The organism is Virgibacillus proomii (genome assembly GCF_018916875.1).
GTDB classification, from domain to species: Bacteria; Bacillota; Bacilli; order Bacillales; family Amphibacillaceae; genus Virgibacillus; species Virgibacillus proomii_B.
The window spans coordinates 115,344-173,014 of sequence record NZ_JAHLNO010000001.1; the positions used below are offsets into that span (position 1 = coordinate 115,344).

General features: G+C 36.1%; 57 protein-coding genes and 2 pseudogenes (2 of these 59 cut by a window edge). 57 read left to right on the forward strand and 2 right to left on the reverse strand.

Features of this window, described 5'->3' with window-relative positions:
* From KQI21_RS00600 to prsW, 10 genes are all read left to right on the forward strand, one after another.
* On the forward strand, positions 1-356 hold the 3' portion of the coding sequence (locus KQI21_RS00600; protein ID WP_216482077.1) for a YpbB family protein. The gene continues 727 nt to the left of window position 1, outside the view; the window shows 356 of its 1,083 coding nt (coding positions 728-1,083); its start codon lies beyond the left edge, outside the window; it ends in the stop codon at positions 354-356.
* Positions 357-430: 74 nt separating this feature from the next.
* Positions 431-1,975: a RecQ family ATP-dependent DNA helicase gene (locus KQI21_RS00605; protein WP_216482078.1), complete on the forward strand. Its 1,545-nt coding sequence runs from the start codon at positions 431-433 to the stop codon at positions 1,973-1,975.
* Entirely contained in the window at positions 1,962-2,546 is a 585-nt protein-coding gene (locus KQI21_RS00610) for a CPBP family intramembrane glutamic endopeptidase (RefSeq protein ID WP_216482079.1), read from the forward strand. Before KQI21_RS00605 ends, KQI21_RS00610 begins: the two co-directional genes overlap by 14 nt.
* Positions 2,543-2,860 carry a hypothetical protein gene (locus tag KQI21_RS00615; protein WP_216482080.1) on the forward strand — a complete coding sequence of 106 codons (318 nt, stop codon included), beginning with the start codon at positions 2,543-2,545 and terminating at the stop codon, positions 2,858-2,860. The genes KQI21_RS00610 and KQI21_RS00615 overlap by 4 nt, the downstream gene beginning before the upstream one ends.
* Positions 2,861-3,102: 242 nt before the next feature.
* Positions 3,103-3,561 (forward strand): hypothetical protein, encoded by a 459-nt coding sequence (locus tag KQI21_RS00620; RefSeq protein ID WP_216482081.1) that lies wholly within the window; start codon positions 3,103-3,105, stop codon positions 3,559-3,561.
* Between the two features lie 103 nt (positions 3,562-3,664).
* Positions 3,665-4,252: a genetic competence negative regulator gene (locus KQI21_RS00625; protein ID WP_216482082.1), complete on the forward strand. Its 588-nt coding sequence runs from the start codon at positions 3,665-3,667 to the stop codon at positions 4,250-4,252.
* A gap of 769 nt (positions 4,253-5,021) precedes the next feature.
* Positions 5,022-6,302: a Glu/Leu/Phe/Val family dehydrogenase gene (locus KQI21_RS00630; protein WP_216482083.1), complete on the forward strand. Its 1,281-nt coding sequence runs from the start codon at positions 5,022-5,024 to the stop codon at positions 6,300-6,302.
* 162 nt (positions 6,303-6,464) lie between these two features.
* Entirely contained in the window at positions 6,465-7,433 is a 969-nt protein-coding gene (locus KQI21_RS00635) for a YpdA family putative bacillithiol disulfide reductase (protein ID WP_216482084.1), read from the forward strand.
* A gap of 1,605 nt (positions 7,434-9,038) precedes the next feature.
* Positions 9,039-10,016 (forward strand): asparaginase, encoded by a 978-nt coding sequence (locus KQI21_RS00640; RefSeq protein WP_216482085.1) that lies wholly within the window; start codon positions 9,039-9,041, stop codon positions 10,014-10,016.
* 118 nt (positions 10,017-10,134) lie between these two features.
* A complete protein-coding gene (prsW, locus tag KQI21_RS00645; protein ID WP_216482086.1) occupies positions 10,135-10,824 on the forward strand; it encodes a glutamic-type intramembrane protease PrsW in 690 nt (229 codons plus the stop codon).
* A gap of 927 nt (positions 10,825-11,751) precedes the next feature.
* Here the strand turns inward: prsW and KQI21_RS00650 are convergent.
* Positions 11,752-11,916, reverse strand: a complete 165-nt coding sequence (locus tag KQI21_RS00650) for a hypothetical protein (protein ID WP_216482087.1) — start codon at positions 11,914-11,916, stop codon at positions 11,752-11,754.
* Between the two features lie 511 nt (positions 11,917-12,427).
* Here KQI21_RS00650 and sleB point away from each other — a divergent pair.
* The 36 genes and pseudogenes from sleB (at position 12,428) to KQI21_RS00830 (ending at position 46,441) form a co-directional block, all read left to right on the forward strand.
* Positions 12,428-13,231, forward strand: coding sequence for a spore cortex-lytic enzyme (sleB, locus tag KQI21_RS00655; protein ID WP_216482088.1), 804 nt, complete (start codon positions 12,428-12,430; stop codon positions 13,229-13,231).
* Positions 13,232-13,246: 15 nt separating this feature from the next.
* A complete protein-coding gene (ypeB, locus tag KQI21_RS00660; RefSeq protein ID WP_216482089.1) occupies positions 13,247-14,587 on the forward strand; it encodes a germination protein YpeB in 1,341 nt (446 codons plus the stop codon).
* 68 nt (positions 14,588-14,655) lie between these two features.
* A complete protein-coding gene (locus KQI21_RS00665; protein ID WP_216482090.1) occupies positions 14,656-15,306 on the forward strand; it encodes a flagellar brake protein in 651 nt (216 codons plus the stop codon).
* Between the two features lie 157 nt (positions 15,307-15,463).
* Positions 15,464-16,138 (forward strand): (d)CMP kinase, encoded by a 675-nt coding sequence (gene cmk / locus KQI21_RS00670; protein WP_216482144.1) that lies wholly within the window; start codon positions 15,464-15,466, stop codon positions 16,136-16,138.
* A 647-nt stretch (positions 16,139-16,785) separates the two neighbouring features.
* Positions 16,786-17,367 carry a lysophospholipid acyltransferase family protein gene (locus KQI21_RS00675; protein ID WP_216482091.1) on the forward strand — a complete coding sequence of 194 codons (582 nt, stop codon included), beginning with the start codon at positions 16,786-16,788 and terminating at the stop codon, positions 17,365-17,367.
* Positions 17,368-17,532: 165 nt separating this feature from the next.
* Positions 17,533-18,669, forward strand: a complete 1,137-nt coding sequence (rpsA, locus tag KQI21_RS00680; protein WP_216482092.1) for a 30S ribosomal protein S1 — start codon at positions 17,533-17,535, stop codon at positions 18,667-18,669.
* Positions 18,670-19,076: 407 nt separating this feature from the next.
* Positions 19,077-19,970 carry a YIEGIA family protein gene (locus tag KQI21_RS00685; RefSeq protein ID WP_216482093.1) on the forward strand — a complete coding sequence of 298 codons (894 nt, stop codon included), beginning with the start codon at positions 19,077-19,079 and terminating at the stop codon, positions 19,968-19,970.
* A 1-nt stretch (position 19,971) separates the two neighbouring features.
* Positions 19,972-20,157: a capping complex subunit for YIEGIA gene (locus tag KQI21_RS00690; protein ID WP_216482094.1), complete on the forward strand. Its 186-nt coding sequence runs from the start codon at positions 19,972-19,974 to the stop codon at positions 20,155-20,157.
* Between the two features lie 231 nt (positions 20,158-20,388).
* Entirely contained in the window at positions 20,389-21,699 is a 1,311-nt protein-coding gene (gene der, locus KQI21_RS00695) for a ribosome biogenesis GTPase Der (protein WP_216482095.1), read from the forward strand.
* 16 nt (positions 21,700-21,715) lie between these two features.
* Positions 21,716-22,750 carry an NAD(P)H-dependent glycerol-3-phosphate dehydrogenase gene (locus KQI21_RS00700; RefSeq protein WP_216482096.1) on the forward strand — a complete coding sequence of 345 codons (1,035 nt, stop codon included), beginning with the start codon at positions 21,716-21,718 and terminating at the stop codon, positions 22,748-22,750.
* 61 nt (positions 22,751-22,811) lie between these two features.
* Positions 22,812-23,072: a stage VI sporulation protein F gene (locus KQI21_RS00705; protein ID WP_077320626.1), complete on the forward strand. Its 261-nt coding sequence runs from the start codon at positions 22,812-22,814 to the stop codon at positions 23,070-23,072.
* 400 nt (positions 23,073-23,472) lie between these two features.
* Positions 23,473-23,670 (forward strand): DUF2768 domain-containing protein, encoded by a 198-nt coding sequence (locus KQI21_RS00710; protein ID WP_216482097.1) that lies wholly within the window; start codon positions 23,473-23,475, stop codon positions 23,668-23,670.
* Between the two features lie 64 nt (positions 23,671-23,734).
* On the forward strand, positions 23,735-24,418 hold the full coding sequence (locus KQI21_RS00715; protein ID WP_216482145.1) for a YphF family lipoprotein: 684 nt from the start codon (positions 23,735-23,737) through the stop codon (positions 24,416-24,418).
* Between the two features lie 920 nt (positions 24,419-25,338).
* A complete protein-coding gene (gene spoIVA, locus KQI21_RS00720) occupies positions 25,339-26,817 on the forward strand; it encodes a stage IV sporulation protein A (RefSeq protein ID WP_216482098.1) in 1,479 nt (492 codons plus the stop codon).
* 1,054 nt (positions 26,818-27,871) lie between these two features.
* On the forward strand, positions 27,872-28,144 hold the full coding sequence (gene hbs / locus KQI21_RS00725; protein WP_216482099.1) for a non-specific DNA-binding protein Hbs: 273 nt from the start codon (positions 27,872-27,874) through the stop codon (positions 28,142-28,144).
* 240 nt (positions 28,145-28,384) lie between these two features.
* Positions 28,385-28,609, forward strand: coding sequence for a trp RNA-binding attenuation protein MtrB (gene mtrB, locus KQI21_RS00730; RefSeq protein WP_373687612.1), 225 nt, complete (start codon positions 28,385-28,387; stop codon positions 28,607-28,609).
* A 101-nt stretch (positions 28,610-28,710) separates the two neighbouring features.
* Positions 28,711-29,505, forward strand: a complete 795-nt coding sequence (locus KQI21_RS00735) for a heptaprenyl diphosphate synthase component 1 (RefSeq protein ID WP_216482100.1) — start codon at positions 28,711-28,713, stop codon at positions 29,503-29,505.
* A gap of 3 nt (positions 29,506-29,508) precedes the next feature.
* On the forward strand, positions 29,509-30,234 hold the full coding sequence (locus KQI21_RS00740) for a demethylmenaquinone methyltransferase (RefSeq protein ID WP_216482101.1): 726 nt from the start codon (positions 29,509-29,511) through the stop codon (positions 30,232-30,234).
* Positions 30,235-30,251: 17 nt separating this feature from the next.
* Positions 30,252-31,223, forward strand: coding sequence for a heptaprenyl diphosphate synthase component II (gene hepT, locus KQI21_RS00745; protein ID WP_216482102.1), 972 nt, complete (start codon positions 30,252-30,254; stop codon positions 31,221-31,223).
* 83 nt (positions 31,224-31,306) lie between these two features.
* Positions 31,307-31,753 carry a nucleoside-diphosphate kinase gene (gene ndk, locus KQI21_RS00750; RefSeq protein ID WP_216482103.1) on the forward strand — a complete coding sequence of 149 codons (447 nt, stop codon included), beginning with the start codon at positions 31,307-31,309 and terminating at the stop codon, positions 31,751-31,753.
* A 562-nt stretch (positions 31,754-32,315) separates the two neighbouring features.
* On the forward strand, positions 32,316-33,086 hold the full coding sequence (locus KQI21_RS00755; protein ID WP_216482104.1) for a CheR family methyltransferase: 771 nt from the start codon (positions 32,316-32,318) through the stop codon (positions 33,084-33,086).
* Positions 33,087-33,521: 435 nt separating this feature from the next.
* Positions 33,522-34,691 (forward strand): chorismate synthase, encoded by a 1,170-nt coding sequence (gene aroC, locus KQI21_RS00760; RefSeq protein WP_216482105.1) that lies wholly within the window; start codon positions 33,522-33,524, stop codon positions 34,689-34,691.
* Between the two features lies 1 nt (position 34,692).
* Positions 34,693-35,772, forward strand: coding sequence for a 3-dehydroquinate synthase (gene aroB, locus KQI21_RS00765; RefSeq protein WP_216482106.1), 1,080 nt, complete (start codon positions 34,693-34,695; stop codon positions 35,770-35,772).
* Positions 35,769-36,152, forward strand: a complete 384-nt coding sequence (aroH, locus tag KQI21_RS00770) for a chorismate mutase (protein WP_216482107.1) — start codon at positions 35,769-35,771, stop codon at positions 36,150-36,152. Before aroB ends, aroH begins: the two co-directional genes overlap by 4 nt.
* Positions 36,149-37,228, forward strand: a complete 1,080-nt coding sequence (gene hisC, locus KQI21_RS00775) for a histidinol-phosphate transaminase (protein ID WP_216482108.1) — start codon at positions 36,149-36,151, stop codon at positions 37,226-37,228. The genes aroH and hisC overlap by 4 nt, the downstream gene beginning before the upstream one ends.
* 114 nt (positions 37,229-37,342) lie before the next feature.
* Positions 37,343-38,443 (forward strand): prephenate dehydrogenase, encoded by a 1,101-nt coding sequence (locus KQI21_RS00780; protein ID WP_216482109.1) that lies wholly within the window; start codon positions 37,343-37,345, stop codon positions 38,441-38,443.
* A 24-nt stretch (positions 38,444-38,467) separates the two neighbouring features.
* Positions 38,468-39,754, forward strand: a complete 1,287-nt coding sequence (aroA, locus tag KQI21_RS00785; protein WP_216482110.1) for a 3-phosphoshikimate 1-carboxyvinyltransferase — start codon at positions 38,468-38,470, stop codon at positions 39,752-39,754.
* Between the two features lie 172 nt (positions 39,755-39,926).
* Positions 39,927-41,192, forward strand: a complete 1,266-nt coding sequence (locus KQI21_RS00790) for a tetratricopeptide repeat protein (RefSeq protein ID WP_216482111.1) — start codon at positions 39,927-39,929, stop codon at positions 41,190-41,192.
* Between the two features lie 50 nt (positions 41,193-41,242).
* Positions 41,243-41,818 (forward strand): ReoY family proteolytic degradation factor, encoded by a 576-nt coding sequence (locus tag KQI21_RS00795; protein WP_216482147.1) that lies wholly within the window; start codon positions 41,243-41,245, stop codon positions 41,816-41,818.
* Between the two features lie 221 nt (positions 41,819-42,039).
* Entirely contained in the window at positions 42,040-42,498 is a 459-nt protein-coding gene (locus KQI21_RS00800; protein WP_216482112.1) for a DUF2487 family protein, read from the forward strand.
* Between the two features lie 134 nt (positions 42,499-42,632).
* Positions 42,633-43,145, forward strand: coding sequence for a QcrA and Rieske domain-containing protein (locus tag KQI21_RS00805; protein ID WP_216482113.1), 513 nt, complete (start codon positions 42,633-42,635; stop codon positions 43,143-43,145).
* 6 nt (positions 43,146-43,151) lie between these two features.
* The gene (qcrB, locus tag KQI21_RS00810) at positions 43,152-43,826 is read left to right on the forward strand and encodes a menaquinol-cytochrome c reductase cytochrome b subunit (protein WP_077320609.1); all 675 of its coding nucleotides are present in this window, start codon (positions 43,152-43,154) and stop codon (positions 43,824-43,826) included.
* A 15-nt stretch (positions 43,827-43,841) separates the two neighbouring features.
* Positions 43,842-44,612 carry a menaquinol-cytochrome c reductase cytochrome b/c subunit gene (locus KQI21_RS00815; RefSeq protein ID WP_216482114.1) on the forward strand — a complete coding sequence of 257 codons (771 nt, stop codon included), beginning with the start codon at positions 43,842-43,844 and terminating at the stop codon, positions 44,610-44,612.
* A gap of 176 nt (positions 44,613-44,788) precedes the next feature.
* Positions 44,789-45,376, forward strand: a complete 588-nt coding sequence (gene lhaT, locus KQI21_RS00820) for a lipoprotein heptaprenylglyceryl N-acetyltransferase LhaT (protein ID WP_216482115.1) — start codon at positions 44,789-44,791, stop codon at positions 45,374-45,376.
* Positions 45,377-45,589: 213 nt separating this feature from the next.
* Positions 45,590-45,709: pseudogene (locus KQI21_RS15910) on the forward strand (sporulation protein YpjB); the annotation flags it as partial.
* Between the two features lie 45 nt (positions 45,710-45,754).
* The gene (locus KQI21_RS00830) at positions 45,755-46,441 is read left to right on the forward strand and encodes a zinc metallopeptidase (RefSeq protein WP_216482117.1); all 687 of its coding nucleotides are present in this window, start codon (positions 45,755-45,757) and stop codon (positions 46,439-46,441) included.
* Positions 46,442-46,706: 265 nt separating this feature from the next.
* Here KQI21_RS00830 and KQI21_RS00835 read toward each other — a convergent pair.
* A pseudogene (locus KQI21_RS00835) lies at positions 46,707-46,978 on the reverse strand (YitT family protein); the annotation flags it as partial.
* 313 nt (positions 46,979-47,291) lie between these two features.
* Here KQI21_RS00835 and KQI21_RS00840 point away from each other — a divergent pair.
* The 11 genes from KQI21_RS00840 to asnS all read left to right on the forward strand — a co-directional run.
* Positions 47,292-47,624, forward strand: coding sequence for a nucleotide pyrophosphohydrolase (locus KQI21_RS00840; protein ID WP_216482118.1), 333 nt, complete (start codon positions 47,292-47,294; stop codon positions 47,622-47,624).
* 27 nt (positions 47,625-47,651) lie between these two features.
* Positions 47,652-48,449: a 4-hydroxy-tetrahydrodipicolinate reductase gene (dapB, locus tag KQI21_RS00845; RefSeq protein WP_216482119.1), complete on the forward strand. Its 798-nt coding sequence runs from the start codon at positions 47,652-47,654 to the stop codon at positions 48,447-48,449.
* 15 nt (positions 48,450-48,464) lie between these two features.
* Positions 48,465-48,887 (forward strand): methylglyoxal synthase, encoded by a 423-nt coding sequence (gene mgsA / locus KQI21_RS00850; RefSeq protein WP_216482120.1) that lies wholly within the window; start codon positions 48,465-48,467, stop codon positions 48,885-48,887.
* Positions 48,884-50,011, forward strand: coding sequence for an N-acetyl-alpha-D-glucosaminyl L-malate synthase BshA (gene bshA / locus KQI21_RS00855; RefSeq protein ID WP_216482121.1), 1,128 nt, complete (start codon positions 48,884-48,886; stop codon positions 50,009-50,011). The genes mgsA and bshA overlap by 4 nt, the downstream gene beginning before the upstream one ends.
* A 21-nt stretch (positions 50,012-50,032) precedes the next feature.
* Entirely contained in the window at positions 50,033-51,235 is a 1,203-nt protein-coding gene (locus KQI21_RS00860; RefSeq protein ID WP_216482122.1) for a CCA tRNA nucleotidyltransferase, read from the forward strand.
* Entirely contained in the window at positions 51,211-52,212 is a 1,002-nt protein-coding gene (locus KQI21_RS00865) for a biotin--[acetyl-CoA-carboxylase] ligase (RefSeq protein WP_216482123.1), read from the forward strand. The genes KQI21_RS00860 and KQI21_RS00865 overlap by 25 nt, the downstream gene beginning before the upstream one ends.
* Positions 52,213-52,259: 47 nt before the next feature.
* Entirely contained in the window at positions 52,260-55,058 is a 2,799-nt protein-coding gene (gene dinG / locus KQI21_RS00870) for an ATP-dependent DNA helicase DinG (protein WP_216482124.1), read from the forward strand.
* A 512-nt stretch (positions 55,059-55,570) separates the two neighbouring features.
* Positions 55,571-55,741, forward strand: coding sequence for a YpmA family protein (locus tag KQI21_RS00875; protein WP_216482125.1), 171 nt, complete (start codon positions 55,571-55,573; stop codon positions 55,739-55,741).
* Positions 55,704-56,237, forward strand: a complete 534-nt coding sequence (locus tag KQI21_RS00880; RefSeq protein ID WP_216482126.1) for a cell wall elongation regulator TseB-like domain-containing protein — start codon at positions 55,704-55,706, stop codon at positions 56,235-56,237. The genes KQI21_RS00875 and KQI21_RS00880 overlap by 38 nt, the downstream gene beginning before the upstream one ends.
* Before the next feature lie 13 nt (positions 56,238-56,250).
* Complete coding sequence (locus KQI21_RS00885) at positions 56,251-57,435, forward strand: pyridoxal phosphate-dependent aminotransferase (RefSeq protein WP_216482127.1); 1,185 nt, start codon at positions 56,251-56,253, stop codon at positions 57,433-57,435.
* A gap of 17 nt (positions 57,436-57,452) precedes the next feature.
* Positions 57,453-57,671 carry the 5' end (the start) of an asparagine--tRNA ligase gene (gene asnS / locus KQI21_RS00890; RefSeq protein ID WP_216482128.1) on the forward strand. The gene runs 1,074 nt beyond the window's last position, so 219 of the gene's 1,293 nt are visible here — the first part of the coding sequence; it begins with the start codon at positions 57,453-57,455; its stop codon lies off the right edge, out of view.

Here is a 57,671-nt window from a genome sequence, read left to right on the forward strand (position 1 = left end):
TAATTGTAGATTTGGTAACTTCACAAATAACGGTGTCTGCTCAGACTACTGATCAACTGCTGAAAACGGGTTATTCTATTGAGGAAATCGCTGAAAAGAGAAGATTGAGAGTCAACACGATATATGATCATGTTGTAGAAATAGCACTGTACGAAGAAGATTTTCCGATTAATCAATATGTCTCTGATGTAGATTATCATTTGGTAATCGACGCTTTAAAAATAGTGCGTTCTTATAAATTGAAACTAATAAAAGAACTCGTGCCAAGTCATATATCGTTTTTTCAAATCCGCTTAGTGTTGGCAGTAGAACAAAAGCTAGAAGCGCTTAAGCTAGGCGACGAAGCTATTTTTTAAAAGGTTATCCACCATGCAGAGACGGATGTAGTTTTCCTAAACCGTTAAAAATACGGAGAAAGTGAGGGAATAGGTTGCAAGTTGAAACGACTTTTTTACAAGAGCAATTACGAAATTTTGGCTATTCTTCCTTCCGTCAAGGACAAGCAGAAATTATTCGTGATATTTTAGCAGGAAAAAATGTTTTAGGAATTCTACCAACAGGATCTGGTAAATCGATTTGTTATCAATTGCCTGCAAAGCTACTAAACGGGACTACAATTGTTGTCTCTCCGCTTATTTCTCTCATGATTGATCAAGTGAAACAGTTAAAAGCGAAGCAATTTAAACAGGTTACAGCAATTAACAGCTTTATGAATCGAGATTTGAGGAATAGTGTTTTACGTAAACTCCATACCTACCGACTAATTTATGTTTCGCCAGAACTTCTGCAGCAACAGTACGTACAAGGAAGATTAAGAAATTTAAAGGTAAGCTTGTTTGTTATTGATGAAGCACATTGTATATCTCAATGGGGACGTGAATTTAGACCGGACTATTTGAAATTGCAAGAAGTAATTATGGCTTGTAAATTCCCCCCTGTTTTAGCGCTGAGTGCTACAGCTACTCCAAAGGCACAAGAGGACATTATAAATGCATTAGGAGGTATGGAATTTGTTAAGCATATCTATCCAATGGATCGACCCAATATTGCTTTTAGTGTGGAACAAGTAGAAAACGAAGATGAAAAGCTAGTTATTATGAAACGGTTGTTTAGCCAATACCGGGTTCCCTCATTAGTGTATTTTACCAGCAGGCAAGCAGCAGAAGAAGTTGCAAAAGAGTTAGCTTCTAGCTTAGATCTTCGCATTGCTGTATATCACGGGGGAATGGAGCAACAAGACCGTATTACGATACAGCAGCAATTTATGAATGATCAATTGGATATTATCTGTTGTACGAGTGCTTTTGGAATGGGGATTAATAAGTCTAATATTCGTTTAGTTATCCATTATCATATAACAACACAACTGGAAGCGTACATTCAAGAAATTGGCAGGGCTGGAAGAGATGGAGAAGCAAGTGTTAGCCTATTATTATATTCAAATAAAGACATTCAGCTGCCAAAGCATATCATTAGCCGAGAACTTCCTTCCAAGCAAGAATTAGGATTCGTATTTAACAAGTTAAAGGTATTAGATGATGCAGACAAACCCCTACCAATTAAGGAAGAAGAAGTTGTAAATTGCTTTGATATAAATGAAGTTCAATGGCGATTTATCAAGTATCATTTAGAAAATCATGGTATTATTAAACATAATAGTATACATTTTCAGCAGGATACATGGGACCATGCTTTTAAGCAAATATATACATATATTGAAAAACGAACGATGATAAAACAAGCAAAATTAGCTGAAATCATTGATTGGATTTATCAGCAAGACTGCTTGCGTAAACATTTGTATAAGGGGTTTCAATCTTCTTATCAACCCCCAGTATTTCAATGCTGCAGCAATTGTGGATTTTCCTGGAAAGACTGGCAACCACAACAATCAAGGCGTGAAGGGATTACTTATTCTTGGCAGGAGCAGCTTAAAAATAAACTATTAATCGGAGGAGCAAATGAAACAACGTGAACTGATATTGCGTATGGACAATAAAGAATTACGAAGGCAACTTACTCTATCACAAATTATTTTCATCTTAATAAGCCTCGTCCTTAGCTTTGCCCTGTTTGAATCATTCATCGCTCAATGGTTGCACTTGTTTCAATGGAAGATAAAGGAAATCCTCTTTTATGGAGTACTACCTGGATTGGTCATTGTTTCCATTGATTTAATCTTGACATATCTCTTGCCAGCAAAATATTATGATGACGGCGGAATTAATGAAAAAATATTTGCTGAACAACCAATTTGGTTTATCCTTGTTTTTTCACTGTTGGTCGCTGTTTCTGAGGAGCTATTATTTCGTGGTGTACTGCAAACATCTTTTGGGTTTTGGTTTGCCAGCCTATTGTTTGCGTTCGTTCATTTTCGTTATTTAAAGAAACCTGTATTACTTATATCTGTACTTTTCGTTAGTTTTTATCTTGGTTACCTGTTTTATTTAACGGAAAATTTAGTTGTAACGATAGTTGCTCATTTTATTGTCGATTGTTTATTAGGATTTTTCATTCGATTTAAAAGAGAGGTGTGGACGAGGTGAATGAAGAAAAGCATAATCAAAACGACCAAGCAAAAGAGTTACGAAATGTGGTAGTTACAGATGATGATAAGCAAAACGAAAGCAGAGAATTAAAGAGTGATCAGGAAATTGATAGGGATACAGACATTCTCAATTTACCACCACGAAGCGAAGTTCATAATATTAAGGGACGACCGACTCGAATAAAGTTAAGTGTTCCCTTTCGTAGACTAGCATTTATCATTTTGGTTCTTTTAGCTATTTTAATCATGGCTTATTTCTTTCTTGGCGATGAGTTATTTGCTAGCTTTTCTGAGATTTTTTACGGTATTTAAAAAATAGTCACGACAGTAATTTCGCATTTTTAGCCATTTTGAACATTCAACTTTGAAAATTTATGTTATTTAAGAAATCTTTCGTAAAACTGTATAAAAAGTAAGATGCCCATGTTCAACAACAGCTTAATAAGCATAGGATGTATAAAGAGAATAATGACGTTCTAGAATTACTAAACTAGTGAACAATATTTATGTATCTAAGGTGCTGTAGAACTCCTGCTTCAATAGTTGTAGAGAATTTGAAAAAGTTTAAGTGGGAGATAACAACAATAAATGTTGATTCATTCGGGTCGATAGGACAAGAAGGAGCTACGGCAGCAATACATCGCACGCAGAAAAAGCGATTTTCTTTTTCAAGGACAGAGAAGCTACGGCAGCGATACATCGCACGCAGAAAAAGCGATTTTCTTTTTCAAGGACAGAGAAGCTACGGCAGCAACACATCGCACGCAGAAAAAGCGATTTTCTTTTTCAAGGACAGAGAAGCTACGGCAGCGATACATCGCACGCAGAAAAAGCGATTTTCTTTTTCAAGGACAAGAAGAAGCTACGGCAGCAATACATCGCACGCAGAAAAAGCGATTTTCTTTTTCAAGGACAAGAAGGAGTTACGGCAGCGACACATCGCGATTTTTCAAGGACATGGAAAGCTACAACAGTTACACATCGTGGTTTTTCAAGAATGCCTGAGATTTTAGCTTTTGTTCTATCTCTTATCAGCAAAAGCCCTACCAAATAAAGTTTTACTTTATATATATTATTGTATGCTGCACTTAGTCAGCAATTGAAGGAGGTTACAATATGCGATTTGAGAGAGTGTCTAATAATCAATTTACTATTTTTTTAACATTTGATGATTTAATTGAACGTGGATTTACAAAAGATGATTTATGGTATGACGGATCAAGCGTTCGAAAATTGTTTAGTGATATGATGTATGAGGCAAGTTCAGAATTAGGTTTTGATTTGGAAGGGGCACTCCTTGTTCAAGTCCATCTAATGCAAGCACAGGGCATGCATGTTATTGTAACGCAAAAATTTTCTGACGCAGATTTTGATACTGATTTTGTAGAAATGAAGGTTACGTTAGATGAAAATAAAAAAATGTTATTTTCTTTTCATGAATTTGAAAATGTCATTGATGTTGCTTCTTATTTATCAGCTTTAACCGTTGAGGGGGGAAAGTTATATTATATGGATCATGCGTATTATATGTTATTAAATGATGATGAATTAAATGGTGTAAACCGGGAGGATATCATTGCAATAATGTCTGAATTTGCTCAACCTAGCATTTTGACAACACATCGACTACATGAATACGGAAAAGAAATTTTTTCTGAAGGAGCTGTCAAGAAAATTATTGAATTATTTTATTCTGAACGTTAGTTTCGTGATCTCGTGACTATGGGCTTGCTTTATATTCATTATTACCTTTTCATTAATGACATCTATTAAAGTAGATAATAGAAATAATCGAATAAGGGAAATTCAGTCCGAATTTCCCTTAGTAGAAATATATTTTTAGTAACTTACTTACGATAATATGTATATATCATATAATAAAATCGCGTTAAACTTTATTACGGGTTGCATTTCGTTTTTACCTAAATATACGATTTATGCAATAAATTAGAGAATGGACTAGAAGGTTTCTTTATAAAATGTTACGATATCTATTGGATAATTGCTGTTATGAAGGCAAATGCTTAAAAAGCATAATAAAGTCAAGTTACTAGCTGCTAAAGTAATGAAATTAATCTAACGAATTTTCGTTGTGAAAAATTAGAGTAATTTTATTGCATATTTACAGTGAAAGTGTATACTAATGTCTGAGTACAGCTATATTGTATGTTCAAATAAGGGGGATTTAAAAAGGACGGAGAGGTTTTCAATGGCGTAACTTTAATTAGCAAAACCGTTTAAGTGTTCCTTGCAGATGAGGTGTTTAGAAGATTTCTGCTTAGAATGCGCTTACAAGCGGAAAAGGGGTAGCATAACAATGTCATCTACTTTACTCCTGGAGTGATAGACTAATAATAAAACAATTCAGGAGCTGGAGAAATAAGCCAATAAGGATTTCTTTGCGTCACTTTTACCGAACCTTTTGAACATCTTCTATTAACTATTATTTTGAGATATTCTAGGAGGTAAATTCATGGTAGCCGATAACGCAGCAGATTCTACCAAAGAAGTGAAAGAAAAAATGGATATTTTAAGTTCAACACGAGCTGTTGTAAAAACTGCATTGGAGAAATTGGGTTACCCTGAGGAGGTCTATGAATTATTCAGAGATCCGATTCGTATGATGACAGTTCGTATCCCTGTACGGATGGATGATGGTTCAATTAAAGTATTTACTGGATATCGTGCACAACACAATGATTCCGTTGGACCGACAAAAGGTGGAGTTCGATTTCATCCGGACGTGACAGAAGACGAAGTAAAAGCATTATCTATTTGGATGAGCTTAAAAGCCGGAATTGTTGATTTACCTTATGGTGGTGGAAAGGGCGGTATCATTTGTGATCCTCGTGAAATGTCTTTCCGTGAGCTGGAAGGATTAAGCAGGGGGTATGTACGGGCAATTAGCCAAATTGTCGGACCAACAAAAGATATCCCAGCACCAGATGTATTTACAAATTCGCAAATCATGGCTTGGATGATGGATGAATATAGCCGTATTGATGAATTTAATAGTCCTGGCTTTATAACTGGTAAACCAATAGTTCTTGGTGGTTCACATGGTAGGGAATCTGCAACTGCGAAGGGTGTTACAATTTGTATCAATGAAGCTGCGAAGAAAAGGGGCATTGATGTTAAAGGGGCAAGTGTAATAATTCAAGGATTTGGAAACGCTGGTAGCTTTCTATCTAAATTTTTGTATGATGCTGGTGCAAAAGTTGTAGGAATATCTGATGCTTATGGCGCTCTTTATGATTCAGAAGGCCTTGATATTGACTATTTGTTAGATCGTAGAGACAGCTTTGGAACCGTAACCAAATTGTTTAATAACACCATTACCAATAAAGAATTGCTTGAAAAGGAATGTGACATTTTAGTGCCTGCTGCTGTTGAAAATCAAATCACAGAAGAAAATGCTCACAATATTAAAGCTGGTATTGTTGTTGAAGCAGCTAATGGTCCTACAACAATGGAAGCTACAAAAATTTTGACAGAACGCGGAATATTGTTAGTACCTGACGTACTAGCCTCAGCAGGTGGAGTAACCGTTTCTTATTTTGAATGGGTACAAAATAACCAAGGTTATTATTGGTCTGAAGAAGAAATTGATAAGAAGCTCCATGAAATTATGATTAAGGCATTTAATTCGATTTATAATACTGCGGAAACAAGACGAGTTGATATGCGTCTGGCTGCTTATATGATTGGTGTTCGGAAAATGGCAGAAGCTTCAAGATTCCGTGGTTGGGTATAAATATCAAATTAGATAAGCACGAATAGATGACGAAAAAACTCTTATCTTGTATAGTTAGGTAAGAGTTTTTTCTATTAGTAGTAAGGCTTCATGTACAGATTGAAGATAAGAAAAAATGGAAAATTAAGTCAGACTTTATAGATAGAAAGAAGGGTTAAGGACATGCAACAAGAAAAAGTGATTGTCGTTGGCAGCGGGCCTTGCGGAATGTCTGCAGCTATTGAGTTACAAAAATTAGGGGTTCAACCATTAATTATTGAGAAAGGTAATATTGTAGATGCAATCTATCGTTATCCTACCCATCAAACCTTTTTTAGTTCCAGTGATAGATTAGAAATTGGCGATGTTGCTTTTATTACTGAAAAACATAAGCCTGTGCGTAATCAAGCACTTGCATATTACCGAGCTGTCGCTGAACGTAAAGAATTACGTATTCATACGTTTGAAACAGTTATAACTGTTAATCGAGTGGAAGATCGTTTTCATGTAGTAACTACAAAACATGAATATTTAGCAGATTATGTTGTCATAGCTACGGGATATTACGGTCAACCAAATATGTTAAATATACCTGGAGAAGAATTACCAAAAGTTTCGCATTACTTTAAAGAAGCACACCCATACTTTAAAAGGGATGTTGTTGTCATTGGCGGGAAAAATTCAGCAGTCGATGCGGCAATGGAATTGCATAAAGCGGGAGCTTATGTCACAGTATTATATCGTGGTGGTCAATATTCAGAAAGCATAAAGCCCTGGATTCTGCCAGAATTTGATTCACTTGTTCAAAAAGAAAAAGTAAATATGATTTTCAATGCTACGGTTTGTGAAATTACAGAGAACGCTGTATTTTACAAAGTAGGTAATGAAGAAAAGGCGATACGTAACGACTTTGTATTTGCCATGACTGGTTACCGACCGGATATTGACTTTCTTACCTCTTGTGGGATCGAAGTAGATCCTAAAACAGGAGAGCCTTTTTATTATGAAGAAACGTATGAGACTAATATCGCAGGCTTATATGTAGCTGGTGTTGTAGCAGCAGGTTTTAATAACAATAAAATTTTCATCGAAAATGGACGTTTTCACGGAGTAAAAATTGCTGAATCTGTTTCTAGTAATTATAAATCCTAGGGCGAGGTGTTTGAACCGATAACTTAATCCTTGCGGAATACTTTCCGCAAGGATTAAGTATAAATGGGAATAATAAAGTGAAACTTCATTCAGTAGGTCTTCCATCTCCTACTGAATGTTAGTACCTAGAAGGGTATGACCTAAAGCCCTTGTACGAATCGGGCATTTAGGTGCCGTTTTCTCCCACTTTGACTTCTTCGTATTGCCTAAAGTTGAAGTCTTACGGAACTTTACATGCGGGATAAACACAAGAATGACATTGGCTTTATGATATATGAATTGTCGTAAATCTTTTTTAGAAAAGAATAAAGTATTAAATGCCCCCTCATAGAAAGGTTGCTTCTAACTAAGTGCTTCATTTATAATACGTGTAATTTCTCGTCCGCTCTATTACAACTAAAACGATAGGCTCCATTACTTGAGCTCACTTCTCATAAAAGCAGCTAACTTCGGGAATAGATAATAAAGATTTTTCAAAGCTTTTGGATCAGTTATTTCTTCTGAAAACAGAATTGTACATACTTTTTAATCACTACCTGTTTCGTACGATCTGCGATAATTTCCGTGGTCTATAATTTACAATTTTATTACATACTTCACTAACTTTTTTTACAGTCAGAAGTATAGATAATGGTTAACCCTTCGCTTTTAAGAAATGCTTTCTGGATTGAGAGTCAATTTCTACTGTTTGGTTCATCCTATGATTAGAAGTTGCACAAGCAAGATTAAACCGTCCACTTCATATCTCCAGATAATACCACTGCTTTTTTCTTTGTTCATTTACAATTCCATAGCTGCTTTATTTCAGATTTATTAAAGTCATATAAGAACGTTCTCTTGAACTGATAAATAAGGATAGAAAGCTAACTCCTGTGGAACAAGACTAATGTACTTGTTCTAATGATGAATGTTTTTACATCAAAAATAATCTTTTCTTCATCAAATTCTGAGTCTTGTAACATCATGAATGATAGAGGGTTTCCTGCTCCGTTGAGACCGAGTAAACCGTAAATATCACCATGTTTTATCTGTAAACTCAGATTATTTACAGCAAACTGATTTCATATTTTTTACTTGATTAGAATAGTAAGTGAACTCATTTTACCGTTTTAATGTTATAGATAAATAGAAAAGGGCAAAGCGGGAGGTCACGGTACCTAAATGTCCGATTCGTTGACAGAGAAGCTTTGATAGCAATACACCGTGTTTTTTCTATGGTAAGAAAAAAACTTGACATTGACACACCGGCAAGCCAATTACTTCAGACGTACCAATAGCTTCAATTAATATTTTTAAATCTGTGAATTTTAATTTAATAAAATCCATTATAAGAAGGTTGAATAAAGATGCTTTTTCTTAAAGCGTCTATCTCAAATAAATTTGATATCATTTCATCTAAAGTATGTGTTTTAGGCATTTTGGTTATACTATACTTTTTTATTAGGTCAATACTTGAGGAAGAGAGAAAAAAGACAGTAACATGCTTCTTATTCAGTACAAACATTCCCTTTTAATTGACTGGATTCGACAAAACAAATATGCTAGAAAAGAGTGCTATTCATAAATAGGTGATTAGTAAAAAATTAGATAAGTGGGTGTTGCCTTATGAAACGAAAAAAAGTGGTTTTAATTGCTACCGGTGGCACAATTGCAAGTAAAAAGAAGGAAGACACAGGGTTATTAGAATCTGGAGTTATTACAGGGGAAGAAATTGTTCAATACTGTGATATACCAGCAGACATAGATGTAGAAGTAGAGTCGATGTTACAAAAGGCAAGTATGCATCTAACCTTTGATGATTTATTAATATTGAAAGAGCGGATCGATCTTTATTTAGCAAAAGATGATGTATCTGGAGTAGTTGTTACTCAAGGAACAGATACATTAGAAGAGTCGTCTTATTTTATTAATTTAATAACCAATCATAAAAAACCAATTGTTTTTACTGGATCACAGCGTTCACCTGGTGAAGTAGGAACAGATGCTTTTATAAATATAAAGCATGCTATTCTCGCAGCTTGTAGTGAGGATTTATTTCATATTGGCGTTGTAGTTGTTTTTAATGAACGTATTTTTCATTCTCGTTATGTAAAAAAGGAACATGCTTCCAATGTTCAAGGCTTTAATTCATTCGGCTTTGGTTATCTTGGAATTATTGATAATGAAGAAGTGTACATTTTCCAGAAGCCTTTAGTGAATGAGTTTTATGAGTTAAAGTCATCGTTACCTGAAGTCGATATCATTAAGTGTTATATGGGTGCTGGTGATAAATATGTAAGAGCAGCTAGAGAAGCTAATGTTGATGGAATAATTTTAGAAGGTGTCGGCAGAGGTCAAGTAACACCTGCAATGATGGGGGAAATAAAACAGTGCATTCAAGCCGGAATAATTGTGGTCATTACTACTTCTACTGTTGAAGGGGAAGTTTATACGACTTATGATTATGAGGGAAGCGCGTTTGATTTAAAAAAAGCTGGAGTTATTCTTGGAAGAGATTATGATAGTAAAAAAGCCAGAATGAAGCTAATGGTGGGGTTAGCTAGTAACCATCCAAATATATCTGAAATATTTAATCCACTTTAGAACTTAATGTTGGTTACAAATGTGCAAAGCCAGTAAATGCTTATATTCTGTCTGTATGTGAATTATATCGGTTAGATGATAGGATAATGGTATCCGTAGGGAAAGAGGTTTGTAAGCTATGTTTACTGTTTTATCAGCTGGAGTTGCACCGGCATTAGCCTTAATGTCATTTTTTTATTTAAAAGATCGTGTTACAGAACCACTGGCATTAATTGTTCGTACCTTTATTTTAGGGATGTTGCTTGTTTTCCCTATTATGTTTATTCAGTATGTGTTGCAAACAGAAGGTTTTGTAACAAATCCGTTTGTTGAATCTTTTCTAATTGTTGGCTTATTGGAAGAATTTTTTAAATGGTTTATTTTTATGTATGCTATTTACCATCATTCTGAATTCGATGCACATTACGATGGTATTGTTTATGCAGTAGCTATTAGCCTTGGCTTTGCAACACTTGAGAATATTTTATACTTATTTACAAATGGAATTAGATATGCATTTATTCGGGCCTTTTTCCCTGTTTCCTCACATGCACTTTTCGGAGTTATTATGGGGTACTATTTTGGAAAAGCAAAAGTATTTTCTGTTCATAAGCGCAGGACATTGTTTTTAGCCTTCCTCATGCCTTATTTATTGCATGGAACCTATAACTATATTCTTACGCAACTTAAAAGTAATTGGGTCATAATCTTAGCGCCATTTATGATTGGTTTGTGGCTCTTCTCATTACATCGAATGAAAATTGCTAATAATCCAATGTATTCAGCATACTCTAACTATGAAAAACAAGAAGATGATCCGGCAATATAAGGTAACGCGAATAAATATGTATAAAACAATGAAATTCTTTGTACTGTTTAGACAGAGAATTTTTTTATACTATAGGAAAGTATAAAACTTTATGGTTTATACTATAAGAAAAACTACAGCTTTCGCTAAAGACTCGGCGACAAGCCAAGTTTTTCTAATGAGGAAAAATCTGAATAACAGGCGCTAATGCCTAAGAATAAAGTTTAATTAAAAACAAATCCTTATTTTACAATAAATAAAAGGCCCCATTTTGAAAAAAATTGGTCAACTTGGATTCGTTTCTTTTTGAATGAAATTTAGTTTTATCGAAAAGTTTAATCAAAACTCATTTAAAATTCTTTGATTGAACAGATAAAGCATCGTATCTTTTTTAATAACTATCGCGAATTCTATCCCAAAACTTCGTGGCTTTTTTACAAACATCGTGATTTAAGCTATCATTATTTATGTCCTAAATAGGAGCTGTTATCTTTTTTGGATAATTACCTCTTATATGGAAGGATCGATATCGAAAAAATAACTATTTTTAATTTACATTAGCTTTTCTAATGAAACATCAATATCATAAAAGAGGCTGGAACATAACTAAAACAGCTGATTAAAAAACGAACAATAAATCGTCCTTGTGTATACGTAAGTTTTTAGCGTAGTCAAAATATGTAGACTCCTGCGGGAATAGCTCGAGCTGAAGATCCCGCAGGAAAGCGATCTTTGCTTTCCGAGGAAGCTGAGGCCGTGCCCGCGGAAAGCGAAATATTTTGACGTAGCGATGATAGGAATTTTTTTAACACAAACAAACCGAACAATTATAAATGAATTGTTCGGTTTTTGCTATTTAGTATTTGCTTATGTCCCAGCCGCTTTTTTAATTTATATTATACTTTTCGTAATCCGTCTCCAACAAAAAATATCCTTATTGTTTCCATACTATTTACAATCACCATTCTGACTATCATCCAGACAAAATCCGCCTGAAGGTTTCCAACTACCGTTTTTACATACATGCCAACGATCACCAATACATTTTCTGTCACCTGAATTACAAGGTTGTTCAAGGATTTGTTCATTTGTTAATTCCGTTTGATTGTTCATGGTTTTATCACCTCCTGATAATTATTATCTTATTAATTTATTTGTATATTAAGGAAACAAATGGAGATAGAACTCCTCAACCGGATAGGAATGTAAGGGATATAAATGATTAGATGTTTCTGTTGGTTTGAAAAAGTTTTATTAGTAATATTTTGAAACCAATTACTATTTTTCTACTTTTCTTAACTTAAAAAAAGTATTGCCAAACTAATCTACGGAAATTACGATTAAGGAGTCATTTACGTTCATGATAACTTTATAAAAGATTTTCAAAGCTGCAGTCTTTTTTAAAAATATAGTCATGACTATATTTTAAATTCAGTCGCTCTCTGTATCCAATTGTCATATGGATTGTTCACATGGATTTTCTTCCTTAACGTATTACAATGTATAATTTTATGACTCTCATAGTAAATAAGGTAAGGTTATTTATTATAAATAAACCATGAATAAAAAAAGAATTATATCAAAAACTATCTAGACAATACCATGAATACCAGGAGGAAAATGTATGGCCAATAAAAAACTGATGGTTTCTTTATTTATAGTAAGTTTTTTATTCCTTGGAATGCAAATTGTGCAGCCGGATAAAACAGTTCATGCTTTTAGTCCCCAAGTTATTCAGCATGGAGCAGTAGGTGATGATGTTATAGAATTGCAGGCAAGATTACAATATTTAGGTTTTTATAATGGAAAAATTGATGGTGTCTTTGGCTGGGGAACGTATTGGGCATTACGTAATTTTCAGTATGAGTTTGGTCTGGAAATTGATGGATTAGCTGGCCCTACAACGAAGCAAAAGTTAGTTAAAGCTAGTAAATATGATGAAGCTTATGTAAAAGAACAAATTAATAAAGGAAGAAAATTCACCCATTATGGTGGTGGAAAAAAACAGTCTGGCGGTGGTGGACAAGCAAATAAGCAAGATAATACTACAGCTGTTAACGTACCACCGGGTTATTCACAAAACGATATTCAGTTAATGGCTAATGCAGTTCATGGAGAGGCAAGAGGAGAACCTTATGTTGGTCAAGTAGCAGTAGCTGCAGTAATTTTAAATCGCGTAAAAAGTCCAACATTTCCCAACACCGTGTCTGGTGTTATTTTTGAACCGAGAGCCTTTACTGCCGTTGCCGATGGACAGATTTGGTTATCTCCAGATAAAACATCAAGAGAAGCTGTGTTGGATGCGATAAAAGGTTGGGATCCTTCAGGAGGCGCTATTTATTATTTTAATCCAAATACTGCGACATCGCCTTGGATTTGGTCAAGACCACAAATTAAACAAATTGGAAAACATATTTTTTGTAAATAGGTAGGTGATATAAAAATGATTCGTTGGATACTTATTGTTGTATTATCCCTAGGAATTATTGGGACAGGGGTTTGGGGTTACCAAGAACATCAGGAAAAAAATGCAGTGCTCATTCAGGCGGAAAATACGTATCAACGAGCTTTCCATGATTTAACATACCGAATTGATGTGTTAAATGACAAAATTGGCTCAGCATTAGCAATGAATTCAAATCAACGCATATCTCCTCAGCTTGTTGAGATATGGCGGGTTACTTCAGAGGCCTTATCAGATGTAGGACAATTGCCTTTAGGATTATTACCATTTAATAAAACCGAGGAGTTCCTAGCTAATATTGGTGAGTTCACATACCGTACAGCAGTACGAGATCTTAAAAAAGAACCGTTATCAGATAAAGAAACAAAGACGTTAAAAAACTTGTATAAACAGTCTGGAGAAATTAAAGATGAATTACGGAAAGTTCAACATACCACTTTAGAAAATAATTTACGTTGGATGGACGTACAGCTTGCGTTAGCAAATGAAGGTGAGCAAATCGATAATACAATTATTGATGGATTTAAAACAGTGGAGAAAAAAGCAGAAGGGTTTGCAGAAGGAATTGGCCATGTATCTACATCTAATCAAACTGTTAGAGAACATCAATTTAAAAATTTAAAAGGCAAACCTTTAAAAGAGGATGAAGCACTATCTAAAGCAAAAAAAATTCTTTCGATAGATAACAAAGAAAAGATACGAATTACGAAAAGCGGAAAAGGTGCTGAAGTTCCCGTATATAGTATTTCCTACCGGAATGATAAAAAAAGTGCTTATATGGATCTATCACAAAAAGGTGGACATCCAATAACCTTCCTAATTGATCGACCCGTCAATACAAAAAGGATTAGCTTAAATAGCGGGATGGAAAAAGCAAAAGCATTTTTGAAAAAAAATGATTTTAATAATATGATTGTTTTTCAAAGTGCACAATATGATAATACTGGGGCTTATTCATTTCTATATAGTAAAGATGATGTTCGTTACTATTCAGATGCAGTTGAAGTAAAAGTAGCCCTGGATAATGGTGAAATTCTCGGTTTAACGGCGATTGATTATTTTATGAACCACGGTGAAAGAGAAAAGCCCGAACCGAAAATCAGTAGCGAGGAAGCTAAAGAAAAGGTAAACCCGAATGTAGATATTCAGGAAGAATACCTAGCTGTTATTGATAATGATTTAGGCGAAGAAGTACTAACATATGAATTTCTTGGAACAATGGGAAATGAGACCTATCGAATCTTTATTAACGCTGAGGATGGTCGAGAAGAACGTGTAGAAAAGCTAAGCGGATCGGAAATAAATTATGCTAGAGGATGACGTTATGTCTTCCTCTTTTTTTTAATATCTGTAATAATAGGTATAAAGGGCTATGGAGGTGATTGGGTATGAAAATAGGAACGGTGCTTCAGTTGCAGATTACCCAAGTTAATAAACAAAATAAAAAGTATCGGTGTAAAATTATTGATAAAAATGACAAATATTTATTCATTGATTATCCTGTTGATGTAAAAACGAAAAAAACTGCTTTTTTTTATAAAGGCACAGTATTTGATGTGTTTTTTTTAGGTGAGGATGAGGTCGTTTATCACTTTCGTTCCAAATTAGCAGCTAAAGTTAAATTAAATATAAAAGCTTTAGCAATGACATTACCAGAAGAATTAAAGCGCGTACAACGGCGAAATTTCGTTCGGGTAGATACAGTTGTCGATATAGCTGTCCATTCTCCAGATCAGCTTTTTCCGCCATTTACGACAGTTACGAATGATATAAGTGGCGGGGGGATATCCATTATATTACCTAAACATAAAAAATTAAAAGGAAAATTAGTTGAGTTATGGATGGTATTGCCATTAGCCGGTGGACAGTACGTATATCCTCATACAAAAGCAGAATTAGTCTTTCACAAGGAAGGAAAAAATGGAATTACGGTCGCTGCATTTAAATATTTGAATATGGATCAAAAGATGCAGCAATCCATTATCCGTTATTGCTTTGAAAAGCAAAGAGAAGTAAGAAGAAAGCAATTATTCGATTAATCTTAGGAAAAAGGGAAAACCTAGCTATAGGAATAGACCATCATTTAATGAATATGTTATTATTTAATATAGGGCTTATTTTTATAAAACTTGGCATGGCCAAGTTTTTTCAGCTGATTTTATGCAAGAAATGTACGGAGAGGAATGGATGCCATTCATGGTAAATAAAACAATAACGGTCGCAATTGATGGTCCTGCTGCAGCAGGAAAAAGTACAGTAGCAAAAATCGTAGCAGAAAAACTCTCTAGTATTTATATAGATACTGGAGCGATGTATCGAGCTATTACTTGGAAAGCGCTCAAAAATGATGTTAATGTAAATGATGAAGCTGCTCTTGTAAAATTACTTGAAATAACAATAATGGAGTTGAAGCAAGGAAGAGATGGTCAGCTTGTATTTATTGATGGGCAAGATATCACAACAGCCATTCGCTCAAACGAGGTAACGAATGCTGTGTCTTATGTTGCGAAGCATCCATTAATTAGAGAGGAAATGGTAAGGCGACAACAGTTGTTAGCAGAAGAAAAAGATGTCGTCATGGATGGACGTGATATTGGGACACATGTATTACCAGACGCAGAGGTTAAAATCTTTTTAGTCGCATCTGTCGAAGAGCGAGCAAAACGAAGATATGAAGAAAATAAGAGAAAAGGAATACATACAGATTTCAATGAATTGAAAAAAGAAATCGAACAAAGAGATGAACTTGATTCCAAACGGGAGATCTCCCCTTTAATAAAGGCAGAAGATGCTATAGAAATTGATACGACATCTTTAACGATTGAGGAAGTGGCTGAACAAATTCTTGAAGAGGTACGTAAAATACATTAATTAGATATAATGAGTAAGGGTTCCTAATCGTGTATTTATCCCATATGTAAGGTGCCGTAAGACTCCCACTTCAAGAGCCTGAGTTGGTACAAAAGGGTCTAAGTGGGAGAAAACGGCACCTAAATGCCCGATTCGTTCAAGGGTCTTTAGGTCATACCCTTCTAGGTACTAACATTCAGTAGGAGATGGAAGAAAACTCCTACTGAATGAAGTTTCACTTTATAGAGATGTTCAAAAGTGTGTCAAACATGACGACAAATTTTCTGCGTACCAAGAATGAGTATGGATTTTTAGCATTGTAGTTAAGTCGACGTAGTGAATTTTTTATTGGCTATCCGTTTGTACATTGTGGATAACTTTTTTAAACATATCTTCGTCTAGCTGGAAGAGCTCGTGCTACTAGCATACTTCGATCTGCTTCCTATGATAAGTTAACATCGGCTCCGAATCTAAAGAAGCCCGATTAAAAGCCGCTCAGGCGTCGGTATAACCCTGGTACAGGGGCATGTTCCTTTATTTCGATTATGTTCATCTATCAGCGGGCAATAAAAGCCCCCCACTGATTGAAGATTCATTTTATATAGAAAAATAATTAGATGTAACTTATTTCTTTATTAAAATAAATAAGCTGGTTAGAGGGAAAGATGATGAATTTATATAAAATAGCTAAATTGGTAGTTTCCATTATTTTTTTCCCGTTATTTCGCATTCGAGTAATTGGAAAAGAAAATATTCCCAAAACGGGACCTGTTATTATTTGTTCGAATCACATTTCTAATTTAGATCCACCGACCGTTGGAATAACTTCACCAAGAAGTATTTATTTTATGGCAAAACAAGAATTGTTTGAAAAACCTTTACTCGGTAAATTATTAACAGCCATTCAAGCTTTCCCAGTTAAACGGGGAATAGGTGATCGAAATGCTTTAAGAAAAGGGGTGGCGATTTTAAAAGAAGGTCACACGCTAGGTTTATTTCCTGAAGGGACTAGAAGTAAAACTGGAAAACTCAGAAAACCGCTAGCTGGAGCAGGATTCTTTGCCCTTCGATCGGAGGCAACAATCGTTCCCTGTGCGATCATTGGAACTTATCAACCATTAAAAAAGTTAAAGGTCGTCTACGGACAGCCAATTTCAATGAAAGAACTTAAGGAACGAAAAGCATCTGCACAAGAAGCGGCGGATGTGATCATGTCAGAGATTCAAAAGTTAATGAATGCAAATAAATAAAACTACATTACTTGACAAATAATTATAATTATTAGAAGTTATAAAAAAGGGATATTTTTAAAAAGCAATTATTTATCGTTATTATTAGTTATTAAAAGAAAGCTTAAGTAGCTTATTACATAAAGTTATTTGGGGTTTCGATATGATTTTAGGAGGGCTATGGATATGAGTGAAGAAACAAACAAAGAACAAATCGATTTAAATGTAGGAGACATTGTAACTGGAACTGTAGTAAGAGTAGAGGAAAAGCAAGCTTTAGTTGATATTGGTTACAAAGCGGAAGGAATTTTGCCGATTGGTGAAATTTCCAACCTTCATATTGATACTGTAAGTGATGCTGTGAATGAAGGAGATACATTAACTTTAAAAGTAAAAAAAGTAGAAGATGAAGATATTATCCTTTCAAAAAAAGCAGTAGATGCTGATAAAGCGTGGAAGGATTTACAAGAGAAATATGAGAATGGAGAAGTATTTGAAACTCAAGTTAAAGAGGTTGTTAACGGTGGATTAGTTGTCGATGTTGGTGTAAGAGGGTTTATCCCAGCTTCATTAGTAGAAACATATTATGTAGAGGATTTTAGTGATTATAAAGATAAAATGCTAACTGTTAAAGTTGTAGACCTCGTACCTGAGCAGAATCGCGTCATTTTATCGCACCGTGCCGTTCAAGAGGAAAAGCTACAGGAAAAGAAAAAATCATTGCTTCAGTCTTTGGAAGCTGGACAAGTCATTGAAGGAACTGTACAACGGCTTACTGACTTTGGTGTGTTTGTTGATATTGGAGGAGTGGATGGCTTAGTACACATTTCACAATTGGCGCATGAGCATGTGGAGCACCCTTCAGATGTAGTAAAAGAAGGGGATACAATTAAAGTAGAAGTGTTATCTGTTGATCCAGATAGTGAGCGGATTTCTTTATCAAGAAAGAAAGTTTTACCTGGACCTTGGGCTGGTATTGAAGAGCGAATTTCTCGTGGAGATGTGCTTGACGGTACTGTGAAACGCCTTGTTAATTTTGGTGCATTTGTTGAAATAGAACCAGGTGTTGAAGGTCTTGTACACATTTCTCAAATTGCAACACGTCATATTGGTACTCCACAGGAAGTGCTTGAGGCTGGTCAAGAAGTAAAGGTAAAGGTGCTCGATGTAAATGAAAAAGATGAACGGATTTCATTAAGCATTCGAGAGCTGGAGCAGGAAGAAGAAGCAGATGATTATAAACGATATGAAAAAGATGATGAACAATCTGGTTTTCATATCAGTGATATTATCGGGGACAAATTGAATAAATACAAACAATAACTAAGATGCGAACGTCCTTGAAAAAGAGGCGATGTCTGGCTATCATTGTTTTCTTTGTTCTGTTTACAACGCCGTCACTAAAAAACGTTTTTCCTATTCGGAAAAGCGTTTTTTTGTATACAAACGAAAAGAAACAGCAATACTGCTAATATGGCGAATTATAAGGGTCGCCTAACATTCAGGAGGAGTTTTACAAGGGTATTATTTGCTTATCCCGCATGTAAGGTGCCGTAAGACTCCCACTTTAAGACCTGAGTTCTAAGTGGGAGAAAACGGCACCTAAATGCCCGATTCGTTCAACTAACATTCAGTAGGAGATGAAAGAAAACTCCTACTGAATAAAGTTTCACTTTATATTAATTCCAAATCGAGCAATTAATTGGGTACACAACTATGGAGGTAACAGAATGAATGAATATTCAATGCCAATTTTATTTGGGGTAATTATTGGAACGTTAGCACGTATTCTAATGCTTCGTACCGATTATCGACAATATCCTACATATTTACATGGAAAAGTGATTCATATATCATTGGGATTTATTGCAGCTGCCTTAGGATCGGTAGCTATTCCAGCAATTATGGAATTAGAATTTACCGCAGTAACCTTTTTAACCGTTGCTGCAACGCAATTTAGAGAAGTGAGAAATATGGAAAGAAACACATTGACAGAAGTAGATGGTTTTGAATTAGTACCAAGAGGAAAAACGTATATAGAAGGAATTGCCATATCATTTGAAAGTAGAAATTACTTAGTTATTTTTACGTCATTTTTCTCTACACTTACATTTATTGTTTTTGGCATGTATATTGCATTAATAGTAGCAACTAGTTGCCTAGCTATTTCAATGGCATTAATGAGTGGGAAGCGAATCAAAGATATTGTGGAAATTGAACATCATTCACTTCATTTTAAAGGTGCAGGATTGTATGTTGATAATATTTATATTATGAACATTGGTCTTCCGGAACGACAGGATGAAATTCTAAGATATGGAATGGGATTTGTTTTAACTCCTAAAAATATAAATATCGTAACAACCATTGCAAATCTGGGGCAACGTCAAGCAATTTTGCATGATGTATCGGTAACATTAGGTGTATTTAGAGATTCGGGAACACCAGCTCTTACACCATTGATAAAACGAGATTTAGACGATGGGCGTATCGGTATTTTCATGTTGCCGCAAATTCGAGATATTAACAAAGCGAAAAAGGTAATAGGAGAAGTCCCCGTACTTGAGAATGCTATTCGTATGCCTTCAGAATCTGCTTTTAATCATAGAAAGGGGGATCAGTAAAATGGAAATTGAAAAAGTAATTCTCGCTGTTATTACGACAAACCCCTCTGCTATCGAAGGGGGAGCTCCTACCTTTATTTGTGAAAGCAGAAAAGAAGCAGAGGATATAGCTGCGAATTTAGAAGCAATTACAGATGGGATAGCACATCAACTTAGTGAGGATCTATTTATCATTGTAAAACATTAAGTTCTCCTTGTAAGTTTTAATTGTTTATACGTCCCTCTTTTGCTATGATAGAGGTTGTCTAATGGTTTGGAAAATGAGACAATCTCCTTTTTGAAGGTCTATCAACACTAATAATGGTTGTAAGATTTCCAAAGGGATCAATATTTTGCTAACACGATTTGCAAGATATAAACCAATAGTACTTTATGTGCTATAGATTAATTTTGAGAAAGAGAAAGGATGTTCCCTTTCATGAGAAAAGCAACTGTAGCAATTGTAGGAAGACCAAATGTAGGAAAATCAACTATTTTTAATAGATTAGTTGGTGAAAGAATATCTATTGTAGAAGATGTTCCCGGAGTAACAAGGGATCGAATCTATGCGCAGGCAGAGTGGTTGACAACGACGTTTAATCTGATTGATACTGGCGGAATTGAAATGAGTGACGAACCTTTATTAACAAAAATTCGCCACCAAGCAGAAATAGCGATTGAAGAAGCAGATGTTATTATCTTTCTCGTTAACGGGAAAGAAGGCATTACAGCTGCTGATGAAGAAGTTGCAAAACTATTATACAAAGCTAATAAGCCGGTAGTTCTTGGTGTAAATAAAATTGATAACCCAGAAATGCGTGAAACGATTTATGAATATTATTCACTTGGCTTTGGAGAGCCATTTCCGATTTCAGGAGCGCATGGATTAGGTTTAGGCGATTTATTAGATGAAGTAGTTCGTCATTTTCCAAAACATGAAACGGCTGAGCAGGACGAAGATACCATATACTTCAGCGTTATTGGCAGACCGAATGTAGGAAAATCTTCATTAGTAAATGCATTGCTTAATGAAGAACGGGTAATCGTTAGTGATATGGAAGGAACGACAAGAGATGCGATTGATACGAAATTACATGCCTATAACCAGGATTTTGTCATCATTGATACTGCGGGGATGCGTAAGCGTGGAAAGGTATATGAATCAACCGAAAAATATAGTGTGTTGCGTGCGCTAAAAGCGATTGAACGATCTGATGTCGTCTTGGTGTTATTAGACGCAGAAACAGGTATAAGAGAGCAGGATAAGCGAATAGCAGGTTATGCACACGAGGCAGGAAGATCTGTTGTGATTGTTGTTAATAAATGGGATACGGTGACAAAAACAGATAAAACCATGCAGGAATTTGAAACAAATATACGTGCTCATTTCCAATATTTAGATTACGCTCCAATTGTCTTTTTATCCGCCAAATCAAAAAAACGATTGCATACGTTAATTCCTGCTATTCAATTAGCCAGTGAAAACCATTCAAAGCGTGTCCCTACGAATGTTTTAAATGATGTTATTATGGATGCAATCGCTTTGAATCCATCACCAACAATTAAAGGAAGAAAATTAAAAGTACTGTATTGTACACAAGTTGGAGTGAAGCCTCCACGCTTTGTCGTTTTCGTAAACGATCCAGAGTTGATGCATTTTTCATATGAACGCTTTTTGGAAAATAAAATTAGAGAAGCATTCGGATTTGTAGGAACACCGATAATAATTGTTCCAAGAATGAGACAATAATAAGGAGGAGCTATATATGGCAAAGATTGCTGTATTAGGAGCCGGAAGTTGGGGAACAGCATTAAGTATCGTATTATCTGATAATGAACATGATGTAAGACTATGGACACACAGCAGCGACCATGCTGATCATATTAATAAAACAAGAAGAAATGAACACTATTTGGATGTAGATATTCCTAAAGCAATTACTGCTTATCATGATCTACAAAAAGCGATTCAAGATGTTACAGCAATCGTTATTGTTGTACCGACAAAAGCGATTCGTGAAGTATGTAAGCAATTAGATCCAATTCTCCCAGATAATATAACAATTATCCACGCTTCAAAAGGAATTGAACCAGGAACATTGAAGCGTGTATCACAAGTTATTGGTGAAGAATTAACAACATTTAATGAAGAAGATGTGGTTGTTTTATCCGGTCCTAGTCATGCAGAAGAAGTCGCATTACGACAACCAACGACAGTTACCGTTTCATCAGCAAATTCTGTAGAAGCAAAATTAGCTCAGGATTTATTCATCAATGAGTCTTTTCGTGTCTACACAAGTACAGATGTATTGGGAATTGAACTTGGTGGTGCACTTAAAAATATTATTGCTTTAGGTGCTGGTATTTCGGATGGCTTAGGTTATGGAGATAATGCAAAAGCTGCACTCATGACAAGAGGGCTGGCGGAAATTACAAGACTAGGTACATCATTAGGTGCGAATCCATTAAGCTTTTTAGGTTTATCAGGTGTTGGCGATTTAATTGTTACTTGTACGAGTGTCCACAGCAGAAACTGGCGTGCTGGTAATTTATTAGGTAAAGGGAAAGAATTAGAAGATGTTCTTGAACAAATGGGCATGGTTGTGGAAGGGGTTAGAACTGTAAAAGCAGCTTACCAATTTGCTAAAGAGCAGCAAGTAGAAATGCCGATTACAGAAGGTATTTATCAAGTTCTATTTGAAGCAAAAGATCCGAAAGATGTTGTGGAACAATTGATGAATCGTTCTAAACGAGAGGAAATGGATGATCTTGCCCAATTGTTAATGGAAAGGTATTCTTAATAACATGCAAACTGCTTCCTGCATATACTGTGTTTGAGTAACTTAGCAGGGAGGCGAGTATGTGAACAATTTTCAAAAGGGACTTTTTGACAAAATTCAACAAAAAGCAAAAATTAATCCAGATGATGTGTACAAAGTAGCTGATTCTGTAAAGCATGCTGATTTTTCTGACGAGAAAACAGTGAGAAGATTAGTACGTCAGTTGAGTAAATTGGCAAATAAGCCTGTATCAAAGCAAAAAGAGGATAAAATTGTACAATCAATTGTTAAAAATGATATTCCTATGGATATGAATTCATTAAACAAACTATTTAAAAAATAGCATACTTGGGCAAGTGAGGATACAATTATTCATATTCTTGCATAAAATAAATCGCACAAGCATTCATAGATAGAGTTGCAGTGGATAATTATTTAGTCAAACCGAGATGGAGAAGCCCCCTTCATCTCGGCTTTTGTTATGGTTTAGGAAATTATATCCGTGTCTACAAGGTGGATAATTTTTAGATGGTATTTATTCACATCCAGCTTCAGCGGTTAGTCCCTTCCAGGTCGTTTCACTCCTCCTGCGGTGCAGGTAGCCTCCGTTCCAGCTTGATCAAGGCGCTTTAAGCTTTTGGTATCTGTTAAAGTGATTTAAATGCCCTTTTCTAACTTTATCTTTGCTGTTTATGTTATAATACGTGGTGCAATAATAGTTCGTTTAGTAGGGGTGGGAATATATGTCGGAATCGATGCTAAAAATGTACATTTCATTTATTGGAATGGCGTTATTACTTGTAGCAATAGGTCTGATTTTGTTAGCCAGATATAAACTAAGGGGTTGGTTTGCAGGGATTATCTCGTTATTTGCATACATATCGTTAGTGCTAGGATGTCTTATTATTTTTTATATCGTATTTAGTGGTCCAACAGGCTAAAGTAAGGGGGGAGCCGGGATTGAATCGCACATATCGAAATGTAGCCATTATTTTATTTTTCACCATGCTATTAAGTGGCTGTTTATATCCAGAGGAAGAATTGGCGAAAAACCAGGTACCAAATGAAGACCAGTTGGAGATGGTTCAATCAGCTGTTGAACAATATAAGGAAACAAGTGGTGGACTTGTACCAATTCGAACGAAAGATAGTGATACGCCAATCTTTGAAAAATATTTAGTTGATTTTTCTAAATTGAAAGAAGCCAGTATTTTAACTGAAATTCCCGGAAACGCTTTTGAAAATGGTGGTGTTTATCAATATACCATCATTAGACCGGAAAAAAAACCACGTGTGAAATTAATTGATTTACGAATAACAGAAGCAATTCGCAGTGTAAATTTAAAATTGGATATTTATCGAAATGAACATCTATATCCTCCATTTTCCAAGGAAATTGCAGAAGGAGTATATACGATTGATTATAAAAAATTAGGTTTGGATTCTCCGCCAACTGTAGTTAGTCCTTATTCACAGGAGCAACTGCCAATCGTGATGGATACAGATGGAAAACTCTATGTCGACTATCGAATTGATTTAAATAATGCTCTGCAAAAATATAAGCATGACTATAAGCCAGGGGATGATATTCGTTATATCTTAGCAGATAATACACCATTTGTTCCTGCTTACTCACTTCCTTATACGATTAAGGATGGAGAACCAATATTTTTACAAGAAAATAAATGAAATTCATCATATAAAAGCCCTTGAAACATATATTATTTCAAGGGTTTTTTACTTGCAATTTAAAAACATAAATAGTAGAAAATGTTGTTTTGGCTTTATGTAATTTCCTAAATTATTAATAGTAGATGCAGTACAACTCGTTTATGTCTGTGGGGTTATAGCTTTATTTATCCCGCATGTAAGGTGCCGCAAGACTCCCACTTTAAGATCCTGAGTTGGAACAAAAGGGTATAAGTGGTAGAAAACGGCACCTAATGCCCGATTCGTTCAAGGGCCTTTAGGTCATACCCTTCTAGGTACTAACATTCAGTAGGAGATGGAAGAAAACTCCAACTGAATGAAGTTTCACTTTATCCCGATTTAAGGTGTTGTAAGATCCTCCCTTTAAGAGTTACAGAATGACGAAACAGCCGAAGAGGGAGACAACGCCTAAAAGCCAGATTCATTCGGGTCGATAAGATAGAGAAGTTTCGGTAGGAGTACACCACACAAATAAAAAAAGTGTTTTTCTTTTTCGAGGGCAGAAAAGCTACGACAACTTTTCTTTGCACGAGGAATAACTCGGCAACGGAACAATTTTAAGAATGTCTGAAATTTTAGCTTTTGGTTACCTCGGAGAAAAAACGGCTGGAAGTTTCACTTATAAAAAAGGAGGTTTGCTTAAGTTATTTTCGATAAAGCTGTATAAACTATTCAGTTTTTGTTGCCTAGTTGTATTTATAGTTTGCGTATCATTCTCTCTACATTCAATAGTAAGCGCTAAACTTTTCACAGAATAGCTATCGAATATAGTGCTAAGCTTTTTAAACTTTTATACATAATTCAGGCATATTTTGATAGGACAACATCATAGACTTGTAATGTCAATTATTCGTAGTTTGTTCGTAAATTAAAAAGAACGAAGATCGGGAGGGGATCTTTTGGAAAGAGTTGATATTTTTAATGATATTTCGAAACGGACGAATGGAGATATTTATTTAGGTATTGTAGGAGCTGTTCGTACTGGTAAATCTACATTTATAAAAAAATTTATGGAGCTAGTAGTCCTTCCTAATATAGAGGAGGAAAGCGAACGAGCACGTGCATTAGATGAGTTACCCCAAAGTGCAGCTGGAAAAACCATTATGACTACGGAACCTAAATTTGTTCCAAACCAAGCGGTATCGGTTCATGTTGACGAGGGATTAGACGTTAATATCCGGCTTGTGGATTGTGTGGGATATGCTGTAGAAGGTGCAAAAGGGTTTGAGGATGAAAATGGACCAAGAATGATTCATACGCCATGGTACGAGGACCCTATTCCCTTTCATGATGCAGCTGAAATTGGTACTCGGAAGGTAATTCAAGAGCATTCTACCATTGGAGTAATTGTTACAGCAGATGGTACATTTGGTGAAATTGAGAGAAGTAATTATGTTGAAGCAGAAGTTAGGGTGGTAGAAGAACTAAAGGAAGTTGGAAAACCATTTATTATGGTTATAAATTCACAACGTCCCAGCAGTCAGGAAACGGAATTACTGCGGCAAGATCTTGCGGAAAAATATGATATTCCCGTATTAGCAATGAGCGTTGAATCAATGACAGAGCATGATGTGACGAACTTACTACGCGAAGCACTGTATGAATTCCCGGTATTAGAAGTAAATGTAAATCTCCCGAGCTGGGTTATGGTTTTGAATGAAGGACACTGGTTAAGAAAGAGCTATCAGGAAGCAATCCAAGATACGGTAAAAAACATTAAGCGATTACGGGATGTAGATCAAATCGTTGGAGATTTTTCTCACTATGAGTACATTGATCAGGCGAAGCTTGCAGGAATGGAAATGGGAGAGGGAATTGCAGAAATTGACTTACATGCGCCAGATCATTTGTATGATGAAGTATTAAAAGAAATTGTCGGTGAGGAAATAAGAGGAAAAGACCACTTGTTGGAGCTTATGCAGGATTTTGCTTATGCTAAACGAGAATATGATCAAGTTGCTGGTGCATTACAAATGGTCAAACAAACAGGGTATGGAATTGCCGCTCCTGCATTAGAAGATATGATCTTAGATGAACCAGAAATCATCCGTCAAGGATCTCGTTTTGGTGTTCGGCTAAAAGCTGTTGCTCCGTCTATCCATATGATTAAAGTAGAAGTAGAATCTGAATTTTCACCGATAATTGGCACGGAGAAGCAAAGTGAAGAACTTGTCCGCTATTTAATGCAAGACTTTGAAGAGGATCCACTTTCCATTTGGGAGTCAGATATTTTTGGGCGCTCGCTAAGTTCGATTGTCAGAGAAGGAATTCAAGCTAAAATTGCTTTAATGCCGGAAAATGCACGCTACAAGTTAAAAGATACCCTTGAACGAATCATTAATGAAGGGTCTGGAGGACTTATCGCTATTATTTTATAGCATAAGCAGCTAAATGTAGCTGCTTTTTTATTTTGTAGGAATAATATCCATTTGTACATTGTAGATAGTTTTTTTGAAAAGTAGCTTCGTCATCTAGCTTAAGCGTTCGAGCGACTAGCAAACTTTGATCTCCTTCCTACGATAAATCAACATCGGCTCGAATCTAAAGGAACACTGACTAAAAGCGGGCTTGCCGCTCAGACGGCATACCCCTCTTTTAGAGACTCTTTATCCCGGATGAAGAAGCCATATTTTTCTCATTTCAAAGATCTGCCTATTATTTTGCAACTTATGAGAAAAACGGCTCCTAAATCCCCGATTCGTTTAACTAACATTCAAGGAGAAAAACACTCCTTGAATGAAGTTTCACTTTATCTCGTCAGAAGTTCTCCAGTTTGTACGTCGCTAACCCGAACGCTTGTATTTTTGATGTCTAGCTTAAGCACTCGAGCAACTAGCAAGCTTTGATCTCCCTACGTCGCTAACCAAGCGCTTCTAGCTTTTGTTCTTTTTAGGAACCTATTTGTGTTAATTTTATTCCCATCCAGCTTTAATGCCTAGCCCTCGAAATTTTACTTCACTCCCCATGTGGCGACAGCCCCTCATCGGAGGTTCCAGCGTTCTTGAGACTGACCAAGGTTTGTCCTTTTGTACAAAATAACAGCTTTTATGTAGCTATTAATTTGTGCTAAAAAATTACTATATAGCTGTCTATTAAAAAAAATTTATAAAAACGGCAGGATATTTAATAGGGATGTCGTATATCTTTAATATAACCGAGCGATTGCTAACAAAGCTATTCATCAACCATTCTGACCATAATGGTAAAATAAACCAATTTTTTAGTTTAAAACGTATAAAAACTACAAGAAATACTGAAAAATTACCGGGAAAGTGTTGAATTTTGTTGCAAACTCGGTTAAGATAAGCCATGTCACTACATGAATTTCGTGACATGAGGTATAAAAACTGGCAAAATGGTGAACAAATGATGATAGCTTCATTAGAATTTGTTCCAATGTCGATTGATGTTTAATGGGAGGAGGTGAATGTCATGAATAAAACAGACTTAATTAATGCTGTAGCTGGAAAAAGTGAGCTTTCTAAAAAAGATGCAACGAAAGCTGTTGATGCAGTATTCGAATCTGTCATGGATTCACTTAAAAAAGGTGAAAAAGTACAATTAATTGGATTTGGAAACTTTGAAGTACGTGAGCGTTCTGCTCGTAAAGGTCGTAATCCTCAAACAGGGGAAGAGATCGAAATTCCAGCAAGCAAAGTTCCTGCATTTAAACCAGGTAAAGCCCTAAAAGACGCTGTAAAATAATAGGTTACATAGGGCGAGAGGGTACGCAAAAGCGTATCCTCTTTTTGCTGATAAGATTCTCTAACAAAAAATAAAATTGAAGGAATAATAAATCATATGTCACCTAATAATTCATCCTATAAGCAAAATAAAAGATAGTTTGTGATATGTGATCCCGTTAACATCAATCTAGCTACATAAAATGTATCTAAAGCTAAATATCTTGTATAGCATTTTTCACCAAATGAAGGAGGAAAGGTAATGGATAAGCCAATGGTTTCAGCCGATTTTTTTGTAATTAAAGCGTTAGAAGACGGTGTACAGGTAATCGGACTGACAAGAGGAAATGACACAAGATTTCACCATTCCGAAAAGCTGGATAAAGGAGAAACGATGATTGCTCAATTTACAGAACATACATCGGCTGTTAAAGTAAGAGGAAAAGCATTAATCCAAACAAGTCATGGTGAGATAGAAAACAACTAAATTATTAAGAAAAAGATCAACTAAAGTCCAGAATGCTTGATTATGGAATGCGTATAAATTATGCTATAATAGCTAAAGCATGAATAGATTGGATGAAGGGCTTGGGTGATTTTTTGATTAATTCAGAGGTAAACATACAGTACCTTAAACGAAAAATAGTAGCTAAAATGGAGCACTCCTATTTAGAAAAGCATATTAAAAAGCCTGCCATCGATGAGAGAAAATTGCGGTTACTAGTGGAAATGGTCTATCACACTACCTTATCTGAATCCCTTAAAGAAAGATATATTATCACAACAATGCTTGTCCAAATGGCACTTGATACCCATGATTTGGTTCCTAGTGTAACTGCATTGGATGAAGAAGAGGACGTTAAACTGACAAAGCAGCTCCATGTACTTGCAGGTGATTATTATAGTGGTCTCTATTATTTGTTACTAGCTGAAATGGATGATTTTGATTTTATCCGTCAGCTTGCTTCAGCTATTAAAGAAATTAATGAGTATAAAATGATTCTCTATTATAATGAAACGAGTTCATTGACGGAATATATGCAAATACAAAAAATCATTGATACATTATTACTTGTACGTGTCGCAGAATATTTACATGTTCCCGCTTTGGGTGAAGTTGCTGGAAATTGGTTATTTATAAAGATACTTACGCAAATGTTATATATCATACAATATCATGATAACTCGGAAAAAATTGAGAAGTGGAGTTTTCCATCCCAGCTTACTATGATAGACGAGTTAAAAGAACAATTAAAGACAACAATAAAGCAACTTACTGCTGATTTAGAAAAAATACCAAATCATAATCATCTTTTGCACCAAATCAATCGTGAAATTACAGCTGTCGGGAAGATGAATCTAACGGTGGGGGGAGAAGGTTAGGTTATGGCACAATCATCGAAAGAAGAACGTGTACATCATGTGTTTGAACGAATTTATTCCAAGTACGATTCCATGAATTCAATTATATCGTTTAAACGTCATAAAGCGTGGCGAAAAGATGTCATGAAACGAATGGATGTACAGCCTGGTACAATAGCTTTAGATGTTTGCTGCGGTACAGGAGATTGGGCACTAGTAATGGCAGAGGAAACAGGGCCAACAGGCGAGGTATTTGGTCTCGATTTTAGTGGAAATATGCTATCTGTTGCAGAAGAGAAAAAGCAACAGGCGAATCTGGACAATGTACGTTTTATCGAAGGAAATGCGATGAAATTACCATTTGCGGATAATCGTTTTGATTATGTAACAATTGGGTTCGGATTACGCAACGTTCAAGATTATATGGCTGTCCTGAAAGAAATGTATCGTGTAGTTAAACCGGGCGGGAAAGTGGTTTGTTTAGAAACCTCTCAGCCTACAATACCAGTTTACCGGCAATTATACTATCTTTATTTTCAATATATTATGCCTTTACTAGGAAAGTTGGTTGCTAAAAGTCAGAAAGAATATGCGTGGTTAAATGAATCAGCAAGAGATTTTCCTGATAAAAAGGCATTAAAGCAAATGTTTATCCGTGCAGGTTTTTCAAATGTTCAAGTGAAAAGTTATACTGGTGGTGTAGCAGCAATGCATATGGGATTTAAGGGAGAACGCATAATTAATAAGTAAAATTAAAGGTGACATTCATGAAATTAGCTAAAGCTTACGGATATTTAAAAAAAGATTTAGAACAAATAGAACAAACCATTAACAAAGTGATACAAGCAAAGCATCCTGTATTACGACAGGCTTCAACAGAACTACTGCAAGCAGGGGGCAAGCGGATTCGCCCTGTTTTTGTTTTGTTGTCCGGGCAAATGGGCGCGTATAATTTAGAAAAATTAAAGCTAGTTGCAGTGTCATTAGAACTTATACATACAGCCACTTTGGTGCATGATGATGTTATAGATGATGCCGAAATTCGCAGAGGCATGCCTACAGTTAGACAAATATATGGGAATCGAGTAGCCATGTATACAGGGGATTATATTTTAGCCCGTGCTTTAGAAGAGATTACGTTACTGCGAGATCCGAAAATTCATCGCTTGCTATCCCAAACAATTGTTGAAGTTTGTAAAGGTGAAATAGAACAAATTAAAGATAAATTTGATTGGAATCAAAGCTTGCGAAATTATTTACGTAGAATCAAACGAAAAACGGCATTATTAATCGCTACAAGCTGTAAATTAGGTGCAATTGCTTCAGGTGTAAATGATAGAGATGCCCAACGGTTGTATCGCTATGGTTACAATATTGGAATGTCTTACCAGATTATCGATGATATTCTTGATTTTATTGGATCAGAAAAAGAACTGGGAAAACCTGCAGGTAATGATTTGTTACAAGGAAATTTAACATTGCCTGTTTTTATGGCGATGAAGGATTCTTCCTTACGAGAGAACATAAAGAACAGTTTGCAGGCTGATTACTCCATAAGAGAAGCACGTATAAAAAATGTCGTGGAAGCGATAAAACAGACGAATGCGATTGAAGCTTCTTATGATTTAAGTAACCGGTATTTGGCTAAAGCCTTACAGCAATTAGATGGCTTACCAGATAGCCGCCCTAAACGCACGCTCATACAAATTGGTAAATACATCGGAAAACGCCGTACGTGATTATCTCGTGCGTTGTCTTTTTTACATAGATTTGATAGAATTTTATCGGTTAGAAAAATACATAGAATGAGGGGATTTGGAGCATGGAAAAAACATTTTTAATGGTAAAACCAGATGGAGTACAACGTAATCTAATTGGATCTATTATTAACCGCTTTGAAGCAAAAGGTTTTAAATTAGTAGGGGCAAAGCTAATGACAATTTCAACAGCTTTAGCAGAAGAGCATTATTCAGAACACAAAGAGCGCCCATTCTTTAATGAACTTGTAGATTTTATTACTTCCGGACCAGTGTTTGCGATGGCATGGGAAGGAGAAAATGTAATCACAATCGCACGTGAAATGATGGGAAAAACAAATCCTGAAGATGCATCACCAGGCACCATTCGCGGTGATTATGGATTGACCGTTGGAAAAAACGTTATTCATGGATCAGACTCTCCAGAAAGTGCCCAACGTGAGCTTAAGCTATTTTTTAAAGAAGAAGAGCTTGTTTCTTACCATAAGCAGGATTCTGCTTGGATTTACTAAAAGTAAATATAAAATAGTTTGGCCGTGAGGTTATCCTGGACGGCATCCTCTTACACGATAGGAATTTATATTCTTTACTGCATGGAGGATATCTTTTTTAAAAATAGCATCGTCGTCTAGCTTAAGCGCTCAAGCGCCTAGCAAACTTCGATCTCCTTCCTACGATAAGTCAACAATCGGCTCGAATCTAAAGGAAGGCCGACTAAAAGAGGGCTTGCCGCCCACCGTCGGCATACCCCTGTTGCAAGGGCATGTTTTCTTTATCTCGTTAGAAGGTCTCCAGTTTGTACGTCGTTAACCGAGCGCTTCTAGCTTTTACTCTGTCTGTTAATACTCGCTAGAATCTTTTGCAAATACATAAAAGTGTGTTTAAAACACTATTATATAAGTCTGTTTTCTACGTTTTGAAGCGGAATAATTAGCGTAGAGCTAGGTTTTAGTTGTAAAAATGGTAATGTTAAAAGGGAATGGTAATCATATACCAAAGACTTAATGCCTAGTCAAGTTTAAGTTTGATTTAAATAAAGGCAATGAAAATAGCCGATCGAAAGAAGGGGGAACATTGGACCGAGATTATTTTAACTTTGTGACCAAAATTAAGAATAAGCTGGGGATCGATTTGCAGCTGTATAAGGAAACGCAAATGAAGCGGAGATTGACTTCATTACGAAATAAACGTGGCTTTACAGATTTTGCCACTTATTATCGTGCTTTGGATCAAGATAAAGTCCTGCTAAAAGAATTTGTTGATCGTTTAACTATTAATGTATCTGAATTTTATCGGAATCCGAAACGGTGGGAAGTCTTACAACACTCTGTATTACCAGCCTTAGTTAACAGACGACCTTTCCATATCTGGAGTGCTGCTTGTTCCACGGGGGAAGAACCTTATAGTATTGCTATTATGCTTTCAGAATATTTCTCCAACGCAATGTATCAAATCTTAGCCACAGATATTGATGAAACAGCCTTGAATAAGGCAAAGCAAGCTATCTATTCAGAACAAGCGTTAAAAGATATGCCAAAAAATTTAATTAATAAATACTTTACTCAACAGCATCATTTATATCATGTAAGGGAGGAAATAAAACAACAAGTAAATTTTCAAAAGCATAATCTGCTTGCTGATGCTTATTCTAAAAATTTAGATCTAATTATCTGCAGAAATGTACTTATTTATTTCACAGATGAAGCAAAAGAAAAAATTTATCACCATTTCTCTCAAGCTTTAAATACAAATGGTGTATTGTTCGTAGGTAGTACCGAACAAATTTTTAATCCGGAAAAATATGGCTTGCAATTATTAGATACCTTTTTTTATCAAAAAGTTTGAGTGTAGTTTGCACCCCAATTGTCAAATGCTGTTTGGCTGTTGGGGTTAATTAATATGTTTTAGTTGGAAAGGATATTCAAAAAACGCGGTAAAAATGACAAGAGTGGATTAACTATGGTCTTTAGAAGTTAATAACACAGTGGGAAGTTGTAAACTAGTACAACTGGGACATCTCCTGCCTCCTGGCGTATATATTTTTCCTCGTACTATCATTCACATCGTGACCCCTAGAGTACACCTTCGCTTATCTTCCATGAATATTTAGATAGGGGAACAAGCATCTATTTATAACCATTCGTTTTGTTAAAACCAGGGATTGATAGCGCTTCACTTTAAACTTTTAACGAATTAATTCTTTTTTTTGTATTTTTATTGCCAAAAACACGACAATCTATGGTATAGTAATTAGAAAAATTCATAAAAGGAGAATGAGATGTGCGTTACTTGACAGCGGGAGAATCGCATGGAAAGCAATTAACAACCATTATTGAGGGCGTACCAGCTCGTATGCCGCTTTTAAAAGAGGATATCAATAGCTCCCTATTACGTAGGCAAAAAGGACATGGACGTGGGAGAAGAATGCAGATTGAAAAGGATCTAGTTGAGATTGTAGGTGGGGTTAGACATGGTGTTACTTTAGGCTCTCCCATCTCTTTAGTCATACATAACGATGATTTTAAGCATTGGGAAGATATTATGGGAGAAGATCCAATTTCTGAGAATACCAAAATAAGAAGAGTGGTAACGAGACCAAGACCTGGACACGCTGATTTGAACGGTGCTCTAAAATACGGTCATCGCGATATACGAAATATTTTGGAGCGTTCCTCTGCTCGTGAAACAGCAGCACGTGTAGCAGCTGGTGCTGTTGCTAAAACAATGCTTAAGAATTTAGGGATTGAAATATCTGGCTATGTGAAAGAAATAGCAGGTATCGTTGCCAAAGATCAAGTGCATTTAACTATGACGGATCGCCAGCAACTTTCAGAGGTTTCACCGGTTCGTGTGTTGGATAAAGATGTGGAACAAGCAATGATTGATGCGATTGATCAAGCAAAACAAGAAGGCGATTCTATCGGGGGCGTTTGTGAGGTCTACGTAGAAGGAATGCCAGCAGGAATCGGTTCTTATGTTCACTATGACCGCAAGCTTGATAGCAAAATAGCAGGTAGTATTGTTAGTATTAATGCTTTTAAAGGGGTAGAATTTGGTATTGGTTTTGAAGCAGCGAAGCTTAATGGTAGTGAGGTTCATGATGAGATTGCTTGGAGTAAAGAAAGAGGTTATTATCGTACCACTAACCGTCTTGGCGGCTTTGAAGGTGGTATGACAACCGGAATGCCAATTGTTGTAAGAGGGGTTATGAAGCCGATCCCAACATTGATGAAACGCCCGCTAGAAAGTGTTGATATAGAAACAAAACAGCCATTTAAAGCAACAGTAGAACGATCGGATGCTTGTGCAGTTCCTGCTGCTGCTGTAGTGATGGAACATGTAGTAGCTTTTGAATTAGCCAAAGCAATTACGGACCAATTTACGAGTGATCAATTTCCAAAATTGCAAGAAGCGATGGATCAATATCGGGAAGAAATCAGGTGTTTTTAAGGTGAAAACGACAGAACTTATCGTACAAGCAAGTACGCATTCATATACGATTACAATTGGGGAAGGCATTCGCAACCAGATTGCGAATTATCTGCCTAAGGAGTACTCGGCTATTTGGATTGTCACCGATGAACGGGTGAGAGATTTATATTTATCCGATTGTCTATCAAGCCTTTCAGATCATCAAGTTCATCATACAGTCGTTCCAAGGGGAGAACGAACAAAGAGTATCGAATATTTTTACCAGTTGCAAACAGAAGCCATCAAATTTGGTCTGGATCGTGATGCTTTACTTATTGCTTTAGGTGGGGGAGTTATTGGTGATTTGGCTGGTTTTGTAGCTGCAACATACATGCGAGGAATAGATTATATTCAAATACCAACAACGATCTTAGCTCATGACAGCAGCGTAGGCGGGAAAGTAGCCATTAATCATTCGATGGGCAAGAATTTGATCGGCAGCTTTTATCAGCCACAAGCAGTCATTTATGATGTAGAAACATTGCAGTCCCTAAGTGAGCAAGAAGTGCGGTCTGGCTATGCAGAATTAATAAAAGAAGCAATGATCTCGGATGAGTTGACCTTTCATTCCTTTTTAAAAGCTGACTTAGCCGTTTTATCGTTACAAAGCTTACAAACTCATCTCCGTACAGGAATTCAAATTAAGGCTGAAGTTGTGGAAAAAGATGAAAAAGAAGCCGGTATTCGGAAATACTTAAATTTAGGACATACGTTGGGGCATGCACTAGAAGCAGAGTTAGGCTATGGATCTTTAACTCATGGGGAAGCAGTGGCAATTGGTCTATTGTTTGCTGTTCATGTGAGTGAGCAGTTCTTTGATAATGAACTCCCGTTTAGACAACTAAAACAGTGGATGGAGCAAAATCAATATCCTCTCCATATAAAAGCCATCGAGCATCGAGCTCTACTTGCAAAAATGAAAAAAGATAAGAAAAATAAACAAAAGCAGATTCAAATGGTTTTACTTGAGAAGATTGGTAAACCAGTCATAAGAACAATTGGTGATCAAGCAATGTTAGATTACTTACATTCTTTTGAAAGAAAGCTGGTGAAGAAGTGACGAGGGGAATTCGTGGAGCTACAACTGTATCTGAGAATAAAGAAGAAATTATTATTGAGAATACGAGAATTTTGGTTGAGGAAATGGTAGAAAAAAATAATATAGTTCCTGACGATGTATCGCATGTCTTTATCTCTGTAACGAAAGACATTACGGCTGCATTTCCAGCCAAAGCCTTACGACAATTACCAGGAACAGGGTGGAAGTATGTGCCTGTTATGTGTATGACGGAAATAGATGTACCTAACAGTTTAATGGCGTGTATCCGTGTTATGATGGTAGTAAACACAGAGAAAGATCAAGCTAGTATTCAGCACATATTTCAAAATGAAGCGATACATTTACGGCCAGACCTAACAAAAAAGGGGTTTAGACAATGAAGATAAAAGATAGATTAAATCAATTAGCACCATATCAGCAAGGAAAACAGATTCAAGACATAAAAAAACATTATAAATTAGATCGAATTGTTAAATTATCCTCTAATGAGAATCCTTATGGTTTTTCACCAAAAATCAAGGAATTTTTAATAGATTATGTACCTGCTTTTGATATATATCCAGATGGATATACGAGAGAGTTACGAAACGAGCTTGCCAAAAACCTGAATGTACACGAAGCAGAAATTATCTTTGGCAGTGGATCAGAGGAAATCATTCAAATGATTTGTCGCACATTTCTTTTTCCAGATGTAAATACTGTAATGGCAGCTCCTACATTTCCGCAATATAAGCATAATGCCATTATTGAGGGGGCAGAGGTGAGGGAAATAGCTACCATTGACGGCTATCATGATATAGACGGTATGCTGGCAGCGATTGATGAAAATACCAATGTAGTATGGCTTTGCTCACCGAATAACCCGACTGGAAATTCAATATCAAAAGAGAACTTTATTCAATTTATGAATGCATGTCCTGAAGAAGTTCTAGTTGTCTTGGATGAAGCATACTACGAATATGTCGATCCGGAAAAAGATATACAAGCCATTGAACAAGTAAAACAATATAATAATTTAATCGTATTACGAACCTTTTCTAAAGCATATGGGCTTGCAGGTCTCCGTATTGGATATGGAATAGCAAATGCAGCTATTATCACGCAGCTGAATTTAGTTCGTGGCCCATTCAATACAACATCTATTGCCCAGCAAATAGCCCGAATTGCGTTAAATGACAAGGCTTTTATCAAAGACACAAAAGTAAAAAACTTAGAAGTAAAGTTAGCATTTCAACAGTTTTTAGATGATATAGGATGGCATTATTTTCCGTCTGAAACTAATTTTATGCTCATAGCCACACCTGAAAGCGGAACAGATATGTTTGATTATTTAATTCAACATGGCTTTATCGTACGTCCGGGAGAACTATTAGGTATTCCTAATACGATTCGATTAACACTAGGATTAAAAGAAGATATGGAACGACTGCAAGAATTAATTTTAAATTATCATTAGAAAAACTTGGCTTGTCGACAAGTCTTTAGCGAAAGCTGTAGTTTTTCTTATACTATAAACCTAAAATTTTATACTTTCCTATAGTATAAACAAAAGGGCTAAGGGGATGGCAACGTGAAGCGAACCATAACAATTGCTGGCTTAGGACTGATTGGTGCATCTATCGCTAGAGCACTTCAACCGATAGATGCGAATCATATTATTGGCTATGATATTAATAAGGATACGCTTCGATATGCAAAGGAGCATCGGATTATTCAAGAGGCTATTACGGATTATACAACAGCAGCACAACGGGCAGATTACTTAATTATAGCTGCGCCTATTTCTGAATCGATTCGGCTATTAGCAATGTTAGACGAAATACCATTGACGAAGAAACTTATCGTAAGTGATGTTTCATCCGTAAAGCAATCCATAATGGTAGCAGCTAATCAACTAAAAAATAACCAGGTAGCATTTATTGGTGGTCATCCGATGGCAGGTTCACATAAAAAAGGAATAGAAGCAGCGAAAGGCCATTTGTTCGAAAATGCCATTTATGTCCTTACACCAACAGAGAGCAGCTCATCATCCGATGTAGAAGCATTAAAATCACTTTTGCTTCCTACAAAGAGTAAATTTGTTGTTTTAGAAGCAGAAGAGCATGATGAAATGACAGGAGTTATTTCCCATTTCCCACATCTTATTGCTTCATCATTAGTTCATCAAGCAAAGCATTGGCAACAAACACATGCATATCTTCCAAACCTCGCTGCTGGCGGGTTTCGTGATATTACTAGAATAGCTTCAAGTAATCCAACTCTATGGCAAGACATTTTTTATCATAATCGTAAAAAAATGGTTCAATTATTAGGAGAATGGATTAGCGAAATGGAAACATTAAAAACGCTGGTAGAGAAAAATAGGAAGAAAGAAATGATAAACTATTTAGAAGAGGCCAAAGCGTATCGCGACGGTTTAGGTACGTCGGATAAAGGGGTGATTCCTTCCTATTACGATTTGTCTGTAGACATTCGTGACCAAACAGGTGCTTTAGCACATGTAACGCAATTATTAGCACAGCATGAAGTAAGTATTAATAATATTCAAATATTAGAAATTCGTGAAGGTATCATGGGTGCACTGCGCTTAAGCTTTGCTTCGGAAAAATTACAAAAAACGAGTGAATTGGTTTTAAAGCAAGCAGGATACGAAACAATGATTGAAAACTAATCTATGCAAAAGGAGGAGTAATTGTTGAAGGAACGAAAGCTTCAGCCGGCGAAAGGGCCATTACAAGGGAAAATCGAGGTACCCGGAGACAAATCTATTTCGCACCGTTCCGTTATGTTTGGTTCATTAGCTCATGGAACGACGCATGTTCAACATTTTTTAGGTAGTGAAGATTGTCTGCGTACGGTGACTATCTTTCGAGCAATGGGAGTAAACATTGAGCAAAAAGGATCAAGTTTAACCATTTTTGGTAAAGGACCGGGAGCTTTAAAAGAACCATTGGAACCATTGTACTTCGGTAATTCTGGAACAACTGCAAGATTAATGCTTGGCGTCTTAGCAGGATTACCAATGTTTACTACATTACATGGTGATATTTCATTAACGAAACGTCCCATGAATCGAGTAGTCGAGCCACTCCGTTTAATGGGAGCTGAAATAGATGGAAGAGATCACGGTAATTATCTTCCATTAGCCATAAGAGGGCAATCAATGAAGGGAATCCACTACGAGCTGCCTGTTAAAAGTGCACAAGTGAAATCAGCTATTCTTTTAGCAGGTTTATTTGCTGAAGGAGAAACAACCGTGACGGAGAGCACGTCGACGCGAAACCATACGGAAACGATGTTAGAAGCTTTTGGTGCTGAGTTACATATAAACGGAACTGCTGTTTCTCTAAGAGGTAACCAAACACTAACAGCAACGGATATCTATGTCCCTGGTGATATTTCTTCTGCAGCCTTTTTCTTAGTAGCAGCAGCGATTGTACCTGGTAGTAGTTTACAGCTTTTAAATGTAGGATTAAATGAAACAAGAACGGGAATCATTGATGTTTTATTGGAAATGGGAGCAGATCTACAGATAGAAAATGAGCGGATAAAAGGCGGAGAGCGCATCGGTAACATTACCATTACTTATCGGGAATTAAAAGCTGTAACTATTGAGGGTGAGATTATTCCTCGCTTAATCGATGAAATTCCAATAATTGCTCTTTTGGCTACCCAGGCTGAAGGCACAACCGTAATTAAAGATGCACGAGAGCTTCGTGTTAAAGAAACGGATCGAATTCGCGCTGTCACAGAAACCTTAACACGTTTAGGGGCAAATATTGAAGAAACGAAAGATGGATTCATTATTTGTGGAAAAACAAAATTAGTAGGCAACCGAGTTGAATCTTATCATGACCATCGAATGGCGATGCTCGCAGCGGTCGCCTCGCTAATTGCCACAACAGAAGTGACTATTGATGATATAACTCCAATCGCCACATCATATCCAAGTTTTTTTAAGGATTTGGAGCAAATTATTTAAAAACAAGCATCTGGTATCTAGATGCTTGTTTTTCTTCATAAAGGCTAAAGCTTGCTTCTTCGTTTATTATGGAAAATAGTTTGCTATATGCTGCTAAACTTATATTTTGAACATGCATCTGTTTTCCGTTATCATAAAAAGTATGAAGAACGTGTAGAAAGGGAGTTTCGATTTGGAAACAATTATGGAAGCTGTTCGGCTTATGGAGGCCCAACAAACAGAAAAAGCAATCGAGCTATTAGAAAAATATTTGCCAGTTGCGAATGAGGAGGAACGCTATACGATTGCTGAATTATATATACAATGGGGCTTTTTGCAAGAAGCAAAAGTACTACTAGAGGAATTAATTCAACAGTACCCTGATGAAGCGGAACTAAAATTAACACTTGCTGATATTTATATTGAATTGGAAGATGATGAATCTGCCATTGAATTATTAAACGATATTGATGAAAATGATCCTGCTTATATGCAAACGTTAATTCAATTGGCTGATCTTTACCAATCCCAAGGTTTATTTGAGGTTTCAGAACAAAAGTTGTTAGCTGCGAAACGACTCGATCCAAATGAACCAATCATTGATTTTGCGTTAGGAGAATTATATTTTTCTACAGGAAATTATTTAAAAGCAACGACTTATTATGAAAAAGTCTTGCCAAAAACGAACGAAATTGGGCATGTATCGATTCGTGATCGGCTGGCAGAAGCATATGCAGAAGCTGGTGAATTCGAACTTGCTTTAACCTATTACCAAGATGAAGCAAATGAAAATCCGGAGTCCTTGTTTAAATACGGTTTTACTGCCTATCAAGCTGGCAGAAACGATATTGCAAGAAAAGCTTGGGAGCGGGTTATTGAGCTTGATACGTATTATCATACTGTTTACCTTCATCTCGCTAATGTTTATATGGAGGAAGGAGAACTTAAAAAAGCATATGAAATTGCTCAAAAAGGTCTGCAAGTAGATGAGTTTCATAAAGAATTATATTTACTTGCCGGACGGCTCGCACATCAGCTTGAAAAGGATGATGCAAGTGAAGCGTATGTAAGAGAAGCAGTCGCGATTGACCCTGACTTTAAAGAAGCGACTTTATTTTTAATTGAACTCTTAAAAAACAGAGCCGATTATAAAGGAATTATTGACCTCGTTATCGAAATAAAAGATATAGGGGCTCTTGATCCTTTGTATGAATGGGAACTAGCCCGTGCTTATAATGAAATTGAAGAATATAATAATGCATTAAAACATTATACAATAGCATATAATAATCTAAAAGATGATAGTGATTTCTTGAAGGAGTATGGATACTTTTTAACGGAAGAAGGGAGGGTGGAAGAGGCAATACCTGTTTTTACTGCATATTTAGAAGAACAGCCATTTGATGATGAGATCACTGAATTTCTACGTCGATTACAGCAGTCAGATAGAGAGATTTAGAAAGGTTTATAGCAAAGCAAGTAAGCGGTTGTGAGGGAGGTTAGAGGATGGTGCACACTCCGGTATCTGTGGAAGATAAAAAGAACTTCATCCAATGGTTTTTAAACAATTATCAGTTAAAAAAGCGAGAGAGCGTATGGATTTTAAATTATTTAATGAATCATGATGAATTACTTGGACAGCTTCATTTTGTTCGAGAAGCGAAATTCTGTCCGCGTGGCATAATTATGACAAGTCAATGTTCAGAAGAAGTAGCTTTTCGCTTTTATAAAAATCAATTAGTAACAACTGATGCAGAAAAGTCATTTCATGATATTCGTTTGAATAAAAACGAACCGTTGTATCTGCAACTAAATTTTCATAAGTCATATCAAAATGCACTCTATATTTCTGTTCTTGAGGAGAATCCATTTATCCCGGATGAGTATTTTATTACTGAAAAAGATAAAAAAATCGCTAAACAAATTTTAGATCAATCTCTATATAAATTTCAAAAGCAAATCATCCAAAGAAAAATCGATAAGGCACTAGATGATATGGACGAAGCTGCTTTTTTGGTATTGGTAAATGAACTAAAGGCGTTAGAAGCAACCTATTCAATGCAACCAAAATTGCAAAAGCAATAGGTTGATTTTTTTTGTCTGGATAGATAAGATTTAATTAACGTGCACAATCATAAATAAAAGGTTAAGAAGGATTGAGGCAATGTAGTTTCGAGTAGCGGAGTGTGTCAAATAAGTATAAACCGCTACCACAAACCGGCAATGGAAATGTAATCGTATGTTTACCGGACTTTTTGAAAAATACAGAAACAATAAGATGACAAGCGAAAGGTTGGACTTATTATATGAAGTGGGAGAAATCGGATGTTATTCAATACATAGAAGCAAAGGAATATATCGATTCAGTTTTGATTCCTTTGGTACCTTATCAAATGGACAATGATGCAAATATTGAAGTAAATGCTTTTCAAAGTGAATGGACCAATTTGTTAGCAAATGAATTAGAAAAAGAATTAACGGGACGGATTTTGCTAGCACCTATTTATTATTATATAAAGACAGCCGATAGGTCAGAAGAGCTTTCTCGAATAAATGCATGGATAGAAGAAGTCAAACAACAACCGTTTAACCATGTGTTTATCTTAACGTTAGATCCAGCTTGGAAAAAGCATGAACAAGCATTTGCCGGAACATTACTATGGCTCTCTGGAATGAAGTCAGGAGATTTAAAATCAGCTGAAATGCATCGCTTCATTCGTGATCAAGTGGAGCAACTAAGTGAACTGATCCAATCTTATTGGTGAAAAATAATGAAAACTTTTTCTTTTCAAGGGGGAATATGATTGACCAGACAAACAGTTTACGCTATCATGGTTATGTCCTAGTAATCTGATGTAACAATATTGTCCGTGATTATTGTAAGAAGAGGGGGGAAATCATGAGTGAAAAAAAGCAGCAGGTATCCCGCAGGCAGTTTTTAAACTATACGCTAACCGGGGTCGGCGGTTTTATGGCAGCAGGAATGCTGGCACCGATGTTGCGAATGGCAATTGACCCAGTGTTAAAAGAATCAGGGCACGGTGATATGGTGAGTGTCGATTTAGCTGTTGATGATATTACAACAGAGCCTAAAAAAATCGATTGGAAAGTTAAACAAGTTGATGGCTGGTATGAATCTGAGGTAAGTCGATCAGCTTTTGTATTTAAAGACGACAAGGGTGAGATTCAAGCCTTTTCACCGGTATGTAAACACTTGGGTTGTGTCGTTAACTGGGGAGGAAGTGACGAACATCCTGATCAATTTTTCTGTCCATGTCATGATGGACGATACTATAAGGATGGAACAAACGTACCAGGTACACCGCCTTTAAAGCCATTGGATGTTTATGAGCATGAAGTAAAGGATGGCATGTTATATTTAGGTGACCCGGTACCTAGAGAGGGGGCGTAATAACTTATGCTACAAAAAATTTACGATTGGATTGATGAGCGCGCAGATATTACGCCAATCTGGCGGGATATTGCGGATCATGAAGTACCAGAGCATGTTAATCCAGCTCACCATTTTTCTGCATTTGTCTATTGTTTTGGCGGGTTAACATTCTTTGTTGTTGTTATTCAAATCCTATCTGGTATGTTTTTAACCATGTATTATGTACCGGATATAGAAAATGCTTGGAAATCAGTCTATTACTTACAAACCGAGGTTGCACATGGACAAATTGTTCGTGGTATGCACCATTGGGGTGCCAGTGTTGTAATCGTAATGCTATTATTACATACACTGCGTGTGTTTTTCCAAGGAGCATATAAAAAACCACGTGAATTAAATTGGATTGTTGGTGTACTAATCTTCTTTATCATGCTTGGTCTAGGGTTTACAGGCTACCTATTACCGTGGGATAACAAAGCCTATTTTGCAACTCAGGTCGGTCTGGAAATTGCCCAACAAGTTCCATTTATAGGGGAAGAATTGAAAACGCTGTTAGCTGGAGATGCGAACATCGTAGGAGCTCAGACACTTACTCGCTTCTTTGCAATTCATGTGTTTTTCTTACCAGCAGCATTATTTGCTTTATTAGCTGTACATTTTATTTTAATTCGTAGACAAGGTATATCAGGACCATTATAAAAAGGAGGGGAAAGCATGCATAGGGGTAAAGGTATGAAATTTGTCGGCGATTCGCGAATTCCTTTAGAGAAGAAATCGAATCTGCCAAAAGATTATTCAGAATATCCTGGGAGAACAGAAGCTTTCTGGCCCAACTTTTTATTAAAAGAATGGTTGGTAGGTGCAGTTTTTTTAGTCGGCTTTTTATCCTTAACTTTAGCTCATCCTTCTCCTTTAGAAGGAATGGCTGACCCAACTAGTTCAGGATATATACCATTGCCAGACTGGTACTTCTTGTTTTTGTATGAATTGTTGAAATATGAATTTGCAAGTCAAGACTTTATTCTAATGGGTATTCTCGTTTTGCCGGGGATTGCATTTGGTGCATTATTGCTCGCACCATTTTTGGATAACGGACCTGGAAGAAGACCACATCAACGGCCAATAGCTGTTGGCATGATGGTTCTTGCTTTAGCATCGGTTATCTGGCTTACGTATGAGTCTGCTGCCAAAGTTGATTGGGAGGCTCGTGCAGAAGCAAATAAACCGATTCCTCAGGGACAAGAAGTTGATACAGAAGATCCGGGATATGCAATTTATGAAAATAGTTGCTTATCTTGTCATGGGGAAACGCTGCAAGGTGGTGCGGCTGGTCCACCGTTAGTTGGAACGGATAAATCTGCTGAAGAAATTGCGAAAATTGCTGTTGAAGGTATTGGCTCAATGCCACCGGAGCAATTTAAAGGAACAGAAGAAGAGCTTAAGCAATTAGTAGATTTTATCGTATCCGTTAATGAGTCACAGTAATAAGCAATAACAAGCACCTTTATCACATTGCTGGTAAAGGTGCCTTTTTCATCCATTAAAGGAGAATAAAATGGCTGGGATTAGAAATAACAAGTTACTTGTATTTAATCCAGGGCATTTGTCTAACCTTTTCTTTATCTTACCCTAACCTCGACGGTAGAAAAGAGGGATATTTTTTGAATAAATACATATTACTTGATAAACGATTACTAATCATATTATTTTTAATCAATTTAGGGGGAACCATATATGGATATATGTGGTATGAAAACCAACTTTCGAATACCGAACCCTTATTTTTCATATTTGTACCGGACAGTCCGACAGCAAGCTTGTTTTTTACTGTTTTCTTGTTATTTTTTATTTTTGGTAAACATGTACCTTATATTGAAGCATTAGCAATGATCACCTTGTTTAAATACGGGATCTGGGCTGTGATGATGAATCTCCTCACACTATTTTTGGATGGAACTTTAAATTGGCAAGGATATATGTTAATGGTTTCTCATGGAGCAATGGCTATTCAAGGGCTTTTATATGCACCATTCTATCAGTTGAAATTACGTCATATTGTAGTGGCTTCGATTTGGACATTACATAATGATGTGATTGATTATGTGTTTGAGCAAATGCCGGTCTATTCATCACTTACAATTTATATGAATGAGATAGGCTATTTTACGTTTTGGCTAAGTATCATATCCATTGGCCTGACTTATTTCTTAACGGTTAGAAATAAAAAACATCATACCTTACCTAGATAATCGCTGTTATATAATATTCCTCCCATTCATACATTAGTATAAGAAGGTAAAGATGGGGAGGTCTCTATGACAAAACTTATATTACGTATTACCACAACTTGCCTGATAATCATAGGGATTATAATCGGTGATGGTTTTCTTATATCAAACATGCAAGCGAGCACACTTTTTACAACAACTGGTCCAAAGGAGCAAAATGGAGGGATTATTCCTCTTATTTGGATTGTTATTATTGTAGGAGGATGCATTGGAATTACATTAACTTATGTTAGTTGGAGAAAATATAAAGGCGAAGCAGAAAAGAGAAATAAACAAGATAAAACAGTTGACTAACAGCTGATTTTTGACTAAAATTGACCTTAATAAGGAGGGATGCATATGTTTGGTGGCTTAGGAGGTTACCTAATCTACATTGCCTTATTGATGATAATCCCACTTTGGGCACAATCGAAGGTAAAAAGCACGTACAAAAAATATTCGAAACAGCCTACTTCCTCGTATATGACCGGTGCACAAGTTGCACGGAAAATTCTTGATGAAAACGGGTTATATGATGTTACTGTCGAAGAAACGAGAGGAGTGCTTTCGGATCATTATGATCCTAGAAAAAAAGTAGTTCGTCTTTCAACAGATAACTATCATGGACATTCCATGGCTGCTTCTGCTGTTGCGGCACATGAAGTTGGACATGCTATTCAGGATGCAGAGGACTATGCGTTTTTACGATTTAGAAGCGCACTCGTTCCTGTAGCAAACTTTGGTTCGAATATGTCGTTCTTTTTAATTCTAGCTGGACTTTTCCTCGGTATGTCAGGATTATTCTTATTGGGAATAATTTTCTTTTCGCTAGCTGTATTATTCCAGCTAGTAACTTTGCCGGTCGAGTTTGACGCATCAAACCGTGCAATGGCTCAGCTCGTCTCATCTGGAGCTATTCGTAATAACGAAGAACGAGCTACGAGAAAAGTACTGAATGCAGCTGCATTAACCTATGTTGCAGCGGCACTTGTAGCTGTAGCAGAGCTTGTCCGGTTTATCCTGATGTACGTTTCCAGCAATGAATAAAATACGATGAAAAGGGATGGTCAATAGAGCCATCTCTTTTTTAGTATCAAGGAAATTATTTCCGTTTCTAGTTTGTAGGTACTTTTTTGAAAATTAATATCGTCTAGCTTAAGCGCTCAAGCTGTAGTAAACTTCGCTCTTCTTCCTAGGATAAGTCAACATCGGCTCCTGACGTCGCTGTATGGTTCTTTAGTTTGTACGTCGTTAAACTAGACTTCTAGCTTTTGTTCGTAGTAGTATCCTTAAACCTAGCAAATGGCTTATATTGAAATATACTTAAAAATAAAGATACTGCTCTGTGCCGATCATACTGTAAACAAAAGTTTTTTTACCTAAAAATTTCCATCCGACTAGAAAAATGGGAATATTTAATAAAATATTGGTGATCGCTGGATTGAATCCCCACAAGAAGTAAAGTAAAAGTGTTATACCTGTAAATCCGCCTTCACCCAGATTATGCTGCATGTTAAAATGAACGATACCAAAAGAAAAAACAGCTGCACCAAATAAAATAAATATGATATTTTTATTTTCAATCCTAAAAACAAACGATTACCTTCTATCATGCAAATCATGGGTTATCTGTAAGTAAAGCTATATTAGTTGGTTTTATTAGTTCCTAAGATGACTAGTTAAACTACATTCTCCTGAGGGTGTGATATAAATGTTCGGTTAAAACAGAAGCTTCTTTCATTTTTAGTATAGACAAACTAGCGTTAAAGAACAATTTGATTTTTAGTAGAGAAACAGCGGAATAAAAATTTGTTTAAAACCAATAGAAATAATTTGTCAAAACAGTGCGGATTAGCTAACATGATAATAGCAAACGTTGTTGAAAAGGAAGGTTTTTATGACGACACCACAATATACGACGAAAGAGATTCAAGAGCGAGTTGACCGATATATCAGTCAATTTAAAGAAGGTTATTTTTCTCCTTTAAGCCTAATGGCTCGTTTAACGGAAGAAACAGGTGAATTAGCAAGAGAAGTGAATCATTATTATGGAGAAAAGCCAAAAAAGCCGACAGAACAGGAAAAAACGATTGAAGAAGAATTAGGCGATATCATTTTTGTCTTAACTTGTTTTGCTAATTCATTAGACATCGACTTATCCGATGCATTTCATACAGCTATAAGGAAAATAGAAACACGTGATAAAGATCGCTGGACGAAAAAAGATTGAACCACATAAGAAGAGGAGAAGAAGCATATGACCATTAATATTGTAATTGCTGGACCAAGAGGAAATATGGGATCGGAAGCAGTGAAAATGGTAATGAGTGAAGCTGAGTTCAGATTAGTTGCCTGTATTGATCGGAAAAATAATGGCAAAACGTTAAATGAAGTGCTTCCGGGAACAGAAGCAGCAGTTCCGATTTATAATGATGCACGAGAATGTTTTAAACAGCATGAAGAAGCAGATGTGCTTATTGAGTTATCTGTTCCTTCAGCGGGATATAACCATACGAAAATAGCTTTAGAACATTATATTCGTCCTGTCGTAGGGACTACAGGATTTACTGAATCTCAATTACAGGAATTAGATACGCTTGCCCAACAACAAAATATGGGGTGCATGATCGTACCAAATTTTGCTGTTGGTGCTGTACTTATGATGAAGTTTGCTAAGATGGCAGCAAAATACTTTGCAGATGTTGATATTATTGAAAAACACCATGATGGTAAATTAGATGCACCATCCGGTACAGCTATAAAAACTGCAGAACTAATTAGGGAAAATCGTATCCCTAAAAAGCAAGGACATCCAGATGAAAAAGAAACACTACCAGGTGCAAGAGGGGCTGATCTAGATGGAATTAGATTACATAGTGTTCGTCTACCTGGATTAGTTGCACATCAGGAGGTCATTTTTGGCAGTCCGGGACAAACGTTGACGATCAAGCATGACTCTATCAATCGTACTTCATTTATGGATGGCGTAAAGCTAAGTATTAAAAAAGTAATGGAAACAAAAGGATTAATATACGGTTTAGAAAACATTTTATAATCTTGGGGGTATTCGATGAATATTGCGTTAATAGCTCATGATAAAAAGAAACAAGAAATCATTAATTTTGCAAGAGCATATCAGTACATCCTAAAAGAGCATCAGCTATATGCAACAGGAACGACTGGAAGTATGATCATGGAAGTAACCGGCTTAGATATACATTTATTTCAATCAGGCCCATTAGGTGGTGATCAACAAATAGGTGCGATGATTGCTGATGATAATATGGATATGGTGATTTTCTTCCGAGATCCATTAACAGCTCAACCGCATGAGCCGGATGTTAGTGCTTTGATGCGTCTATGTGATGTGTACCAAATTCCGCTTGCTACAAATATTGCTGCTTCGGAAATATTTATTCGCGGTTTGCACGATGGAGATTTCCAGTGGCGTGAAATTATAAAACAGAAAAAAACAAAAGGAAAGCAGGAATGAAAAAAATAGGCATTACTTGCTATCCCAGTGTTGGCGGGTCTGGTATTATCGCAACAGAACTCGGTATGCTTTTGGCTGAAAGAGGTAATGAAGTACATTTTATTACATCCAGTTTACCCTTTCGCTTAAATCGAATTAACCCACGAATTTACTATCATGAAGTTGAATTAAGTCACTATCCCGTATTTCAGTATCCTCCTTATGACTTGGCTTTAGCAGCAAAAATGGCGGAAGTAATAAGTCGGGAGGAGTTAGATATTTTACATGTTCATTATGCCATGCCACATGCAGTTAGTGCGCTTCTAGCAAGAGATATAGCAGATCGAGATGTAAAAATAGTTACCACTTTGCATGGAACGGATATTACAGTATTGGCGATTGACGATATTTTTAAAAATATGATTACCCATGCTATTAACCATTCTGATGCTGTGACCGCTGTTTCAGAACATCTGAGAGAACAAACAAAAAAACAATTAAATGTTAAACAGCCCATTCATGTTATTTATAATTTTGTCAATGAGAAGGAATATTATCCAAAATCATTACCGTCCATTAAAGAACAATATGGGATAAAACCATCGGAAAAGGTAATCGTCCATATCTCTAACTTTCGCAAGGTAAAACGATTGCCAGATATTATTCATACATTTGCTCAAATTCAAAAACGAATTGATTGCAAACTATTATTAATCGGTGATGGCCCTGAGTGCAGTACTGCAATGGAGCTTGTTGATGAATTAGGTTTACAGGAACATGTATTGTTTTTAGGAAAACAAAAAAACATTAGTGATTTAATACGAATTAGTGATTTAAAATTACTTTTATCTGAAAAAGAAAGCTTTGGCCTTGTCTTATTAGAAGCAATGGCTTGCGGTGTTCCTTGTATTGGAACGAGAATTGGCGGTATTCCTGAAGTGATTGAACATGGAGTAACAGGTTATCTTGTTCAACTTGGTGCAGTAGATCAAGCAGCGGAATATGCGGTTCAATTGTTAACAGATGAAAACAAGTTACATTTATTTTCTGAACATGCGTTTAAGCGGGCAAAAGTTAATTTCCATTCCGATTTTATTGTAAACGAATATGAGCAATTGTATGAACAAGTACTGGGTAAGTCATAGAATTAGAAATTGGTGATCAAAGTGTTAGCAAAACCCTTTCATAAAGCAAAGGCCATATTAGAAACAATTGAAAGTTATCAACACCAAGCTTATTTTGTTGGCGGCTGTGTTCGAGATTATTTGATAAATCGACCGATTGGAGATATTGATATTGCTACATCAGCAACCCCTGATGAGTTACAGCAAATATTTGAATCGATTATTCCAGTGGGGATTGAGCATGGTACTGTGATCGTTCGATTTGAAGGAGAATCTTATGAGGTAACGACATTCCGTGTCGATGGTAATTATTCAGATCAACGCCATCCAGATACAGTTACGTATATTGACCAAATTGACAAGGATCTTGAGCGAAGGGACTTTACAATTAACGCATTTGCCATGGATAAAGATGGAAAGATTATCGATTTATTTCATGGCAAAAGTGATTTAAAAGCAGGAATCATCCGAACAGTTGGCAATGGATTAGAAAGGTTTTCAGAGGATCCATTGCGTATTATTCGGGCATTACGATTTAGCAGTCAGCTCGGCTTTAATATTCATCCAGAAACCATTACACATATGAAACAAGTAAAACAGGAAATAGAAAGTCTTGCTGTGGAACGAATGACAAAAGAATTTACGAAGCTGTTTGCAGGAGAGCATGTACAAAAAGCTCTCGATTACATTATAAATTTAAAAATATATCAATATTTACCGATATTTCGTGACAACGATCAATTATTTGTTCGTTTGCCAGCCAATGTAAAGCCATTACTTTCATTTAGTGAAGTATTGGTCTTATTTCATTTTTTAGATCGATCTATTTCTATTGCAGCTTGGTCAAAGGCTTGGAAATGCTCAAACAAACAAAAACGAGAAGCATTGCAATTAACCGAGCAAATTGATTTATTCAGTCATGAAGGTCTAAGTCCTTGGCTTGTTTATCAATTGCCCCGTACTCTCTACGGCGGTTTTGTGCGGCTTATTAGTTGTTTATGTTTCGGTAAGAAAGTTATGATGAAACAGATTATGGAAATAGATCATGCATTACCAATACATACAAAACAGGAAATCAATTTTAGCGGTAATGATATTTTAGAGCTGTACCCAGGTTGCAAACATGGACCATGGATTCAGCAATTATTAAATTCTATTGAACGCCAAATTGTTACAAAGCAATTACCTAATAAATATCAAGCGATAAAGGAGTGGATAAAATGGAATCCACCCGGAATAAATTAATCCATTTATTGGCAGAGAATAAAGATACGTATATTTCCGGACAAAAACTGTCTGAACAACTAAATATATCGCGTAGTGCCATTTGGAAACATATGAATGATTTAAAAAAAGACGGCTATATGATTGAAGCAAAGTCGAAGCTTGGTTATCGAATTATTGGCTATCCAGATAAAATAACAGCAAATACATTGCAATGGGGCTTAAATACGAACTGGCTTGGCAAAAAGATCATTCACCGTGAAGTAACTAGCTCTACGCAAATCATTGCTCATAACGCTGCTAAGGAAAGTATGAGCGGACATGGAACAATTGTTATTGCAAATGAACAAACTTCAGGCAGAGGCAGAATGAATAGAACGTGGCACACTAAAAAAGGCGATGGCATGTGGTTGAGCATGATTCTCGAACCGCCTTTACCTCCATATCTTGCTCCGCAATTAACATTATTAACTGCTGTCGCCTTAGCAGATACGATTAAAGAACTTACAAATTTGCATCCACTGATTAAGTGGCCAAATGATATACTGTTTAGTAATGGTAAAAAATGTGCTGGAATTTTAACAGAACTACAAGCGGAACAAGATCAGATCGACTACGTAGTCATTGGTGTAGGATTAAATATAAATCAACAATTGGAAGACTGGCCGGAGGAATTACAGCAGCGAGCAACTTCACTGCGAATCGAATCCGGAACAGAGTGGTCCATTCAACAAATAATCCAATATTTTTTAGTATCTTTTGAGCATATCTATGATTTATATATAAAGAAAGGTTTTCAAGTAGTAAAGACAAAATGGGAAAAGTACGGGTTTCGAATCGGTGAAATGATTACGATTCACCAATTAAATAAACAACGAAAGGCTATATTTTACGGGTTGGCCGAAGATGGTGCATTATTAATAAAAAATACGGATAATTGTGTTGAACGGTTATATTCTGGAGAAATTGACTGGTTTGACTATTCATCATCTGACTAACTGATTAACTGGTAGATACGATCACAAATGAAGTGAGGTGGTTATGTATGGATCGATATGTAGTCATAGATTTAGAAACAACCGGAAACTCACCAGCAAAAACAGATAAAATTATTGAAGTAGGAATTGTTGTTATTGAACAAGATGCCATTGTTGATAGTTACTCCACCTTACTGAACCCCAAACAGGAAATCCCTTCATTTATCAAAAATCTAACAGGGATTTCAGATGAAGATGTTATGGGGGCTCCTACCTTTAATGAGGTTGCCGAAGAAATTATTGAATTGTTTAAAGACAGCTACCTGATAGCTCATAATGTTCCATTTGATTTAGGTTTTTTAAATTTGGAATTAGAGAATTGCGGTCAGCCAAAGTTAACTAATCCGGTACTTGATACGGTTGAATTGGCCAGAATTTTTTTTCCAACTTCACCTAGTTATAAGTTAAATCAGCTTACCGAACATTTACAGATTAATCATAATCAACCACATCGAGCATTATCGGACGCTTTCGTAACAGGGAAATTATTTTTAAAAATAAAAGAAAAGCTTGCTTCTTTACCATATGAAACAATGGAACAGCTTTTAAAACTAGAAAAAACATTAAAGTCTGACGTGTATAAACTGTTTCATTATTATAAAGAACGACGATTGTTTAACCCATCTGAGGACACGCAAATAGATACATATCGGGGACTGGCCTATCGGCATACGGAGATAATAGATGAACCACTTTCCCCTGTAGATATATCCTTCGGTGATTATCTTGACAGTATTTATGAAGCCGACGGAACGCTTGCAAAGACGATGGAAAAGTATGAGAAGCGAACTGGACAACGGGAAATGTCAGAAATTATTTTTGATGCGTTTCAGGGAAAACAACATGCATTAATTGAAGCAGAGACCGGTACTGGAAAATCATTAGCGTATTTAATTCCTGCAGTTTACGAAGCAGTTTCAACAGGGAAAAGAATCGTGATTAGTACGTATACAACTCAATTGCAATCACAATTATTGGAAGAAGAAATCCCGTTAATCCAAAAATTACTGCCATTTCCTTTTCGAGTTGCGCTTTTAAAAGGAAAATCTCATTATATTAGCTTGGAGAAGTTAGAACAAGAACTAGCTGAAACAGAGCAGGACAATTATGATATTGCCTTAACCAAAGCTATGATATTCGTTTGGTTAACAGAAACATGTACCGGTGATATTGATGAGATCCAATTGCCCGCTAGTGGTTATCGATTTTTTAGGCGGATTTCCGCTGAGATGGAAGAAAATATTGATCCAACTTCTCCATGGTTTTTTAAATCTTATTATCAAAAGGCACGTCGGAGGGCCCAGCAGACAAATATTGTAATCACGAATCATGCGTTGTTATGCACCGATATGTTTCATGCCTCATCTCTGTTGCCAAGCTTTGATCAAGTAATTATCGATGAAGCACATCATTTTGAAGCAACAGTCTCTAGGCATTACGGTTTAAAACTGGATTATGTTCAAATGCAGTATACGCTTAATCAACTGGGAAAAACAGATGATGAAAAGCTTGTTTATCGTATTCTCTCGCATTATAAAGTAGCTGTGCCTACAACAATAGTAGAACAGTGGAATGAGTTGTTAGAAAATGCAAAGTATGAAACAGATGATTTGTTTCGGCAGTTATTTCAATACGTCATGGAGCAACGAAGAACAAATAAAACGTTAAGTGATATTGGTAGAACTCAGTATCGATTTGAAAAAAAGCAGGAAGATGAAAGAAAGTGGAGTACGATTATTGATATGGTAACTCGACTTATCTTTTATCTTAGGGATTTGATTCATGGTTTGGCTATCATGAAAGCCCAATTAAACAAAGAAGAAATTCGTCATGAGGATAATGAGAGAATTAATTATTGTACAGAACAATTACAAATATATATTGATCAACTGGAACAGCTTTTTCTTGTTGAAGACGGTATGAAACAGGTAAAGTGGATGGAGATTGAAGCAAATGGAGCCAAAAATGCGGTCTATTTGTATAGCGAACCTACAGATGTGTCAACATTATTAGCTGAAGACTTCTTTACTACAAAGCACAGTGTTATTTTAACAAGTGCTACCTTAACGATGGGGAAGTCGTTTCAATTTATTATCGATCGACTTGGAATTGATCCGGACAGATTAATAACAAAGCAAATTGCATCTCCATTTTCTTATCTTGATCAAGTCCAGTTAATGATACCGAATGATTTTCCAGATATAAAATATGGAAATAATGATGATTTTATTTACGCAACTAGTGAAGTAATTTTATCTTTGGCACAAATTACAGATGGACGTATGCTGGTCTTATTTACCTCATATGAAATGTTACGAAAATCATTTGAAATCTTAAAAGAAATGATGCAAGATGATCATTATGCATTAATTGCTCAAGGTATTTCTAGTGGCAGCAGAACACGTTTAAAGAAAAATTTTCAATCATTCAATAACGCAATCTTATTAGGAACAAGTTCATTTTGGGAAGGTGTTGATATACCAGGAGAAGATTTATCATGCCTCGTCATTGTCCGACTACCATTTCAACCGCCTGACCATCCCGTTCATCAGGCGAAGGCACAGTTTTTTAAGAATAAAGGTAAAAATCCATTTATGGAATATGCTTTACCAAATGCTGTCATTCGCTTTAAACAAGGCTTTGGCAGACTAATTCGCTCCAGCAATGATCGAGGAATTGTTTTTATTTGTGATTCACGTATTGTCAAAGCGCGATATGGGAAATATTTTATTGACTCCATTCCTAAGGTACCATTGACCTTTGATACAACCAATGAGTTATTGAAAAAAGCAGAACAATGGTTTTAACGAAGTGATTGGGCTTTGCTTTCCTTCTGCTGAACAAGTTAGGAATTTTGATCTAACATTTCTAGAAAACGCAAGACTTAAACAGAGTACTTAAAATTAAGCGCCTTGGAAGCTCCGCCAAAGGCTGAAACTTCGATGAGAAGGCTTTCTGTTCCGTAGGGGAGTGAAGCGGTCTCAATGACTTAGCTCTTAAGCTGGATGACGATACGTTAAAAAAGCTATTCATAATGCAAGTGTAATTTTCTTATACTATAAAGCCTAAAGGTTTATACTTTCTTATAGTATAAAAAAACTGATGCTCAAATGAAGCACCAGCATTCATAAAGTGGTATGGGTTAGAAAAAAATTTGCCGAAATAAATAAAAACAAAACAAATTTGGTAAGAAGCTTGGTATACTATAACTATGCTTCATTCATATTCATTCAGCATATACCTAGCATTTGCAGCAAGCTGCATATTATGTCTAACAAATCTTGATAAAACAAGAAACTTTTATCCAGGAGGGAAAAAGATGGAGAATTCAATAACGAAATTAGCAGCTGTAAAGCTTCACTATTCACCGGATCTATATAAAATTGTTGATTTGTTAAATAAAACCTTAAAAGAACAAGATTTTATGTTTGGATTAGCATTGGATGGTACAAATGAAGAACAAGCTATCTTCACTATTTACCAATCCTAAATGGTTAAAGTGGGGTCTCTTCGCCATCATTTTTATTATTGTTTCTTGTGGTATTTATTTAACCGTGTTATATATGGATTTGTTAGACAGCAAAACAGCAGGATATGAAGAAACAAAGCAGCAGCTTTTAAAAGCTGGTTCTTTAAAAGAGGTAACAGACATTGAAACATTTAATGGCGAAAATGCTTATCATGTAGTGTACGGTAAAGATAAAAAAGGAAAGAATAAGATCATTTTTTATCCGTTGAAAGGTAAAGAAAAACAACTTACAACTGTGGATCAGGCAGAAATTCTTAATAAAGAAGCGATCCTTTCTGATTGGAAAAAAGAATGCTCATCCTGCAAATTCATTAAAATTACACCAGCACTAGTCGATGGAAAGGAACTCTGGGAACTTACATATGTAGATTCATCGGATCGTTACGTCTTCGATTATTTCGATATGTATGATGGTTCTCGTTATGAACAATACCGTTTAAAACGAATGTTTAAATAGAAAGGTGATCAAAGTGGAACTAGCAAACAGAGTTAAAACATTAACCCCTTCATCTACCTTGGCTATTACTGCAAAAGCCAAGGAATTAAAGCAACAAGGACATGATGTCATCGCTTTAGGAGCAGGAGAGCCAGATTTTAATACACCAGAATCTATCTTGCAAGCTGCTGAAGAAGCAATGAAACAGGGGATGACTAAATATACCCCCTCTGGTGGTATTGTCGAGCTGAAAGAAGCAATCATTGCTAAATTTAAAGCAGATAATAATCTTGTTTATGAAAAAGAGCAAATTATCGTTACTACCGGAGCAAAGAATGCGCTATATACGTTATTCCAAGTCATTTTAAATGAGGGTGATGAGGTTATTGTTCCTGCCCCGTATTGGGTAAGTTATCCAGAACAAGTGAAGCTTGCTGGCGGGGTTCCAGTTTTTGTGCCTGCAAAAGAAAAAAATGCATTTAAAGTAACTCCAAAAGAGCTGGAATTAGCGATTACCGATAAAACAAAAGCGATTATTATTAATTCTCCGAGCAATCCAACCGGTATGATGTATAACAAAGAAGAACTCGAGCAGCTAGGGGAAATTTGTCTAAAGCATAATATCTTAATTGTTTCAGATGAAATTTATGAAAAACTAATTTATTCAGAAGATCTACATGTATCGATCGCACAATTATCGCCTGCACTAAAAGAGCAAACGGTCGTTGTAAATGGAGTATCAAAATCTCATTCTATGACTGGCTGGAGAATTGGTTATGCTGCTGGTCCTGCTAATATCATTAAGACCATGACTAGTCTAGCTTCACATTCTACGTCCAATCCAACTTCTATTGCACAATATGCTGCATTAGCTGCTTATAAGATGGATGGGGAATTCAGTGAGAAAATGAAACAAGTCTTTTCTGAGCGTTTGGAGAAGCTGTATCAGTTAATTACCGAAATGCCAGGAGTGTCATGCATTAAGCCAAAAGGAGCATTTTATTTATTCCCAAATGTCTCTGAGGCTGTACGGGCGAATGGCTTTAAAAATGTCGATGATTGGGCTAGTGCATTATTAGAAGAGGAAAAGGTGGCACTTATTCCGGGAACTGGTTTTGGTGCACCGAATAATATCCGTTTATCCTACGCTACATCGATCGAAGCATTAGAAGAAGCAGCTAAACGAATAAAACGATTTATCAAATCGCATCAATCATAGCATTAGGAGGTATTCTTTTGAAAACAACTATTTCTCAAGCACCAAACTATCATGACCAAATCGTAACCATCGGCGCTTGGCTTACGAATAAACGATCCAGTGGAAAAATCGCATTTTTGCAATTGCGTGATGGGACCGGATTTATCCAAGGTGTGGTTGCCAAAAATGATGTAAGTGAAGAAACGTTCCAACTGGCCAAAAATTTAACACAAGAATCTTCCATGTACATTACTGGT

Excerpts from the sequence above, each read along its gene's own strand:
- KQI21_RS00610 (WP_216482079.1), top strand. The coding sequence starts at position 1,962 with ATGAAACAACGTGAACTGATATTGCGTATGGACAATAAAGAATTACGA.
- KQI21_RS00625 (WP_216482082.1), top strand. The coding sequence starts at position 3,665 with ATGCGATTTGAGAGAGTGTCTAATAATCAATTTACTATTTTTTTAACA.
- KQI21_RS00630 (WP_216482083.1), top strand. The coding sequence starts at position 5,022 with ATGGTAGCCGATAACGCAGCAGATTCTACCAAAGAAGTGAAAGAAAAA.
- KQI21_RS00635 (WP_216482084.1), top strand. The coding sequence starts at position 6,465 with ATGCAACAAGAAAAAGTGATTGTCGTTGGCAGCGGGCCTTGCGGAATG.
- KQI21_RS00640 (WP_216482085.1), top strand. The coding sequence starts at position 9,039 with ATGAAACGAAAAAAAGTGGTTTTAATTGCTACCGGTGGCACAATTGCA.
- prsW (WP_216482086.1), top strand. The coding sequence starts at position 10,135 with ATGTTTACTGTTTTATCAGCTGGAGTTGCACCGGCATTAGCCTTAATG.
- KQI21_RS00650 (WP_216482087.1), bottom strand. The coding sequence starts at position 11,916 with ATGAACAATCAAACGGAATTAACAAATGAACAAATCCTTGAACAACCT.
- sleB (WP_216482088.1), top strand. The coding sequence starts at position 12,428 with ATGGCCAATAAAAAACTGATGGTTTCTTTATTTATAGTAAGTTTTTTA.
- ypeB (WP_216482089.1), top strand. The coding sequence starts at position 13,247 with ATGATTCGTTGGATACTTATTGTTGTATTATCCCTAGGAATTATTGGG.
- KQI21_RS00665 (WP_216482090.1), top strand. The coding sequence starts at position 14,656 with ATGAAAATAGGAACGGTGCTTCAGTTGCAGATTACCCAAGTTAATAAA.
- cmk (WP_216482144.1), top strand. The coding sequence starts at position 15,464 with ATGGTAAATAAAACAATAACGGTCGCAATTGATGGTCCTGCTGCAGCA.
- KQI21_RS00675 (WP_216482091.1), top strand. The coding sequence starts at position 16,786 with ATGAATTTATATAAAATAGCTAAATTGGTAGTTTCCATTATTTTTTTC.
- rpsA (WP_216482092.1), top strand. The coding sequence starts at position 17,533 with ATGAGTGAAGAAACAAACAAAGAACAAATCGATTTAAATGTAGGAGAC.
- KQI21_RS00685 (WP_216482093.1), top strand. The coding sequence starts at position 19,077 with ATGAATGAATATTCAATGCCAATTTTATTTGGGGTAATTATTGGAACG.
- KQI21_RS00690 (WP_216482094.1), top strand. The coding sequence starts at position 19,972 with ATGGAAATTGAAAAAGTAATTCTCGCTGTTATTACGACAAACCCCTCT.
- der (WP_216482095.1), top strand. The coding sequence starts at position 20,389 with ATGAGAAAAGCAACTGTAGCAATTGTAGGAAGACCAAATGTAGGAAAA.
- KQI21_RS00700 (WP_216482096.1), top strand. The coding sequence starts at position 21,716 with ATGGCAAAGATTGCTGTATTAGGAGCCGGAAGTTGGGGAACAGCATTA.
- KQI21_RS00710 (WP_216482097.1), top strand. The coding sequence starts at position 23,473 with ATGTCGGAATCGATGCTAAAAATGTACATTTCATTTATTGGAATGGCG.
- KQI21_RS00715 (WP_216482145.1), top strand. The coding sequence starts at position 23,735 with ATGCTATTAAGTGGCTGTTTATATCCAGAGGAAGAATTGGCGAAAAAC.
- hbs (WP_216482099.1), top strand. The coding sequence starts at position 27,872 with ATGAATAAAACAGACTTAATTAATGCTGTAGCTGGAAAAAGTGAGCTT.
- mtrB (WP_373687612.1), top strand. The coding sequence starts at position 28,385 with ATGGATAAGCCAATGGTTTCAGCCGATTTTTTTGTAATTAAAGCGTTA.
- KQI21_RS00740 (WP_216482101.1), top strand. The coding sequence starts at position 29,509 with ATGGCACAATCATCGAAAGAAGAACGTGTACATCATGTGTTTGAACGA.
- hepT (WP_216482102.1), top strand. The coding sequence starts at position 30,252 with ATGAAATTAGCTAAAGCTTACGGATATTTAAAAAAAGATTTAGAACAA.
- ndk (WP_216482103.1), top strand. The coding sequence starts at position 31,307 with ATGGAAAAAACATTTTTAATGGTAAAACCAGATGGAGTACAACGTAAT.
- hisC (WP_216482108.1), top strand. The coding sequence starts at position 36,149 with ATGAAGATAAAAGATAGATTAAATCAATTAGCACCATATCAGCAAGGA.
- KQI21_RS00800 (WP_216482112.1), top strand. The coding sequence starts at position 42,040 with ATGAAGTGGGAGAAATCGGATGTTATTCAATACATAGAAGCAAAGGAA.
- KQI21_RS00805 (WP_216482113.1), top strand. The coding sequence starts at position 42,633 with ATGAGTGAAAAAAAGCAGCAGGTATCCCGCAGGCAGTTTTTAAACTAT.
- qcrB (WP_077320609.1), top strand. The coding sequence starts at position 43,152 with ATGCTACAAAAAATTTACGATTGGATTGATGAGCGCGCAGATATTACG.
- KQI21_RS00815 (WP_216482114.1), top strand. The coding sequence starts at position 43,842 with ATGCATAGGGGTAAAGGTATGAAATTTGTCGGCGATTCGCGAATTCCT.
- KQI21_RS00830 (WP_216482117.1), top strand. The coding sequence starts at position 45,755 with ATGTTTGGTGGCTTAGGAGGTTACCTAATCTACATTGCCTTATTGATG.
- KQI21_RS00840 (WP_216482118.1), top strand. The coding sequence starts at position 47,292 with ATGACGACACCACAATATACGACGAAAGAGATTCAAGAGCGAGTTGAC.
- dapB (WP_216482119.1), top strand. The coding sequence starts at position 47,652 with ATGACCATTAATATTGTAATTGCTGGACCAAGAGGAAATATGGGATCG.
- mgsA (WP_216482120.1), top strand. The coding sequence starts at position 48,465 with ATGAATATTGCGTTAATAGCTCATGATAAAAAGAAACAAGAAATCATT.
- bshA (WP_216482121.1), top strand. The coding sequence starts at position 48,884 with ATGAAAAAAATAGGCATTACTTGCTATCCCAGTGTTGGCGGGTCTGGT.
- KQI21_RS00865 (WP_216482123.1), top strand. The coding sequence starts at position 51,211 with ATGGAATCCACCCGGAATAAATTAATCCATTTATTGGCAGAGAATAAA.
- dinG (WP_216482124.1), top strand. The coding sequence starts at position 52,260 with ATGGATCGATATGTAGTCATAGATTTAGAAACAACCGGAAACTCACCA.
- KQI21_RS00875 (WP_216482125.1), top strand. The coding sequence starts at position 55,571 with ATGGAGAATTCAATAACGAAATTAGCAGCTGTAAAGCTTCACTATTCA.
- KQI21_RS00880 (WP_216482126.1), top strand. The coding sequence starts at position 55,704 with ATGAAGAACAAGCTATCTTCACTATTTACCAATCCTAAATGGTTAAAG.